Genomic DNA, 50,494 nt, shown 5'->3' with positions numbered 1-50,494 from the left:
TATCAGTATATTGCAATGTACTGTTTAATCTATATAAGGTGATGAAAATGCGTAATTATTATAACTTTTAATCAAGTCGTGCAGCTTATTAGCAGTAACATTAGTTGTTTTAGGCTTTATAAAAAAGCGTGTAAAAGCTGGTTGAATTCGTCTGCCTGTTCTTGATTACACATGTGACCAGCGTTACTGATCTGCAGCTGTTTACTGGCGCTAATACAGTCTTGCATTAAATAGGCTTCTAGCGGCGTTCGCAGTTTATTTTGTGAGCCAACGAGGATTAAACATGGCAGGGTGAATTGCTCTGCTAATTCTAAGCTGTCACGTTTATAAAATACTAACGGCGCAAACAAGGCAAGTTGTTCAATGCGTTGAGCTGATAACCCCATTAGCTGTTGGTTAAAGTTAGCCATTAATGTTTGAGAATCATCGGTTGCAGCAAAAAACTGGCTGCTTATCGTATCGGCGAGTGCTTCACTGCACTGTTTAGCTGCGCAAAGCTCATCAATCCATAATTGGTATTTGGCACTATTAACCTGTGGTTCAAAGCCAATAAAACTGTTGGCTAGGACCAATTTTGAAATCGTTTTAGGTTGGGCTAAGACCATTTCTGCTGCAATAGCGCCGCCGCAACCATTACCAATAACCATACACTGATCAATATTTAAATGGGCTAATAAGGATAAGCAATGCTGAGCGACAGTGACCAAAGATGTGGTGCCACTAGGTAGTGCACCTGATTGACCGTGAGCCCATAAATCAACCGCAATACAGCGATGAGATAGGCTAAATAATTCTATTTGCGGCTGCCATTGTTGACAATCACTGAGGAAGCCGTGGATAAACAAGATGACAGGACCTTGGCCTTGATCAATAAAATGTAGCGGTTGTTCATTAATAGCAAAGGTCTGGCTTTGATTAGGCATGAATGGTCTCAATAAAGGTTAACAATATAAAAATAATCTGCGGATACTATGATAAATTCATCAGATCTAGTGTTTGATACTGATTTAACCGGCTTAAAATCACTTCGGCGCATCTGCAATAAAATACACATAGCGGTCAACTAATTCATCGAGTCGATTTATCAGCGCTGATTTTAATGAGATATTAGAATTAGACAACAGTTGTTTGAGGCTTTTGCGATCGTATTGGGCTAAATAAAGGCTAGATTCAGGAAAATAGCTTAAATGCCAAGGTTCTGGACTCACGCCGCTGCGCCCGGCTTGATAAGGTAAATAAAACCCATATTGTTGAGCATGATGTTGCAACCATACTGAAAGGGCGCCGCAAGGGCCATCAATCAAGTATTCGTCACTAATTAATTTTAGTTGTTGCCGATTTATGTTATTGCCATCATAGACATCAATGTCAGTCCCCCAGTGATGGCGTGATGCGCCGGGTAGGGCAGACCAATTTAAAATCGTATCAACAAGTTGATCGTCAGTGAGGTTTTGACAATCCAATACTTGGTTGTTGAGGTCTAAAAGAATCCGTTTCCCTTGGGCTTTCGCGTTCCAAATTGCGGCTTGTTTAGCAAAATTGCGGTGAGCCGAACAAAGCTCAATGGCAATACCATCAAGGACTGCGTGTTGCTGCATTTGGCCAAATGCGTCAGCGGTTTTTTGAGTCAGTAAATGCCCTTGTACAGTGACAAGTTGTGATTCGTCCAGCCCATAAAGGGCTGGATTGCTGATATCAACATTTAGCACAAAAGCTTTTCCAATATAGACTCATAGCATAGGGCTAAGACTTCTAAATCTGAGACTTTCACGCATTCATTGACCTTATGAATGGTCGCATTTACCGGACCTAACTCGATAACCTGTGCGCCTGTTGGTGCAATAAAGCGTCCATCAGAGGTGCCACCTGTTGTTTGAGGATCGGTTTCATAACCAGTGACTTCTAAAATCGCGGCTTTAGTGGCTTCAAGCAAGGGTCCGCCGCCGGTTAGAAAAGGCAGGCCGTTAAACACCCAGTCAATTTCATAATTTAATCCATGGGCATCTAAGATGTTGAGCACGCGTTTAATTAGTTCCTCAGCAGTGACTTCTGTTGAATACCTGAAGTTAAACATCACCTCTAGTTCACCTGGAATGACATTGGACGCACCCGTACCACCATTAATATTGGCTATTTGAAAGCTGGTTGGTGGAAAGAACTCATTGCCATTATCCCAATGCATTTGCGCAAGCTCAGCTAATGCGGGTGAGGCTTTATGGATTGGGTTATCTGCAAGGTGCGGGTAGGCAACATGGCCTTGAATGCCATGAACGGTAAGATTACCGGTTAAGCTGCCTCGACGGCCATTTTTTACAATATCACCTAACTTATGGGTCGATGAAGGCTCGCCAACCAATGACCAGGTGATTTTTTCATTGCGAGCTTCAAGGGTATCAATAACGCGAGTGGTGCCATTGATAAATGGGCCTTCTTCGTCACTGGTGATTAAAAATGCAATAGAGCCTTTATGATCGGGATGCTTAGCCACAAAACGTTCGGTAGCAATAGTCATCGCTGCCAGTGAACCTTTCATATCTGCGGCGCCGCGGCCATGAATATAGTCATCTATGACCGTAGGTTCAAAAGGCGGGGTGTGCCATTTATTTAAATCGCCCGCGGGCACAACATCAGTGTGACCAGCAAAACAAAAAACAGGCGCTTCGGTGCCCCGTCTTGCCCACATATTTGTGGTGTCTTCAAATACCATAGGTTCAATGTTAAACCCAGCAGCTTCAAGGCGCTCAGCCATTAAGGTTTGACAACCTTCATCTAATGGAGTCACAGAAGGGCGTGAGATTAACTCTTTGGTTAATGCTAATACGTCTTGAGTCATTAGTTAAACCACGCTTGATAATCGGAAGCTTTAAAGCCAATAAGGATCTTATTATTTTGAATAAGGACGGGACGCTTAATCAAGGTTGGGTGTTCAACCATCAAGCTGATGGCCTTTTGTTTATCTATGCCGTCTTTTTGGGCATCAGTTAAGGCGCGAAAACTGGTGCTGCGTTTATTGAATAATAATTCCCAGTCGGTTAATTCAGTCCACTGAGTAATGGTTTTGGCATCGATACCTTGTTCTCTAAAATCGTGAAAGCTAAAAGGTTGGTTTTCTGCTTCTAACCACTTACGGGCTTTACGTACGGTATCGCAATTCTTTATTCCGAAAATAACACTACTACTCATTTTTGTTTGATTTCCCAGTATGGTGGTGTGATAGTCATTATGTTGCTGCTAACGTTATAATTCAACGGTAAATATTACGTCTTTCCCAGCAATTACTGCGCCTTGGGCTTTATCTAAATATTGCACATCTTCCATGTTAGCGAGCACTACAGGGGTTAACAGGCTTTCAACTTGATCGGTTAGATAGTCTAAATCAAATTCTAAAATGGGTTCGCCAACTTTAACTTGTTGGCCTTCTTCTGCGAGTCGTTTAAAGCCATTACCGCGCAATTCGACCGTGCCGACCCCAAAATGCACAAATAGCTCGAGTCCTTGGTGTGACTCTATACTGAATGCGTGGTTTGTTTCAAAAATTTTACCTATGGTGCCGTCAATCGGCGCTAGGATGAATTTTCCTGTTGGGTTAATTGCAAGACCATCGCCGACAATTTTTTCGGCAAAAACTACATCCGGTACTTTCTCGATATCAACTAGCTCGCCAGAAATTGGCGCGTAGACTTTGATCCCACCAGTTAAGGTCGGTTGCCCTGATATTAATCTGCGTATACGGCTTAAAAATCCCATTACATGCAGCCTCTTTTATTATGATTATTTCGATGTTTAAAATAGTTAACGATAACACATCGCTATCGCTGTTATTAATTTAACAATTCGTTGAGCTGGTTAATATGACTTAAGGTTAATGCTTGCTCAGCTTGTTGAGTAAACTGGGCGTAATTGCCGTTACAAATAGTGGCTTTTACATCCAATAAACTGGCACTGTTAACGCTTAACTCATCAATGCCTAAACCCACCAGTAGGCTAATGAGTTTGGGTTCGCTGGCCAATTCTCCGCATAAGCAGACTTTGGTTTGATGCGCTTTACACTCATCAACCGCCATTTTGATAAATTTGATCATTGCAGGTGATACGGGGGGATAATCCTTAACCAGCTCAGGGTTACCTCGATCTGCAGCAAGGGTGTATTGGGTTAAATCATTACTACCAATACTGATAAAGTCTAACTTAGGCAATAGGTGGGGTAAATTTAATATTGCAGCAGGTGTTTCAACCATGATGCCGATATTAATCTCACCAAAGCCTTTTTCCTCTTCAATTAATTGCTGCTTACACCAGTCTATGATTTCAAATGCTTGCTCTAATTCTTCTATTTGATTGACCATAGGAAATAATAGCCGAACTCGGCCATGATTAGCGGCCCGTAACACTGCTTTAATTTGAGTACTAAATAGCGATTTATGTTGCAAACTGTAGCGGATCCCGCGTACGCCAAGTGCCGGATTGTCTTCATAATCTTGACTTAGGCAGGGGATTTCTTTATCTGCACCAATATCGAAGGTACGTATGGTCAGCACCTTTCCATTTAAGCTGTGCAGCGCATCGCAGTATAAATGAAACTGTTGTTTTTCATCAGGTACTCTATCCACTTGCATGAGTAAAAACTCTGTGCGGAATAAACCGATCCCCGCTGCGCCCGCATCTTGTATTTGGCTAACATCATTTAAACTACTGACATTAGCGAGTAAGCACACAGGATGGCCATCTTGGGTGATACTGTCTTGGTCCACATACTGTTTTAGTGCTTGGCGTCGTTGAGTTTCTTGTGCTGATTTAAGCTGAAGTTGCTGGGTAATTGATTCAGTGGGATTAATGTGTAATTCACCACTAATGCCATCTAAAATAAGTGGGCTACCATCATTTATATTGCAATTGTCAAACTGACAACTTAGCAGTGCTGGAATACCGGCCGCCTTGGCTAAAATAGCAGTATGGCTGGTAAGCCCACCTGTTTTGAGCACTATGCCTTTAATTTTATTGAGTGGAATAGTGGCAAATTCAGCAGGGGTGAGGTCTTCAGCCAGCAAAATGGCATTTTCAGTTAACTTTGAAACATCCCACAGCAAGGTACCATTTACGGCAGCCATCAACCTTTTGCCTAAGCAAATAACATCATTACTGCGATTAGCCATATAAGGGTCGTCTAGCTGAGCCAGTTCATCAGCATGTTGAGCAAATACCCGCTCAATGGAAACTTCGGCTGAAAAACGAAAGCGGGTGATATACTTTTTTAGTTCTAAGGCCAAATCATCATCTTGTAATAACATGATGTCAGCATCTATCAGGCTAAAGTGTTCGCTGTCTACGGCAAGGTGTTGCTGGCAATCAGTTAAATATTGACTTAGGAAGATAATCGCCTTGGTGGCTTTTTCACATTCTTGTGGGATTTGTGCGACAGGCAATAATCTGTAGTCCACCTTTGAGTGGTGCAGATTAATATGAATAGCTTTACCAAATGCTATTCCTGGTGACACTACAATACCTGATACCGCCATATGACTTCCTGTAAATTTTATCCTACTAACTTAAGGTGATGAGTAATTCAGACACTGTCTCAACGGCTTCTTCTGCTTTATCACCTACGGCAAAGACCTTAACTGATTGACCTAAATATAATCCTAAGGTTTGTAATTTAAACAAACTTTTGGCACTGGCCTGTTTACCATTACATTCGACAATGACATCACAGTCAAAGGTTTTTGCCGCTTTTACTAATAAAGCTGCAGGTCGCGTATGAATGCCATGGGGAGCGATAATGGTAACGGTTTTTTCATAATAGATTCTATCGGACATTGAAGTTACGTTCTTAGCATTAATAATACAAATGATAATAACGCAAACCCGCTAGTGTAAGTAGCGGGTTTACGTATTTTTTAGGCTTTAAATTAAAAAAAATTATGTTTTAAACTGACTCAAGGTCTGAGTCACATGTTGGCTGATGTGCTGTAATGACTGCGCGGCTTGGCTATTAGTTTCATTGGATTTAACCGCTACCTCAGTGAGATCTGAAATCGTGGTGATATTACGGCTAATTTCGGCGGTTACATGTGACTGCTCTTCGGTAGCACTGGCAAGTTGCGTGTTCATATCACTGATACTGGCAATCACGGTTAAGATTTCAGTCATGGCTTGTTGCGATTGTATTGCTTTAGTTTGTAATTGCTCAGATTGCAACTGGGTTTCAGTATTACTTGTTATGACATGTTCAACGCCATTGTGGATCTGAGAAATAATTTTATTAATTTCATTGGTAGAGGCTTGGGTACGGGTGGCAAGGGCGCGAACTTCATCGGCAACTACAGCAAAACCGCGACCATTTTCACCGGCCCGCGCAGCTTCAATTGCAGCGTTTAATGCTAATAAATTGGTTTGATCTGCAATGGCGCCAATGGTGTCTAAAATGCTGCTGATTTCAACTGAAGATTTACCTAAATCATGAGTAACGCTTTCAGCATTTTTAAGTTCATTCACCAGTATTTGGGTTTCATGCACTGTTTGCTGCATAAACTGCTGAGACTGCTGCGCTTGTTGTTTAACGTTGTTGGCACCATCTGCAGCTTGATAGGTGTTTTTCGCCATATCATTGGTGGTGGCTAACATTTGGTTAACAGCAGTGGCAACACTTTGGGTTTCGCGGTGTATTAGCTCCGCGCTTTGGTTGGATTCTTCCACGGCCACCAATAGCTGCTGAGCATCGGTATTAAGCTCAGTACCTAAGGGTTTTAAATTTGCCACCATAGTTGAAATTTTTTCGACGAATGCATTAAAGGCATCGGCCATTTTCGCCACTTCGTCATTACCACTGTTGTTTAAGCGCTTAGATAAATCACCTTCACCTTTTGCGATATCTTCCATGGCAGCAATGGCTGCATTAATAGGTGAAGTGATTGATACATTAAGCAGTAAAAAGAAGCCAAAAATTGGGATGGAGATTATCAACATAATAATTAAGTAATTAATAATCACACTGCCCATACTCTCATTTACATCGGCGGCGCTTGCTTGAGCGATAATGGTCCAGCCCCATTGAGGATAAAAATGCGCTTCAGCCAAAATTGTTGTAACTTTACTCGAATATCCTTCACTGCCTTGATAATCCAAATGGGCAGTTGTGTTGGTTTTAGCTTCAGTGATTAACTCAACAAAGGGCAGGCTGCCATCAGCTGCAATAAATGACTCTGCGCTGCGGCCCAAATTTGACTCGTTAGCTGGAAAACTGATTACGCTGCCTTCTTGGTTGAATACAATATAGGCATCATCTGTCAGGTAGCGGATATCATTGATAATTGAGAGTGCTTGCTCGGCTAATCTTTGATGATCATTAGTGTTATTATCAACTGTTAGCTTGTTGGCGCTCAGTGCATCAAGCATCGATACCGCCGTGGAAACTTGTGCATCAAGTTGTAGATGTTTTTGCTTTAATAAATTGTTGTACTGCTCATTAATCGAGAAGCTGGCAAAAATGACAGTACCAACAGCTGCTAGGCCTAGCATTATAAAAAGGCGTTTTAAAATTGTTAATTGCCGTAAAAAGGAAATCATTTTTGACCTTATGTATTTAGGTAAATATTTATGAGTAAAACATTGTCATAAATTGTTATATAAATAACAATTTATGTGGTTTTTTGTGAGCTAATAACGGTTTCGTACAAAATGATACATTTTTAGGTGGGGAAAGGTTTAATTATATTGATCTAAACCATTAAAAATATTTGCTTATATTGAGCATTTGTTGGTGCGGGTATTTATTTTTGCTAATAAAATGTTTTAGCTTTGATTTGTTCAGTGATAAGCCTAAAATGAAGCAATTTTAAAACAAGGCAAACATTGTTATGAATTCTCTGCAAGTCGTTACTACTGATGATATTTTACTCAAGTTATGTCACTCAGTAACCCATGTCCTCTCAAGCACCAGCGACAGTCAAGTGACTCATGCCGGTATGGTGCAAAACATCACTCGCACCTGTTTAAAACCTGATCTTGGCTGTTTTTCTATATTTGATGGTGGTTTTTCTGGCTTAGTGGTGATCAATTTTACCAAAGAAGCGGCTATAGAAATTTACCGTCGCTACATGCTTAACATGGGCATGCCTGAATCTGAACTAGCCATTTCACATACATCTGATGATGTTGCCAATGTGATGGGCGAATTAATGAATCAAATTTTGGGTAATTTCATTAAAACCATTTCTAAGGAATTACAAACCTCTATCAGTCAAAGCCAGCCTAAAATGTTGACTATCAATAAAGAGCTGACTATATCAATCGATACCAATTTAGATGAGGCCGTATCTCGAAGAGTTACCTTTAGAACGGCAGATAATCATATCTTTTATCTTGAATTTGCCATGGATAAAACGGAGTTTATTAAACTTAAAGAGTTTGCCATGGATGAAGATATAGACCCTGATGCTTTAATTGAAAGCCATGGCAATCGTGTTAACAAGCAGGCAGGTTATTTGGCAGCAACAAGTGCTGCAGTTGCTGTTACAAATGAAGCTGATGATCTGTTAAGTGAATTAGGTTTATAAAAGTAATTAAACGGTGATTGTTAATGTCATTTTAGGTATAAACAATAACAGAGTACCTAAAAAACTATAATAAAGGCGTGATGCGAATATGACATCTAAAGCTACTTCAATTGATATTGCTTACAAAGCAGGTGTATCTCAATCGACTGTTTCTCGTGCGCTGAGAAATAGTCCCTTAGTCAATCTTGAAACAAGGCAACGTATTCAAGCTATTGCGAAAGAACTTAACTATAAAGTGGATAAAAACGCCAGTAATTTACGTACTCAAAATAGTTACACGCTGGCATTATTGATTTGTGAAGATCCCACTAACGATGAATCGTTAATCAATCCATTTTTCTTATCGATGCTAGGCTCTATAACCCGTGCTACGGCGCAGCAAGGTTATGATTTGCTGGTATCTTTTCAGCAGCTTTCTAGCGACTGGCATGCCGATTATGAAGACAGTAATAAAGCCGATGGCATTATTTTATTAGGTTATGGCGATTATGTGGATTATGGGCACAAACTACAAAAGCTGCTGGAGCAAAATACCCATTTTGTCATTTGGGGCGCAGAGCCTAACCACAAAGAAGTGTTATCAATTGGCTGTGACAACCAGCAAGGTGGGGTGATAGCCACAGAGCATATTATCTCGTTAAATAAACAAAACATTGCCTTTTTGGGTGATGCATCTGAGCATAGCCCAGAATTTAGAGACCGTTATCTAGGCCATGTTGATGCATTAAAAAAAGTAGGCATTAAAGCCAATAAAAATATTCAGTTTGATGCCATTAGCACTGAAAGCTCAGGTTTTGATGCGGCCATTAATTTATTGGATAGTGGCCATCCATTTGACGCTATTTTTGCCGCCAGTGATTTAATTGCAATTGGTGCGATACGCGCTTTAAAGCAACGGTGTGTGAGGGTACCTGAAGATATTGTTGTGGTTGGCTATGATGATATACCAGTGGCGAGTTTTGCTAATCCGGCGCTGACGACGGTTAGGCAAAATACTAAATTAGCCGGCGAGATCCTGGTAGAAAGTCTGCTAAAACTCATTCGAGGGAAAGAAGTGGCGCCGCAACTTATTCCGACTAATTTAGTGGTGCGTCAATCATGTGGTACTGTAGAGCAAGATCAAAGCTAATCAGATAAATAGTGACGGATTCACACTTGACCAGCTATTATTTCATAGCTGGTTTGAAATTATTATGGATAATAATGTGACATTTAAAGGTGTATTTTTGCTGGTCATTGAGACTCGACACTACTGGCGCCAGTTATTTTACTGGCCATTAAGCTGGCTATTGCTCATCCTCTTACTCATCGTACTGCTACTATTTCCACTATCAATTAAAGCCCAAGACCTTGAACCGAGAAGTTACACCAATATTCCTATTGGCATGCACTTTGTTGCCCTTGGATATTTACACTCTGAAGGGGCATTATCGCCATCTCCTTCAGTTCCTCTCAAAGATGCCCAGCTCACACTTGATGCCGCGGTAGTGGGTTATGCCACAAGCTTTGCTATTGCGGGCCGTTCATCAAAACTAGACGTTTCTGCTTCACGAGTTTGTATGAAAGGCAGTGCAAATTACTTGGGCGAATTTGTAGAAGCTGATCGTTGTGGTTATGGTGATCCTAATGTACGGCTAACATGGAACTTTTACGGCGCTCCAGCCGTTGAAAAAAAAGACTTTGGGCAATATCGTGAAGGACTCGTAATGGGGACAAGCTTACAGCTGAGTATTCCTGTTGGTTCTTATGATGAAACCAAACTGATTAATGCTGGTGCCAACCAATGGGTATTTAGACCGGGCATTGGTATGTCTTATAAAGTAGGCGATTGGTATTACAGTGCCATGGGCTCTGTTCGTTTTTATAGCGATAATGATGAGTTTTATAATCAGGTTTTACTTTCAAAAGACCCCCAATATACGTTGCAAGGTCATATTATTTACAGTATTGCTCGTGGCCAATGGTTGTCGTTAAGCGGCAATTATTTTGTTGGTGGTGAAACGGATAAAAATGGTATTGATGCGAATGATAGTCAGGATAATTCGCGTTTTGGATTGACTTACTCATTGGCTTTAAATCAGCAACACAGTATTAAAGTGTATGCCAGTACCGGTGTTATTACCCGTATAGGCAATGATTTTGATACCTTTGGACTTGTTTGGCAATATGCTTTTAACTGATTAGTAGAAACGACAAGGATGCCATTATGGCGGGTGCAAGCTTATTAGTTTTACTCGATGACATTGCAACAATATTAGATGATGTCGCCGCGATGAGTAAAGTCGCGGCAAGAAAAACCGCAGGGGTATTGGGTGATGATTTAGCGCTTAATGCGCAACAAGTGTCTGGTGTTGCATCAGAGCGTGAGTTACCCGTGGTATGGGCGGTAGCCAAAGGCTCTTTTAGAAACAAATTAATTCTAGTCCCGGCCGCTTTACTCATCAGCGCTTTTATTCCTTGGGCAATAACCCCTTTACTGATGTTTGGCGGCATCTTTTTATGCTATGAAGGCTTTGAAAAGGTGCATCATAGTTATGTACATCGTAAAGATAAAAAAGTGTCCGTGGCAGATGAACAAATTGTTGAAAAATCAAAACAAGATTTGGCCGCATTTGAACAGAAGAAGGTTCAAGGTGCTATTAGAACTGACTTTGTCCTGTCTGCTGAAATTATAGCGATAAGCCTTGGTGTTGTTTCTCAAAGTAGTTTAATGAGTCAGTTTTTAACCTTAAGTGTAATAGCAATAATTATGACTGTAGGGGTGTATGGCTTAGTGGCTGGCATAGTAAAAATTGATGATCTAGGCCTTTACCTTACCCAAAGAAAAGGTGAGGGCACATTAGTAAAAATATGGCACAAAATCGGTTTTTGGCTACTTGCAGCAGCGCCATATCTAATGAAGGGCTTAACCATTATTGGCACCATTGCGATGTTTATGGTGGGTGGCGGCATTTTAACCCATGGGATTCATATCGTAAGTGAACAAATTAGCCATATCGCTGTATTGGCGGGAGAGTTAGCTTATGTTGGCGTGATACTACAAACTATTACGCCAAGCTTGTTAAACGCATTATTTGGACTCATTGCTGGTGGTGTCACTTTGCTGTTAATAAATGCAGGCTTAAAATTAAAACAGCAATTGAGTTAGTTTCAGGAGTCTGATTTTTGTTTGGGCAAATAAAAAAGCATATTGAAATTCAATATGCTTTTTTTTACTAACTTAGCTTTGTAATCATACTCGTTGTTCGATATTAGGCGTCAGTGTTAACCGCTTTAGGATTGGCGCCATAATCATTGTCTTCCTTACTATCTAAGCAGAAGAAAACAATAAGAGCGATAATACCAACTAGTGGAATTAAACCAATTAATAACCACCAACCAGTTCGATCTGTATCATGAAGACGTCTTACAGAAACAGCAATTCCTGGTATTAAAACAGCGATAGAATATAGTGAATATATAAAAACCGTGCCTAGAGCTTGATCCGCTAACATCAACACGATGCAGAAAATTAAATTAATTAGACCAAACATCCAATACTCTTTGCGTCTTGCTCGTCCTGAAAAATCAAAATATTGTTTTAAAACCTTAATATACCAATCCATGGGTTGTTCCTTAACCTTGTTTGTTTATTGTTTGGTTTGCAACAATTTGTTGCGAGAATAGTATTAACTACTTTAGTCAGACATACCAACAATTAAGCACGTTTTTTGGCCTAAGTGCATAAAAAAGCCGCAAATTTTATTTGCGGCTTTTGAATGTATGTAAACCTTTGCGGTTATTTAGCCAGTTTGTCAGCCACGATAGGGTAATAGTCCCATACGGCTTTATCTGTCATAGAGCGAACCAGTTTCACGTATTCTGCGTGTGTCCATGCAAGTGGTGTCGCTGAGTTGGTGCCATCGCCCATGGCGTAGTTATAACGCGTCGGGTTACCCACACCGTCCCAAGCTTGTTCTGGTAACATCATGCCTTCATTGGCAAAGGTTTCCATACCTTGAACATAGGTGTTTATAAGCGCTTGATGGCTTTCAGTTGTCAGAGTGTCATTGGCTTTAGCTAACGCCAGTTCATAATGACCACGCTCACCGGTAAAGAAAGGCCATACGCGGCCACGTTGGTCTTCAGTGTTGCCTTTTTCGGCATAACTTAAACCCGTAGTGATATCTTCGCCATAACCATCATTTCCATAGCGTCTAAAGCCAGGAATTAAACTGCCATCTTTGGCTTTAAATTCGTACTTAACTCTTAGGTTGTGCTCAAGGCTTGTGTTATCAATTAGCATAACGCTGTTTTGAATCACACTGTCATTAGCGACTTTTACGCCGTAACGTACTAACTCTAAAAAACCGCCATCAAGAATGACTCTTTGATCAAGACCCGGTTTGCCATTGTTATCTAATAACTTGTCGGCATTGTTTGGGTTACCATTTGGGCTAATACGAACATAATAAGGTTTATTGTCCTGACTTAGTTCACCCGTTGTTGTCACCATGGTTGATTCAAGACTGGCTTCTAGCTTACGCGCGAGTTGTAAGTATTTATCAGCGTCTTCATCTTTGGCAAGTTTGGCTAAATCACTGGCTGCTACCAGCCCTGCAATCACAGCGGCAGTGGTAGAAGGTGAGAAGCCCGCTTGTTCTTCCCAGCGTTCTTGTTGGGTGCTAGGAGGCGTAATACTGGTGTCATTCCAATCTAGTTTTACATTGCCGCCAGTAACTAAGAACTCTGCCGCAGGTTTAAGCATGTCGGTATACCATTGACTGATTTCAGCATCAGTTAATACGCCCGCTTGCCATAATTTCCAACCGAGCATTATTGGCATTGCTGTTTGATCAAGCTGAACACCAACCCATTCAATTTCACCATCAACATGGGTTTTTTGTAAGAACCACCCTGGAGTGCCGACATATTCAGGTGTTTGTTGGCTGACTTGTACTTTCTTTAAATACTCAAAAGCCACTTTTGGGGTTTGTGTGTCACCCATGGCTAAAAAGGCCATAGCGCATTGATAAAAATCACGCGGCCATACCGCTTTATAACCGGTGCTACCCACCTTTGCAGAAACACTGTCACCCCAAGGGTTAGACAGTGAAGCGATTAGTGCGCCTGCGTGGGTTTTATCTTCTTGGGCTTTTAACACTAGTGCACTGGTATACAGCAATTGACCGTTATCAGTGGTATTAACACTCATGTCGTTTAATACCGGTAACGAACTTAAATAGTCTTTCCAGCCGACATGTTTGTCATCGCCAAGATAAGCACTTAATACCTTGTCATAGCCGCTAGTCAATGTGGCATCGACATTGGCTAAACTGCTTTGCTTATCATGACCAAAGCCGATAGCAATATTCATTTCTAGGGTATTGTTATCTGCTGATTTGCTTAAGGTTGGATATTGAGCAGTAAGCGCAACATTGCCAATAACACTGTTATCACTGCTGGTGCTGTTATAGAGGTTATTGAGCTGACCGTTGTCTTTTAGATCAACTAATCCATCAGATTTACCGACAAAACCGGCACTGGCTTGAGTAAATTCTACATCAGATTTGATGGTCATTACTGATGAGTCAGCATTATTGGTGTATGCCACTAACGCGCCATTTTCAATACTGGCGATATCATTGGCGCCACTATTATCTACATGTGGATTGGCATATAAGTGTGGGGTAATACCATCAGCAAAAGCGGTAAAGATAACTTTCATCATCATGCTGTCACGGTTTGGATCGGTAAAGATATGCTTTTCAATTTGGTACTGACCATTTTTAGCTTTATTGATCACTTTATAGGCTAATGATAATGGGCGGCCTTGTTCATCTTGATGTAAATATTCGATGCTACTGATGGTGTCTTCTTTTTCAGTATCAACAAAGCCATCACCAGTAATGATGAACTGCATTTCTTTTAACTGCGCATTGTGGATCAAGCCATACATGGTTTCTGTTAGCACACCTTGGGCTATGGAAAACCAGACTTTGCTGACTGGGTTGTCTGCTGTGCTTTGGTATTGACCGTTTACATAAGGCTCATAAGAGGTGCCAATACCAGTCTTACCAGAAAATGCCCAGGTTGGATCGATACCCGGAGCGCCGGGGGCGACTTGCTTAATGGTGGTGATCTCAGCCGCTGTTTCAATGGTTTGTTCTGGTGCTACTTCAGCGTCAGAGCAGGCTGATAATGCCAGTAATGAACCCGTTACAACAGCAGTATTGATCGCCTTAGCGACAAATGACTTTTTAAAACAAATTGTTTGTGAGTTATTAATGTTTAACATTGCGTTCATGAATAACGTTCCCCAAATATTTTTAAATAATTTTTATAACTTAATGAGTTTTTGATTTTCTGTTTAAGCTTGTGAGCTGGGTTGATCGACAAATAACACCGCAATACCGGCAATAATCATAAATACCCCACCAGTGATTAGCGCAAAAATGGGTTCACCATCGAATAAGCCATTTAAAATAACACCTAAAACACTTGCTGCAAGTAACTGTGGAATAACAATAAAGAAGTTAAAAATACCCATAAATACACCCATCTTTTTAGGCGGTAATATGCCTGATAGCATGGCATAAGGTACGGATAAGATAGAGGCCCAAGCGATGCCGACACCAATCATTGGGATCCATAACATTTGTGGGTCTTTAATAAAGTAAAAGCTAATCAGCCCTAATCCACCGAGTGTTAAGTTGATGGTGTGAGTAAATTTAATCCCTACGGCTTTAGCTAAAAAAGGAATCATCACAGCAGCAAGGGCGGCAAAGCCATTGTATGAAGCGAATAACATCCCGACCCAGTCAGCGCCGTCGTTATAAGCTTGTGAAACAACATCAGAGCTGCCGTAATGATAAGAGGTCACCGCTGAGGTGGTATAAATCCACATGGCGAAGAGTGCAAACCATGAGAAAAATTGTACTATAGCTAGTTGATGCATGGCTTTAGGCATATGAAATAAGTCATCAACGACGTTAAATACCATACCTAAAGAGTCACGTTTTTTACCCTTGACCCCAGCAAGTACCTTAGCGCAATAAAGCTGTAATGGGCCAAAAGCAAAGATGCCAATACTAAGAATAAATAACTGTTTGTCCCAACCGAGTCCATAAACTAACCCAGTAAATATCGCACCAATAGTCATCCAAACCAGTGCTGCTGTTTTATATTGCGTAGCGGTGCGGCTGCGAGTTTCATCAATACGGTCTTCTTGCTTAGCGGTTTGTTCATGTGCATGGAAGGCACTGATTTCTTCTGGCGAATATTCTTTAGAGCTAACAATCGTCCAGCCGACAGCTAAGAATAATACTGCGCCACCAAAGTAGAAGGCATAACGAACTGAGTCGGCAATCTCCCCAGCAGGTGCTGTGTTTGCAACATCAAAGTAATTGGTAAGAATATAAGGCAGTGCAGAGGCAACAACCGCGCCAATGCCGATGAAGAAGCTTTGCATCGCATAGCCTTGAGTGCGTTGACTCTTAGGTAAGTTATCGCCGACAAAAGCACGAAATGGCTCCATAGCGATGTTGATTGATGCATCCATAATCCACAACATACCGGCAGCAATCCACAGAGTAGGAGAGTGCGGCATGACAAATAACGCCAGCGTGGTACAAATTGCGCCAATTAAAAAATACGGGCGACGACGGCCAAGCCCGTTCCAGGTGTTGTCACTTAAATAACCGATAATTGGTTGGACTATGAGTCCAGTCAGCGGAGCAGCTATCCAAAGAATAGGAATTTCGTCAATTTCAGCACCTAGCGTTTGGAAAATACGGCTGACATTGGCATTTTGCAGTGCAAAACCGAATTGGATCCCCAAAAAACCAAAGCACATATTAAAGATTTGCCAAAAGTTGAGTTCTGGCTGCTGACGCTGCTGAGTATTTGTCGATGTTTGACTAATCGTATCGGTAGACATGTATCTTCCTTTTTATAGGTCGTTCAACTTCATGGCTGAACTCTTATTATCACGTTTGCTAATGTACTAGGTAAAAAAATGGCGAATACACATCTCCCTAAGACGGGTATTCGCCAAAGACCTGGTTTGCACTTCAAAAAGGCTGAAGTAAAAAAAGGCACTTAAAACCTGACACAATCCGATGAAGGTGATGCGCCAGTAACGACCTAGCCCATTTCATCCACACAAGCAGAGGAGAAATTTAGCAGGTTTCATATTAGCCTTGTGTCGGATTTAGGCACAACCAATTACATACGTATTCATCATTTATGCACAACGAAAGCTGATCATATTTGTAACAGGAAGGGGGTAAATAGCGCATTAACCGATATTTGGTAGGTCAATGTAAATGAACAAAAACCTGATGGCAATGAACACAAAAAGTGAACATTGCAATACATCAGGTTTTATTGGGGTAAAATTGTTGTGTTTTGTCTTTAAAGCGCTTTAAAAGGCTTTAATTTAAGGCTTTAAAACGAATCGCAGTACCACCACTTTTTGCTAATACCAGTGACAGATTGTCTTTCGAAGTCACTTTTGTCGTTTCAATGACGTAATCATATGGGTTGGTTTCCCAGTTCGCTTTATCGCCATCACGATATATTTGTGCTTCATATTGTTGGTTATTATCTAAAAATGATAATACAACATCAAAACTGCGGGCTTGTTCATCAGTGAGTGCGCCAAGGTACCAATCATCAGAGTGACGGTCTTTACGCGCAAAGGCAACAAAATCACCGACTTCACCAGCAACCGCAATACTCTCACTCCAATCAGTGGGAACGTCTTGAATAAACTGAAAGGCGTCAAGGCGTTCAACATAATTACGTGGTAAATCCGCCGCCATTTGAATTGGACTATAAAGCACTACATACAAAGCGAGTTGCTTAGTTAATGTTGTTTGCACCCGATTAACCGCATCTAAGCCTTCTGGTGCGAGATTAAATATCCCTGGAGTGAAATCCATTGGCCCTGACAGCATACGAGTAAAAGGTAAAATCGCTGTATGTTCTGGGTTATTGGGCGGAGTTCCCCAAGCGTTAAATTCTTGGCCGCGGGCGCCTTCTCGGGCAATCCAGTTTGGATAGGTGCGGCGCAGACCAGTATCTTTAACGGGTTCGTGAGTATTAATACTAATGCCACGCTTTGCGGCTTCGGTAATACTGTGCAGGTATTCATTCACCATAAACTGGCCATCATGCCATTCATGGCGGGTAATACCGTTTTCATCAACACGCTTGATGACACCCCCATCTGCCACATAACCCGTTTTGATTTGAGTTACGCCATGCTTTTTATATAAATCATAAGCATCACTCATTTGATTACGGTAATTCGTTACAGAACCTGAGGTTTCATGGTGACCAATTAAGCGCACGTTTTGTTTAGCGCCATATTCACTGACAGCATCAATATCAAAATCATCATATGGCTTGGTAAAGCTAAACACATCGCCATTATGGAACCAACTGCCATCCCAGCCGACATTCCAGCCTTCAACTAATACGCCGTCAAAGCCGTACTTAGCAGCAAAGTCCATGTAACGTTTGGTTTCGCTGGTCGTTGCGCCATGTTTATCACCTGAACCCCAAGTATTTTCATTAAGATGCATTCCCCACCAAATCCCAACATACTTACCTGGTTCAACCCACGACACATCACCGAGCTTGTTAGGTTCGTTTAAGTTAAGGATTAAATCTGAATTGAGTAAACCAGTGGCTTTTTCGGCAATTTGAATGGTTCGCCATGGGGTAGTAAATCCAGGTTTAGTTTTGACTAAGATGCCATCAGACCATGGGGTTAAGTCGGCTTTTAAGGTGCCATCACGGCGTTGATCTAATACCATAGCGGCATAATCTGTTAGCGCCGCTTCGTGAATACTTAAATGAGTGCCTGAAGCGAGTTTATAAGTGAAGGGGGTATGAGCACGGTCGACTTTGTTTACCGTGGTGGTGTTATATAAGTATTCGTATCGATTCCAGCCGCGCCCCGGTATCCACCAAGCAGTCGCATTATGGGCATCAGGAATTGAAAACTCAGTTAGTTCATTGGTAATGTTTAAGGCGGATTTTGAGGCAAGGCCTTTTTGTGTTGGCACTTGATATCTAAAGCCTAAACCATCATCAAATACTTTAAATTCTACGATAAAATTGTAATTGCCGTTACTAAAGCTGGTGGTAAGTTTGTTGTGATGATCTTCAATCCATTCACGTTCGCCCCAAGGTTGTTGCCAGCGCGATTGATTGCTGTCAGTGGCAGATTTACTGATCTTAAAACCACTGCCAAATTCTCCCAAAGACTCAAAAACCAAACCTATTCGAGATGCGTTTACTACCTGTTCGCCGTTAAAGGTGACGCTATATTCCGGTCTATCAGCATCATCAGATAAGCTGACGGTAATATTGTTATCTGGTGACGTTATTGAAACAGTTTTAGCACTGACATCGCTAGTGGTAGCTGCTACTGACAAGCCAATAATTATTGATAAGGCCGTAAGCTTAAAACTCATGTTCTGATGAGTGTGTTTTTGACATTGAACTGAACGCTGAAGGCAGTTTGCGGCTGTGGCTATGAGCATGAAGGCTCCATATTGTTGTTATTATTTAATTCTTACATACTAGAGCGCTTGAGCCTTTAGCGGCAATTTATTGCATACGTATTCAAAGGGTGTAGCTCAAAGATGTTTTGAAAGCTTAATTAGGGGCGAGAGGTTAATTCAATTACATAAAATGAGGTTTCATATTATGTAATTATTAAATGTGGATATATAGAAGTGTTATTTGTAATAAATGAAATTACATTGCAATAATTGTAGCTTAAGACTTAAGATGGTTTTTATAAAGATGACTTTATGTTTTTGTTGTAAAGTTTTAAAGTATATTCAAGTTGTGATCATTGTTAATTTCGATTGATGACGCTGTATAAGTCTAAGGTTTTGTTTTGTTTTGAGTTCAATTAAATAAAAAGACATTCGTTTGTTTTTATGATTTGAATTAATTGATGTTTTTAAGACTGTATCAAAACATTTATCAATAAAACCTCAAGGTGAATATTAAGTTAAAAAATAAATTAATTGTGAATATTTTGGTTTGTATGCCGTATTTTTTTAGTCAAGTTATGTGATAATTGAATAACTGCTTCGGCATGGTTTATTAACTGTTGGTCATGGGCTAAATCAACATGGACTGCAAAATCTCTTGCAAGATCTATGATGGCGGATTCCTCTGTAACCAAAGTTTCACCAGTTAAGTTTTTATTAATCAGTATACTAAACCCATTGAAGAATACTGTTAATAAATCTTTTTCAGTCAGTTGTTTAGGGATCACATCAAGTCTTCTATAGTCATGTATGACCATGACTGATAATTTATTGCAGATTGACTCAATTGACTTAGCTGAATTGGATGATTGCAACCAAACTGGCTGTGATTTAAGTGTAACTTCTATTGCGCGACTGAGCTCTGTTGCTCGCCACCTATCTTTAAAGTTCATCAAAAACATTATCAGGCCTTTTAGTTATAAAATTTAAATCCTATTGTGGATGTGTTCAACTAAATTCATAAAAGGGCTACATAGTTTAGATTATATAGCTTGAAAGTTTAATTGAACCTTTAATAAATATTATAACCTGAAATGATGGTGGGGCATAAGCTAAAATGGGTAAAGCATCAAATAGCTTTTGATAAGTTAAAGATATGCTGGTTATGTATAATATTCTCGATTAAGTATTTTAGTTTTTTGTTGTTTATAATTATTCGAAACGATTTAAGTACTAGGGTTACCATTATCTATAACAAAACACCTTAATTTAAATGACGTTTATCCATGGTAAGAATTGCTTTTAACTGACTATTTGAGTAACTAGCCTAAAAACCTGCAATAAGTCTTTTTTATTGCAGGTTTCTTTTATTTGACCGTTACAATGAGCTCGGCTCTTCCGAGCAGGTGTTGATTACCAGTTAATAACTAACACTTGAGATTCTAGTGGTTGCAGATTAATCGCTATGCTAGCTTGTTGCTTTACCACATTCATAGGATGATTTTCGTTAGCACCAATGGTCAGCAAGTTTTCTATTTGATAGCTACCATCCTTGATTTGGGCTTCAGTGATTAATGCCTCTGGGAGGTGTAAGTTGATACTCGCAGCTTGGCTGTCGCTAAAATTAGTGACTACCAGCATAAACTGCTCGTCGTTATAACGGCTAAAGGCAAAGGTATTATCGTTATAGCCTTGTTGATTGGTTTTTTGGCTAACAGCACGGTTAAAAGTATCAAGCTCAAAGTACTCGCCTTGCAGGGCTGGCGCCGTGTGACTTAAGTTAACCAAGGTTTGATAATATTTGCGCAGTGCTTTTTCAGCATCCGTTGATTGACCGCCATCAAATTTGCCGTTATTCATCCAACGTTGATGGGCCGGTACGCCAACGTAATCAAAAATACTGGTACGGCTGGCTTGGCCAAAACCGGCATCTTGCTCGGCTTTTTCACCGACATCTTGACCGAAATAAAGCAAGGTCGGTGAGCGGCTAATGGTGGTCGACACCACCATCGCAGGCAAGGCGGCTTCGGCGCTGCCAGCAAAGTCGCCAGTATTAATTCGCTGCTCATCATGATTTTCTAAAAAGTTGAGCATGTGCTGCTCAATATCTGCAATTTTTGCTTGATCGGCTGCAATCTCAGCCGTCGACTTTTTACCATGGATAATATCTTTTAATGTGTCGTATAAATCGACTTTATCGTACAGATAATCCATCTTTCCTAAATGAATATAATCACGGTAAAGGCTTGGGTTATACACTTCAGCAAGTAAAAAAGCATTTGGGTTTAGGTGTTTGATATTACTGTTGAGATAACTCCAAAATTCAACTGGCACCATTTCGGCCATATCGTACCTGAAGCCATCAACGCCTTTTGCTAGCCAGAATTCGGTGATGTGTTTAAATTTAACCCAAGAATCAGGGATATCGCTCAGTGGTTGAGTCTGCCAAAATTGGTAATGCTGCGCAGAAGACATCTGGGCATATTCACTTGGCAGAGTAGGGAAGTCGTAGCTGCCATCAGGCTTAACGCCATAGTTAACCTTAACGGTTTCATACCAATCATTGGCGTCTGGCTTGGCTAAACGTGAGCCATTACCGGTCCATTTAGCTGGTGTTTCAATAAACTGACCGTCAGCGAGGGGATGAGACTCACCGCTTAAGGGCTGATAGTTATCTTTGGCATCGGGAACAGAGAAACTCTCACCGACAATATAATAGAAGTTATTGTTTTTATCGTATTCAACAGCGGTATTGTCTTGCTCACCAAAGTTGCGATTAGCTGGAAGCGGCGAATTTTGTGGGGCAGATTGATATTGGCGAGCCACATGGTTAGGCACGATATCGATAATCACCTGCATGCCGTTTTGATGAGTACGTGATATAAGCGCTTCAAATTCAGCTAATCTGTTAGCCGGGTCATTAGCTAAGTCAGGGTTAACGTTATAGTAATCTTTTACCGCATAAGGTGAGCCAGCGCGGCCCTTTACCACATCTGGGTCGTCATTACTGATCCCAATGTCAGTGTAATTATTGATCAATGCGTGATGGGGTACGCCGGTATACCAGACATGGGTTGTCCCTAATGACTTAATGTCTTGCAGGGCTATATCGGTAAAGTCACTAAACTTGCCGACACCGTTGTCTTGTATAGTGCCCCAAGGCTTATTGGTAGTGTTGGTATTACCATAAAGACGGGTAAAAACCTGATAAACCACCGGCTTACCGGTTAAAGGTTGTGCAGCAGCACTTAGCTGCTCCGTACCGCTCTGTTTAACCGTCTCATTAATACTGGCTTTATCTGTGGCGCAACCAGCAATAACCATACTGACTCCCGTTAATACCAGGCCCAATTTTATCGGTAAACTTACGCTGAATTTTTGTAAATACATATGCTTCTCGTGGCAGATTTATATTATTTAACTAAAGGAGATTAACAAGCTGTAGTTATGATCTAGAGTTTAACCGTTATTTGATTAACTTAAGAATAATGACACCTTTTTCTTTTAATGTGAGCGGCTTAGTTAATGAATACGTTTGTTGTGTGATGATATCTTTAGCCACAGTATGTTGTTTAATCACTGGTGCGAAACGGCTTAAATCAAGCTGGTATTCTTGCTGATTTTTATTGTAAATAATCAATAAACTCTCTTTGTTGCCTGCTTGATTATATTCACGGGCTTGCAGGTAAACACCCTCTTTAGGAGCAAAGTGTTTAAGGCTGCCTTGTTGTATCGCTAATGAGTTTTTACGATAGTTTAAAAGCGCGCGATTAAAGGCAAGCGCATCTTGTTGTTGGGCGGACAAAGACGATGGCTTGAATACACTGAGTTTATCTTCAGCAAATCCGCCGGGTAAGTCACTGCGAACTAAACCGTCATTACGATCTTTTGTCGGACTTTGCATCAAAACTTCGGTACCGTAGAAAATTTGCGGAATGCGGTTACTGGTTAACACATAGGCCATGGCCATTTTATACAGGGCTAGGTCATTGTTCATCAGACTGTATAAACGGTTAGTGTCATGGTTACCTTCAAATAACACTAAATCAGTAGGCTTGGCATAAACCACATCATTGGCGAGCGTTTCATATAGATTAATAAGTCCGCTACCCCAACTTTCTTCATCAGTTAAGCTTTTAATGAGCACCTCATAAAGTGGAAAGTCCATCATGCTCGGGGTATGTGAGACATAGCCATCAGCATTGTGTTTACCCGCCTGCCAGTAGCTTACTGTAATGGGGTTATCGCTCCATTCCTCACCAACAATATTAAAGTTGGGATATTCATCCATTATGGCTTTTGACCAGGTGGTTAAAAAGCCTTTATCAGCATAAGAGTAGGTGTCTTCGCGAATACCGCTAAGCCCGGCATATTCTACCCACCAAATACTGTTTTGAATAAGGTAATTTGCCATAAATTCATCATTTTGATTCATGTCTGGCATGGTGTCGGTAAACCAGCCATTTTCGAATTCTGCAGTATCAGATGGCATAGCGTATGGATCTTGAACTGTGGTTCTGCGATGGCTGGTATACATGATGTCTTGAGGGTTTTGTTGCCATTTTTGTTGGCCATTTATCCAAGTTGAAGTTGGAAAATCAGCCATCCAGCGATGCCCCGAACCCATATGGTTAACAATCACATCTTTAATAATACCAATACCAAACTGCTTCGCTTCTTCTACTAAGGATTTGTATTCTTCGTTGCTACCAAAACGTGGGTCAATTTTATAAAAATTAGTGGTGGAGTAACCATGGTATGAATACTGGGCTTGGTTATTTTCAAGCAGCGGGTTTATCCATAACTGTGTGATACCTAGATCTTTGAAGTAGGGTAGTGACTTACGAATACCGAGAATATCACCACCATGTCGGCCATCTTTATCGTCACGATTGGCTGTTTCTAACATGTCTGGGCGATTATCGTTGTCAGGATTACCATTTACAAAACGATCAGGAGTGATGAGGTAAATAACATCTTTATTAGAAAACCCTTCACGCTGGCGTGAATCTGCCGCTCGGGCCTGAATAGGGTAGTCAAGGGTTTGAACTAGCAGATCATTATCAAACAAACCTATTTTAATGGTTTGCGGCTTAGCATCCGTTAAGTCTAAATCGATAAAAAGATGATTGTTACTTGCTGACTGATGAACCGTTTTAAGTGCCACATTGGCAGATTTAACAAGTTTGACCTCGTAGGAACTAATATCTTCGCCATAGACTAATAACTGCAATTGGCTGTTTTGCATGCCTGCCCACCACGATTGTGGTTCAACGGTGACATTATTGATTTCAGCAGCGATTGCGCTAGTCATTAATAAATGAACCAACAAGGCTAGCGGAGCAAGTTTTCTAATAGTCATAAGTTTACCTTTGATGAAATTACAATTTATCAATAAATTGTTGATGAGACGGCATAGCGATGACAGCTCTATTGATGATTTGCTTAATATTGCCCAGATAATCATGTAAGTCTGCATCACTTACACTGTTAGCTAACGGGTTATAGTCTTTAGGCATAATGCCTTGGCCGAGCATTACCTGTATCCAAGCGGCTTCTGTAAACAATTCATCTTGGTAGCGACTGACAGTGCCAGTGGCTTTAAATAGTTCAATTTTTTGTTTAAGGCTCTCAGGTATGGCCATATCACGGCATTGCTGCCATAAATCATGGTGTGAGTCTTTTTGATTCAGGTGATAGTGCAAAATAATGAAGTCACGAATTTGTTCAAACTCAAGTTTTGATTGGCAGTTAAACTCATCAACATTAGCTTGCTGAATGCCATTGTGGGGGAACAGTTTAGACAGACGTATGATGGCTGATTGAACTAAATGTAAGCTGGTGGACTCAAGTGGCTCTAAAAAGCCGCTTGATAAACCAATGGCAACACAGTTTTTATGCCACTGCTTTTCACGGCGTCCGGTTTTAAAATTGATTTTTCTGGGCTCTGCCAGTGGTTTTCCATCGAGGTTTTCAAGCAATAACGCTTTGGCTTGCTCATCGGATAAATATTGACTGCAATAAACTAAGCCATTACCAGTACGGTGTTGCAACGGAATACGCCACTGCCAACCGGCATCATGGGCGATAGAGCGAGTATAAGGAGCCAATACTTCAGTTCGTTCACAAGGCACTGCATAAGCGCTGTCGCAGGGGAGCCAATGCTGCCAGTTTTCATAACCGACATCTAATTGCTTTTCAATGAGCAAGGCAGCAAAGCCTGAGCAGTCGATAAAAAAGTCAGCGCTAATTATCTGGCCATCTTTTAATGAGACAGATTCAATGCTGCCGTCATTGGCAAGAGTTGCGGAGGTGATTAAGCCTTCGATACGTTTAACTGACAGCTTTTCACTGTAGTCACGTAATAGCTTAGCGTAGAGGCTTGCATCAAAGTGATAAGCGTGGGTAATACCTGCTAAGGGCGAGCCTTGAACGCGATCCATTATGGAGAATTTATTATTTTTAGCTGCTTGGTAATTTAATGAAAAATCCCAGAAATGATTAATATCAGTGGGTTTGGATTTGTTCCAGTAATGATGGAACTGGGTAAAGCCAATATCTTTACCTACATTGCCAAAGGCATGCATGTAGCTTTGTTGGTTGTTGCCCCAATTTTCAAACTCAATGCCGAGTTTAAAAGTTGCTTGGGTTTGTTTGATAAAATCTGCTTCTTTAATGCCTAATACATTATTAAATATTTGCAGTGGAGGAATAGTAGCTTCACCGACACCAATGGTGCCGATATCTTCAGACTCGATTAAGGTGATATTGAGCTGATGTTTAAACAACTTCACTAACATGGCGGCGGTCATCCAGCCTGAAGTGCCTCCGCCTACAATTACAATGTCTTTTATTTTGTTGTTATTCATAGTAATCGCCTTATTAAATAATGGTTTGATATAAAGTAAAAAAGCCCCTGTAACAGGTTACAGAGGCTTATTGGTCATATATAGATTAGAACTTGTAGTTCGCGCCTAACATGTAGTTACGACCATAGTTTTGGTAATCTCGGACGAAACGAGCATCATCACCCGTGTATGAAGTAAATGGCTCATTGGTTAAGTTATTAACCTGTAACAAAACAGATAAACCATATAAGGCATCAATCCCACTTTCAGAGAAATCATAACCAATTTGTGCATCAACCACGGTTTCTGCTTTAACATTAACGTTAACACGGCTTAAGCTGATTGCAGTAACTTCACCTAAGAACTCGCTACGGTAGCGTGAACTAACGCGAGCTTCAAAGCCTGAGTTTTCATAGTAAACCGTCGCATTGAAGGTTTTCTCTGAAAGACCAGGTAAAGTTGTTGGCTCGCTATCAGAGGTTTCTTTAACTTCACTGTCGTTGTATGAACCACTTAATACCGTACCAAAACCTTCTAGCCCATCAGCCCACATACCAAAGTCCATTGAGAATGACGCTTCAATACCTTGAACATAACCACCTTCACCATTCTGTGGTTGAGTGACAACACCAATTGGGTTACCTGGCTGTTCAGGGAAAATGGATCCAAAGTCAAACAGCGACGTTTGGTCATAAACGAAGTTTTCTAAGTCTTTATAGAAAACGGCGATGGCAAAATAACCTTGATCGCTAAAGTAGTTCTCATAGCTGATATCATATTGACGCGCTAACCATGGGCGCAGACTTGTATTACCAGCGCCGCCAGTCCAGTTAACACCATCACTAGGATTAGCATCGTAGCTGAAGTTAACGTTTGCGTTCATTTTATCCATGCGAGCACGGGTCAATGTACGTGCTGCCGCAAAACGTAGCATTTGTCCATCGGCGACCGCTAAACCTAAGTTAAGGCTTGGTAGCCATTCAGTGTAACTATCACTCGCTGTACGTGGTGTTTTAATCACTTCGCCACCATCAACAGTTGCCACAGTGCCGTCGGAACTTTGATCTGTCATTACTGCTTGGACACCAAAATTACCGGTCAATGGTAAATCAAAGAGATCAGTATCTAGGTTTGCTTTAACAAACGCTGTGGTGACTTCCTCATTGATTAACCATGAGTTAGTTGCGCGGCTTAAGTCAACCGTATCCGCATTCGTTTCGGTGTAATTACCGTCGTTATAAAATGCTAAAGAGTCATAACTCAGCATGTCGCCCATACCGAAAAACTCCAAAGAAGTAGGGCTTAACAGGTATTTTTCAGGCACGGTCTGCATGTCTGGGTAATCTTTAAGGGTTAAATAGTAACCTGAATCAAGTTTACTTTTTTCACGCTCTGAGTAATTAACACCAAATTCAACACTGCGTACAGCGCCATCATCAAAAATGTACTCAGCGGTCAATTTAGCTGAGGCTAATTCATCTTCGATTTCAGGTTTGTTAATAAAGCCGTCTTGGCTGTCTGGTCCGAGTGGGTCTCCCCAGCTAAATGGACCACCTAATTTCATTAGGTTAGGATCTGAATAATCAAGGTCATGGCTAAATTTGTATCCGCCTTTACCATCGTACTCAAAACCGAGTTGATCTACTGCACCATTACCGTTACCACGGCCAGTACCGCTATAGCTTTCCATACCAATATCAGTACGCTCAGATTTTGAATAAGCAATATCTGCAGTAACAAGCCAGTTGTCATTGATTGCGAACTTGTTGTTCCAACCCACTGACAAGGATTCAGCATCACGTTTGTTAACGTCGTTACGTAGTACTACAGCTGCGTCATTAATAACGCCTTTGGTCACTAATCCATCTTCATTTTCAGTTGCTGTTACCCCGGTATTACCCCAGCCAGCACCCCATTGACCAGGAATTTCAATACCACGTAAGCGTTGGTCATCAGTAAATTTGGTATAAAAAAGATCTAATTTTGAAATATAAAAATCATTTGGAGCGTATTCGATTACACCTAAAAATCCATCGCGCTCTAATTCAGATGAACGAACAAAAGGTTTTGCGCCACCAAGTACGAATGGATTTGACTCATCGTAATCGAGGTTAGGGTAGCCCCAAGCTTGCCAACGTTCTTCTTGGTTAGGTGATTGCATACGTGCATAACCAAAGGCAATACCAACAGTATCATCAACGAATTGGTCAATGTATGAAATACTGCCACGGTAACCAGTATCAGAAGAGCCACTGTTTAAAGAACCAAGGTCATTTAATTCACCACGTATACCAACTGCGAAAGTTTGCTCGCCATGGGTGAGTGGGCTTATGGTTTGCATATCTACCGTGCCACCAATAGCTTGTGCCATAACTGAGGCATCTGGTGTTTTGTATACCACAACACGATTTAATAATTCAGAAGGGTATTGGTCAAATTCAACACCACGATTATCGTTAACAGATGTTTGTTCACGACCGTTAAGGGTAGCGGTAGTAAAATCTGGCCCCATGCCACGGATTGAGATGACGTTTGCGCGGCCATCAAGGCGCTGAGCTGAAACACCTGGTAGACGTGCAAGTGATTCTGCGATACTGACATCAGGTAATTTACCGATATCTTCTGCAGAAATAGCTTCAACGATTGAAGATGAAGACATTTTTAATGATTGTGATTCTTTTAAACTACGACGAATACCAGTGACTTTTAATACTTCAATTGATTCATCAGCAGTTGCAACATCTTCTGCTTCAGCAGCGTAACCGTACATACTTGTACTGGCAGCTACCATTGCTAACGTTAGTAAGCTTGGTTTAAATAGCGACATCCATCTTTCCCCTTCTGAATGGCCAGCAGCCCTTTTTATAAGGTCGAGCTGCTAGATTTCTATTATTTATAATTACAGTCTTTATAGTATTTTTACTTCAGCTTGCTTAAATGACTGCATAAGCGCTGAGGTTTATTTCCACTTTGTTGCGGAACAGTAAAGATACTACTCCTAGCATTCTTTCATCGACAACGTTATGCATACGTATTCAAAGCTTTTGTAGACTTTAAATGGCCACTTTATTACTTTTTTTTAACATTCAAAAGATAGTTTATGTATTGGTTAAGTTGTTGAATATTAGCATTTAAGTGCTTGGTTTGTATTTTTAAAATTTGTATTAATTCTTTGCATACGTATGCAGCTCTATTGAACCTGATTTCACTATTCACGTATCCTCGAGGCAATTAAATAATAATGACGACCAGTTACTAGGTCGCAACATAGGGTTAACCATGGGTGAGGTAGCTATATGGTTAATGCTTTTATTACAGAGGGCGAGTAATGAGTCAGTTATCATGGTGGCGCGGCGGAGTGATATATCAGGTATATCCACGAAGCTTAATGGATTCAAATAGCGACGGAGTCGGTGATCTACAAGGAATAATTACCAAACTTGATTACATTGCTAGTTTGAATGTTGATGCAATCTGGATATCGCCCTTTTTTAAGTCGCCAATGAAAGATTTTGGTTACGACATCAGTGATTATCTCGATGTTGATCCTATGTTCGGCACAATGGAAGACTTTGACGAACTGATTGAAAAGGCACATAAGCTCAATATCAAAATAGTCATCGATCAGGTATTAAGTCATACATCTGACGAGCATGCCTGGTTTAAGCAAAGTAAATTAAGTCGTGATAACGACAAATCTGATTGGTATGTTTGGGCCGACCCTAAAGAAGATGGCACCGCGCCTAATAACTGGTTAGCTATTTTTGGTGGTTGTGCTTGGGAGTGGGAGCCGCGTCGTCAGCAATATTACTTGCATAACTTCCTAAAAAGTCAGCCTGATTTAAATTTCCATAACCCTGAAGTTCGCGCTGCAGTGCTTGAAAATGTTGATTTTTGGCTTAAAAAAGGCGTTGATGGTTTCCGCTTAGATGCGATTACTTTTTGCTATCACGATGAGCATCTGCGTGATAATCCAGCTAAACCCAAAGATCAACGCCAAGGTCGTGGCTTTAGTGAAGATAACCCTTATGCCTACCAATATCATTATTACAATAATACCCGTCCACAAACTGTCGGCTTTATTGAAGAGCTGCGCGCACTTATTAATCAATACCCAGGCGCCGTGACTTTAGGCGAAGTGTCAGCAGAAGATTCTTTAGCGACCATGGCTGAATATACCCAAGGCGATGATCGTTTGCATATGGCCTATAGTTTTGAGCTATTAACCAATGATTTTAGCGCGGCTTATATTCGCCAAACAGTTGAAGAACTGGAAGCCAGTATTGGTGACGGTTGGCCGTGCTGGGCCATAGGTAATCATGATGTGCAACGCGTTGCGACCCGCTGGGGCAAAGGTGAAACTAATCCCGCCATGGTTAAAATGCTCAATGCGATGTTGTTTTCGCTGCGAGGCAGCGTATGCAGTTATCAAGGTGAAGAATTAGGCTTAACGGAAGCGCCTATTGAGTTCAGTGAGCTGCAAGATCCATTTGGGATTACCTTCTGGCCAATGTTTAAAGGCCGTGATGGCTGCAGAACCCCAATACCGTGGTCGAAAGATCATCAACAAGCGGGTTTTTCTGACAGCAGTAAACCTTGGTTACCTATTCCTGCTGCACATAAAGCCATGGCTGCAGATGTTCAAGAAGCAGATACACAATCCAATCTACATGCTTATCGCCGCTTTTTAAAATGGCGTAAGCAATATCCTGCATTGGTGATGGGTGATATTAGCTTTATTGATGTGGATTCTAACCTTTTGGTATTTGTACGTACCTTTGAAACTCAAAAAATGCTGGTAGTATTTAACTTAGATAATAGTGCCAATACATTTGATGCCTCTGCATATGACATTGTTGCAGTTAAAGATGATCACGGTCTTGAGTCTGCATCTTTGCAAGCTGATGCTAAACTAACATTAAACGCATTTGGAAGTTTCTTCGCATTAATTAAATAATGTAACGATAAAACAGCAGCTTAATCGGTTGCTGTTTTTATATGTGTTGTAGGTTTTTAATAACAAGATTCAGTTGCCAGTAGACATGCTAGTAATTGGTGATAACAACGATAACAAGAGAGTTCATATTATGGCTTCAGCTATTCCAACGGGTTCAACAACAGTTAGCAGTACTGGCGACGGTAGTTACCGTTTCGCACTAGTATCGTTAACCTCACTATTTTTTATGTGGGGATTCATTACCTGTCTTAATGACATACTAATCCCTCATCTAAAGGCGGTATTTTCATTAAGTTACACTGAAGCCATGCTGATTCAGTTTTGTTTTTTTGGCGCTTATTTCTTAGTGTCATTACCTGCTGGCAGTCTGGTTAAAAAGATTGGTTATCAAAAAGGCATTGTGTCCGGTTTAGTTATTGCTAGTATCGGTTGTGCCTTATTTTACCCTGCTGCAGCATTGGAAACTTACGCGTTATTCTTAGGGGCATTGTTTGTATTGGCTTCAGGTATCACCATTTTACAAGTAGCCGCTAATCCTTATGTAAATGCACTAGGCTCTGAAGAAACAGCCTCAAGTCGTTTAAACTTAACCCAAGCCTTTAATGCATTAGGCACCACTGTCGCCCCATATTTTGGCGCTGTGTTGATTTTGTCAGTCGCAACGGGTGCAGTAGGTGAGTTAAGCCATGCACAAGCTGAAGCTGACGTGGTAAAAATGCCATATCTATTTTTATCTGCCACGTTAGCAGTTTTAGCTGTGATTTTTTCACAATTAAAGTTGCCTATTATCCAATCTCATACCGCAGTTGAAACAGATGGTAAGGTTACTTACAAAGGTAAAACCAGCGCGTTGCAAAGCATTCACTTAGTATTGGGCGCGGTGGGCATTTTTGTTTATGTTGGCGCTGAAGTATCAATTGGCAGCTTTTTGGTTAACTTTTTAGGTGAAGAGCACATTGTAGGGCTGCAAGAAGCTGATGCAGCAAAATACATTACCTATTACTGGGGCGGGGCGATGATTGGTCGTTTTATTGGTTCAGCGCTTATGCAAAAAATACCTGCAGGCACCATGTTAGCCTTTAATGGTTTAATGGCTGCGACCTTAGTATTAGTTGCTATTAATACCAGTGGTGAAGTGGCCATGTGGGCAATTTTAGCGGTTGGCTTATTTAACTCCATTATGTTCCCAACTATTTTTAGTTTGGCTTTAAGAGACTTAGGCCCACATACTTCGCAAGGCAGTGGCTTTTTATGTTTAGCGATTGTTGGTGGAGCAATCATCCCATTATTACAAGGGGTAATGGCTGATACCATGGGCATACAACCGGCGTTTATTCTTCCTGTAGTGTGTTATGCATTTATCATATTTTACGGCGCGAAAGGCTCTAAAATGTAACCTTTAAGCTGACGCTTTATATCAGGCAGCCTAACGGCTGCCTTTTTGTTATTTCGCCGCCAATAAATAGGAATCAATACTTGCTTAAAAGGCGGTTAACTCCTATGATCCATGCGCTTTTTCTGTTTTATCTTATTTCTATAACTCGTTGAGATCCCCCAATGCTAACTTACCCGCTCTCAGGCAGTTCATCTGAACTGGTCATTAATGTGTTAACTATGGTGCTAACTGAAGGAAAACCTTTAGATCGCGCTTATTCACATAACTTTTCAGGTATGCAATATCCACCTGCGGAGCTAGCAAGAATTACTCTCGTTACTGGTGATATTTTGCGTCGTTTGAACCTTTACTGCTATTTGGTTGATATCAAAGTAGAAGATATTGAACGTACCGGTTCTAAATTATTAAACGGCTGGCATTTATTCCACGATCTTGATTTACCAAAGATGGAATATGCATTACAAGTTGATAGCGCACAGTTTGCCGAGCGTCTAGAGGTTGCAAAAGCACAACCGGCTTTGTGGGATGGCTGCCCAGAGTGGCTTGACGAGTTAGGTGCTGCGCAACTAGGCGAAAAATGGCCAGCAGAAAGAGCGGCTTTAGCAACAGCGCCAAAACGCTATATTCGCGCTAACAGCTTAAAAGGCACCCGTGAAGAATTAAAGCAACGGTTAACTAAAGAGTTGGTCGCTACTGTAGAGGTTGAAGGCGTTGAAAGTGCGTTAGATATACGTTCAGATTCTGCATTATTCAAAACTGAAGCCTTTAAACAAGGCTATTTTGAACAACAAGATGCCGGCTCGCAGCTCGTTGCTGCTGCAGTTGATGCAAAACCAGGTATGCGAGTTGTTGATGCTTGCGCCGGCGCTGGTGGTAAAACTTTGCACATTGCCGCACAAATGCAAGGTAAAGGTCGTTTACTTGCTATGGATGTTGAGCAATGGAAACTTGATAACCTCAAAATTAGAGCAAGAAGAGCAGGCGCGCATAATGTTGAAACCCGCATTATCGCTAGCAGCAAAACCATTAAACGGATGAAGTTGACTGCTGACAGAGTCCTACTCGATGTACCTTGTTCAGGTTTAGGGGTGTTAAAACGTAACCCAGATTCTAAATGGCGTGACACGCCAGAAAGATTACCGGTATTAGTTGAGCTACAAAAAGACATTTTGCAAAGCTATAGCCGAATGGTAAAAGTGGGCGGAATATTAGTCTACGCTACCTGTTCAATCATGCCTGATGAAAACAGAAATCAAGTTGATGCCTTTTTAGCTGCAAACCCACATTTTACATTATTAGATGATGAATTAATCTTGGTTGCTGAGCATGGTTTTGATGGTTTTTATTTAGCAAGAATGGAACGCATAAGCGAAGTGTAAATTCATTGTTTTAAAATAAAATCATACCGAATAAAAACAGTGCAGTTAGATAACTTCACTGTTTTTTTATGCCTGCGATATATAGCCAATAAATGTAGCATTGCTTTAGTGATAAATGTTAGTGACTAGTCGAAGAGATTCATAATAAACAGATAGTTACTCGCTTAGTGTTGCAATTAACTTTAAGAGTGAATAATCTGCATTAACGGTAAGTAATAAAGTCAGATGGTTTATTCTCAAAAGGAATTTTATGGATAGCGGGCAAACTTTTGCATCACAATCAACAAACTATGATGTGTTAACAACATGTGCTTCTAATAATGACCGTTATAGCCAAATTCTTACCATGCTCTTAGCGGGTTCCCCATTACGAGAAATTCTCCATTCATTAGTCTTATCAATCGAAGCGCAAAAGATTGGCACCAGAGCGTCAGTGCTATTAATGAGCAATGACAAGAAAAGGTTGTTAACCGGAGCGGCCCCCAGTTTACCGGAACAATATAACCAAGCTATTAATGGCATTGAAATTGGGCCGATAGTCGGTTCATGCGGCGCTGCAGCAGCCACCGGCGAAAGAGTTATTGTTGAAGATATCGCCACTCACCCGAATTGGGCACCTTATAAAGAATTGCCGTTAAAGGCAGGGCTAAAAGCTTGCTGGTCAGAACCCATTATCGACTCTACTGGCAACGTATTGGGCACTTTTGCCATGTATTACGATACCCAAAAGTCACCATCAGCATTGGATCTAGAACTGATTCAAGAAGCCGCTCGATTGGCAAGTCTTGCCATTGAACGAAGCCAAGGACTACACCTACAAACACTCACCAGTAAAATATTCAGTAAACTGCCTATGGGCTTATTGATCGTTAACGAAAACAATACCATTTTGTTTATTAACCCTGAGTTTAAAAGTATCTGTGGCGATATTACTGTTGACTCAGAGAGCTTTGAACCAAAGCGCTTTTTCGAACATTCTCAGCAAGAAAATATCACGTCTTTAATGAAAAACCTTGCTATCGGTAAAACTTGGCAAGGTGAGTTAACAGGCCGCAAACGTAATGGCAAGACCTTTGATGCTGAAGTAACGGTAACCTCATTTAGGGATTACCATGGTGAACAAAATTGTTTTTCTTGGTTAATTGCTGATATCAGTGAACACAAAGATGCCAGCAAGCTTATCCATTTTCAGGCTAATAATGATGCATTAACCCGCTTGGCCAATCGTCGTTATTTTGTTGAGAAAATCTATAATTATGTTTGGCAGCAAGAGCGCAGCAAGCAAACTGGGGTAGGTTGCTCAATCATATTGATGGATATTGATAATTTTAAACTGATAAATGACAGCTTAGGTCATGAGTGTGGTGATCGATTATTAATTGAGGTAACCAAAAGATTAGCCCCGCTGTTTCCTGATATGTGCACTTTTGCCCGAATAGCAGGTGATGAATTTGGCGTGTTCATACAAGGTAAAGTGTCTGCAGACGAACTCATTGAACTTGCCAAACAAATCAATCAAGTTGTAAGCGCTGTTTTTTGGCTTGATCGTAAAGCTATCCAAACTTCTATGAGTATTGGTATCTCACGTTATCCTGAAGATTCTACTGAGGTTGATGCTTTAATTAATTGCGCCAGCCAAGCAATGCATAATGCTAAGCTTAAAGGCCGAAATGGTTATCAATTTTTTGATCAAAGCATGCAGAAAAATGCAGAAAGAACCGCTTTTTTAAACATGGAATTAAACAAAGCCTTAAGTCATGATGCTTTTGAACTGTATTTTCAGCCCATTTTGTCGGCTAAATCGACGCATGTTGATAGTGCTGAAGTGTTACTTCGTTGGCCGCTTAATGGTGAGTTTATTTCGCCAGAAGAATTTATACCTATTGCTGAACAATCAGGGCTGATTGTCCCAATCGGCAAATGGATTAGGCGACAAGCGCTAGATTTAATTTATGACTATTGGCAACAAGGACGTGCGATTAGTTTGTCAGTAAATGTCTCTACTAGTGAATTTATCACTGCAGAGTTACAACAATTCATTAGCTTTTTTGAAGAGTATCTGCTGGAAACATCCATAGCAAACTTTCCATTTCATTTATTAAGCATAGAAATAACTGAGTCAGTAATGATGGAGCAGCATGAGAAGGTTGAACAGCTGCTGAGTCGATTAAGAAATTGGGGCATCAAAATTTCAGTGGATGATTTTGGTACCGGCTATTCTTCTCTATCCTATTTAGCTAACTTTCCGGTAGATCAAATCAAAATCGATAAAAGTTTTATTCAAAAAATTGAGCAGGGTCCTAGACATAAGGCGCTAGTGGAAGCAATTACGACCATGAGCCATGCACTTGATTTATCAGTCACTGCAGAAGGTGTTGAAACCCAAGCACAGCTGGATTTTGTTAAGCAAAACAATGTTGATGCTATTCAAGGCTACTATTTCTATAAGCCTTTGCCTAAACAGGCGCTCATCGAATTACTCGCACAATAAATTCAGCAATAGTAATACAGTAAAACTACTCTCCTTGTATTGTGACAAGTAGTTTTCTGCTGCCGCCATGATTGCGATGTTCACCTAAATACAGCCCTTGCCACATTCCTAATGCTAATTGACCATGGGTGATGGGTAGGGTTAATTCACAGCCCAGTAAACTTGATTTTAAATGGGCTGGCATATCGTCACTGCCTTCATAAGTGTGGATGTAATATGGTTCATTCTCTGGCGCCACATTATTAAAGTATGCTTCAAAGTCTTGCCGAACAGTTGGATCTGCATTTTCGTTTACAGTAATGGAAGCTGAGGTGTGTTGCAGCAATATGTGCACTAAGCCAATATCAAACCTTGCTAATTCGGGTAATTGAGTTAATACCTCTTCAGTAATTAAATGAAAGCCACGAGCTTTTGGCTTTAATGATATTTGTTTTTGGTACCACATATAAGTCTGCTTTTAATCGCTATTTTGATGATGAATTGTAGTGAATTTCAGCGATTTGACCAACAGTAGAAAGCACTAATTTTAAACATTGTAGTAGGATAATGAACTGTAAGCATAAAGTATGACTAAAATGACTCATATTAGCCATTGTAATTACTGTAACCCTTGCTGAGTGTTGGCTTGAGGTGCTCACTGGTTTTAATTAATAAACGCTAACTAAAATTGCGCATTTTATTAAGTTAGCAAAGTGCTTGCTCAGTGGTGCTGATAAAGTGAACGATTCTGGATGGATATTGCTTGTAAACAGCTTAAGATACAAATTGTTGCATAATTGTTTAATCCATAAAAAAAGCTGCTCATTGAGCAGCTTTTTAGTACTTAAACCATCAGATATTGATTAGTTTAGCAGGCTTGTTGGCTCGGTAAACTCAAGTGCTAATGCTTCAGCAACTTCTTTACAAACAAGCTTTCCGTGGATGACATTTAAGCCATTTAGTAGGTGCTTATCTTGAAGCAATGCAGACTTATAACCTAAGTTTGCAAGCTTAATAATGTAAGGCAGCGTGGCATTGTTTAATGCAAAAGTAGAGGTGCGAGCCACAGCGCCAGGCATGTTTGCAACACAATAATGAACTACATCATCAACGATATAAGTTGGTTCTTGGTGAGTGGTTGCATGAGATGTTTCAACACAACCACCTTGGTCAATTGCGACATCAACAATTGCGCTGCCAGGCTTCATACGGCTAATCATATCGCGGGTCACAAGTTTTGGCGCAGCAGCGCCAGGAACCAGTACACCACCAATGACTAAGTCTGCTTCTAATACGTGGCGTTCAATGGCATCAGCAGTAGAGTAAATGGCTTTAACTGCAGAACCAAATTGTACATTTAAACGACGTAGAGCATCGATGCTACGATCAAGCACAACCACGTCAGCGCCCATGCCTACAGCCATTTGTGCAGCATTAGTACCGACCATGCCGCCGCCAATAATAACTACTTTGGCTGGTTCAACACCTGGAACACCGCCCAGTAACATACCGCGGCCGCCTAGTGATTTTTCAAGTGCACGCGCGCCTGCTTGAATCGACATACGCCCAGCAACTTCTGACATTGGCGCTAATAAAGGAAGGCCACCACGGTCATCTGTTACGGTTTCATAGGCGATACAAACAGCCTTACTTTTTATCAAATCTTCAGTCTGTGGTAAGTCTGGTGCAAGGTGTAAATAAGTGAATAGAATTTGGTCTTCACGCAGCATGGCGCGCTCAATAGCTTGTGGCTCTTTAACCTTCACTATCATATCTGATTGAGCAAACACTTCAGCTGCGGTTGCTAAGATTTCTGCACCGGCATCAATATAATCTTGGTTAGTAAATCCAATGCCAATACCTGCATCTGATTGAACAAATACATCATGACCTTTAATTGTTAATTCACGAACGCTTGAAGGAACCATACCAACACGGTATTCATGGTTTTTGATTTCAGTAGGGATACCAATAATCATTTTGAGCCTCTAATTGATTTTTACTCGTTTTTACGAGCCAGTAGTTATTATATTCGATGACCTGAACGTGCTTATTTCAGGGAAGTCTAGTATAGTGCCCCTGACGCAGTTTATGCTGCTAAACTTTACACATTAAAAGATGAATATGTTGTTTTTGTGCTAAAGCAAGGTTAATAATATGGCAAATAATAAGAAAAATTCTGTGAAAGATTTAGATCGGATTGACCGTAATATCCTCAACGAACTTCAGATTGATGGTCGCATATCAAATGTGGAGTTATCTAAGCGTGTTGGCCTGAGTCCAACACCATGTTTAGAACGAGTTAAACGTCTTGAGAAACAAGGATACATTAATGGCTACACTGCATTAGTTAATCCTCATTACTTAGGTGCATCGTTACTTGTATTTGTGGAAATCACCTTAACTCGAGATACCCCTGATATTTTTGAACGCTTTAACAAAGCCGTTCAGTTGTTAGATGATATTCAAGAATGTCATTTGGTTTCTGGCGATTTTGATTACCTACTAAAAACCCGCGTATCAGATATGTCAGCTTATCGTCGTTTGTTAGGTGAGACATTACTTAAGTTACCATCAGTTTCTGATACTCGTACTTATGTGGTTATGGAAGAAGTTAAGCAAACTAATAAAGTTGCCTTAAATTTATTAGCTGATACTTACTAAATTTAATAACCAATAAAAATAAAGGGCACTGCCCTTTATTTTTTTACCAAAAATTTACAGCAAGCTTAATCTTAGGCTTAAAAGTAACCAACTTAAGCCAGATTAAAATTATTTATCTTCTACAGTCATCTATCTGAAAACATTAGGTTGAGCTTGGCATCCGCGCGTTGCATAATCACTGCATACACATTGATATTCTGTTATTGTTATCATTCTTTTTAAATCTTATTTGGGTGTTTTCGTTTGTCTCAGGGAAATAGTCTTCAAACACTTAGTGGCCTTCAGCGTCTTTTGGAAGGTGGGTTGATCATTTGTTGCATGACTGCAACTTATATTCTTATTGCACTTAGCAGCTTCGATCCTAATGATCCCGGCTGGAGCCAGTCGCATTTCCAAGGTGAAATCAGTAATCTAACTGGCGCAGTTGGCGCATGGACAGCAGATGTTCTATTTTATTTTTTCGGCTTCATAGCCTATCTCATACCAATAATTATTGCTGCTTCTGGCTGGTTCATTTTTAATCGTACTCACAAGCTGTTTGAAATCGACTATTTTTCTGTCGGTTTAAGGATTATCGGTTTTTTACTGGTGGTATTTGCATTGGCAGCGTTAGCGAGTATGAATGCCGATGACATGTATGTATTTTCTGCTGGCGGAGTGGCAGGGGATGTGATCAGCCAAGCAATGATGCCTTACTTTAATAACCTTGGAACAACTTTATTACTGCTATGTTTTATCGGCGCAGGCTTTACTTTAACTACCGGTATAAGCTGGCTAACCGTTATTGAAAGTACAGGTCTAGCCACTATTTGGTGTGTTAAAAAGATCATTAGTATCCCAAGTTATTTATCAGCTAGTAACGAAACCGAAGATACCCGCGGCTTTATGTCTGTCGTTGATAAATTTAAACAGGACCGTGGTGACGATGCTGGCAACGTAAAGCATGACAAAGCTGAGCTTGATGCTGCAGCAATTGATCTCACTAGTATGCCGCATAATGAGGCTGAAGTTACTGCAGCAATAGAAACTGATGAATTAGAAGAAAAACCCTCTCTTTTCAGCCGTATTAAATCGAAAGTGAAACCCAGTCGCGACAAAGAAGAAACTAATTTGGCAGGTGACTTAGAGCAAGATGTAGAGCCAAGCTTTGGCGCTGAAATAGACCATGAGGCTAAATTAACGCCACATAATGGTAGACTTGAACCCAAATTAAACGCCAGCAATGATCACCAAGACGATGATAATTTAACCCCAGCTTGGATCGCATCAGGGGATGCCCCCGCAGCTGATTTCACACAAGCGAATCATCATTTAAGTGAACAGTCTGAGGCTCATGTTAGTCATAGCGACTCGTTAGGTGAAGCATTCAGTCAAGCTAATAGCACAGGTGCAACAGCGACCTCGCAGCCAAACCCTGCCACTACAAAAGCTGTTGAGCAAGCGCGTATTGTTGAAGGAATTGTGGTGTTGCCAGGCCAAGAACCCCAAATAGTTTATGGCCAAACTAAAGTTGAAATGCCGCCACTGCCAAGTATCACCTTATTAGATGTACCTGATAGAAAAGAAAACCCAATTACCAAAGAAGAACTAGATATTGTCGCGAGGTTGGTTGAAACTAAGCTGGCTGACTTTAATATTGTCGCTAATGTTGTTGGGGTATTCCCAGGCCCTGTGGTGACTCGATTTGAACTTGAATTAGCCCCTGGTGTCAAAGCCTCAAAAATCACTAATTTGTCGAAAGATTTAGCCCGTTCATTGTTAGCAGAAAGTGTCCGCGTTGTTGAGGTTATTCCAGGTAAAGCCTTTGTGGGTCTTGAATTGCCTAATAAATTCCGTGAAACGGTATTTATGCGCGATGTTTTAGACTCTAAAACCTTTGAAGAAAGTAAATCTGATTTATCCATGGTGCTGGGACAAGATATTGCTGGCGATCCCGTGGTGGTTGATTTAGGTAAAATGCCGCATTTATTAGTTGCCGGTACTACAGGTTCGGGTAAGTCAGTTGGCGTCAACGTGATGATCACCAGTATCTTGTATAAGTCTGGTCCTGATGATGTGCGCTTTATCATGATTGATCCGAAAATGTTGGAGCTTTCCGTATATGGCGGTATTCCACATTTGTTATGTGAAGTCGTCACCGATATGAAAGAAGCGGCTAATGCACTACGTTGGTGTGTTGGTGAAATGGAGCGACGTTACAAGTTAATGTCAGCGCTTGGCGTACGTAATTTAAAAGGTTATAACGCTAAAATTAAATCAGCCATAGAAGCAGGTGAACCGATAGTTGACCCATTATGGAAGTCATCTGAAAGTATGGATGAACAGGCCCCTGAGTTAGAAAAATTACCCTCTATTGTGGTAGTGGTCGATGAATTTGCTGACATGATTATGATTGTCGGTAAAAAGGTTGAAGAGCTGATTGCCCGTATTGCGCAAAAGGCCCGTGCAGCGGGTATACACTTAATCTTAGCCACCCAAAGACCTTCAGTGGATGTCATTACTGGTTTGATTAAAGCAAACGTGCCAACACGTATCGCTTTTCAAGTGTCATCAAGAATTGACTCTAGAACCATTTTAGATCAGCAAGGCGCAGAAACACTACTCGGTATGGGTGATATGCTGTACTTGCCACCAGGTACCAGCGTACCTATTCGTGTCCATGGTGCTTTCATTGACGATCATGAAGTCCATAAAGTCGTTGCAGACTGGCATGCTCGTGGTAAGCCACGTTATATTGAAGAAATCCTTAATGGCGTCAGTGAAGGTGAGCAAGTATTGCTGCCTGGTGAAGCTGCAGAATCTGATGATGATACTGATCAGTTATATGATGAAGCGGTTGCGTTTGTCACTGAAACCCGCAGAGGTTCAATTTCAAGTGTGCAGCGTAAGTTTAAAATTGGTTATAACCGCGCGGCGCGGATTATCGAAATGATGGAAACCCAGGGGATTGTCAGTACACAAGGTCATAATGGTAATCGTGAGGTTTTAGCTCCTCCGCCACCGAGAAACTAACCTCGGACCGAACATAACAATCACTGCGCTTATAGCCAGTTTGGCCAAATAAACCGTTATAATGAAGCCATTAATAATCAACCTTATAAAGAAAAAGCCTTAGTGACAAAAAGCATAGCCACTAGCCTTAAAAGTTTATCGCTAAGAATTAGCAATACAGTATTAGGAATTTATATGAACAAGCGTTTTGCTGTTGTTACAGCCTTAGCATTATTATTGTCAGGCAACGCGTTAGCTGATGAATCAGCTCAATTGCGTGATCGCTTAGCCAAAGCCGATTCATTAAAAGCTGATTTTACCCAGCAAGTTACCGATATAAACAATAAAGTCATTCAGTCAGGTAAAGGGGTATTTGCCCTTGCTTATCCAAACAAATTTTACTGGCATTTAACTGAGCCTGATGAGTCGCTCATTGTGGCTGACGGTAAAGATTTATGGATTTATAACCCTTTTGCTGAAGAAGTTTCAGTCATGGATTTTGCTGATGCTATCGACGCGTCGCCAATGGCGTTGCTGGTGCACCGTGATGAAACTACCTGGTCTCAATATCGTGTTGAACAAATTCAGCCAGAGTCAGGTAAAGCTTGTTATTCCATTAAGCCCACAGCGGATGATTCAAGTGTGGTGACTGTCACTGTGTGTTTCAATGAGGCAGAGCTTACTGATTTTAATTTGTTAGATGAGCAAGGCAATTACAGTCAGTTCACGTTATCAAATCAAACCAAGGTTGCGGCAGACGAAAACGGCTTATTCGAATTTACCGTACCAGCAAACGTTGATATTGACGATCAACGTTCAAGCCTAGTTCAGTAGGTTATAGTGTCTACTTTAGGTTTCGATTTTGCCCCAGACTTTCGTCCTTTAGCCGCGAGAATGCGCCCAAGGGATATAAGTGAGTATGTTGGGCAGCAGCATTTACTCGGTAAAGGTCAACCATTGCGCCAAGCACTTGAGGCCAATCGAGCTCACTCTATGTTGTTATGGGGCCCTCCTGGCACAGGTAAAACCACCTTAGCTGAATTGGTGGCGCATTATGTCAATGCCCATGTAGAGCGCATTTCGGCGGTTACCTCAGGGGTTAAAGAAATTCGCGCCGCCATTGAGCAAGCTAAAGCGGTAGCACAGAGCCGGGGTCAGCGTACATTATTGTTTGTGGACGAAGTCCATAGATTTAATAAAAGCCAACAAGATGCGTTTTTACCTTTTATCGAAGACGGTACTGTTATTTTTGTTGGCGCGACCACTGAAAACCCATCTTTTGAGCTCAATAACGCCTTATTGTCTCGTGCCAGAGTTTATTTAATCAATCGCTTAGATGGCGATGATATTGCCGCGATTATCAATCAAGCATTAATGGATACTGAGCGTGGTTTTGGTAAACGTGGTTTTACTATTCCTGAAACAGTAATGCAGCAGTTAGCTTCAATTAGTGATGGTGATGCGCGCAAAGCATTAAATTTACTCGAGTTAATGAGTGACTTGGTTGCTGATAACGGTGAATTTACTCAAGAGATGCTGACGCAAGTCGCTGGGCATCAAATGGCCGCTTATGATAAAAATGGCGATCAATTTTATGATTTGATTTCTGCGGTGCATAAGTCCGTGAGAGGCTCAGCTCCTGATGCTGCTTTGTATTGGTATTGTCGAATACTTGAAGGCGGCGGCGATCCTCTCTATGTAGCACGTAGACTATTAGCCATTGCCTCTGAAGATGTTGGGAACGCCGATCCTACTGCAATGAATATTGCGCTTAATGCTTGGGATTGTTATCACCGCGTTGGTCCTGCTGAAGGTGAGCGTGCTATCGCCCAAGCGATTGTTTACTTGGCCAGTGCGCCAAAAAGTAATGCGGTTTACACCGCCTTTAAAGCAGCAAGAATGCTTGCAAGCGAAACAGGGCATGAATCAGTGCCAGATCACTTACGTAACGCACCGACTCAATTGATGAAAAATATGGGTTTAGGGGCAGGGTATCGCTATGCTCATGATGAACCAGGTGCCTACGCAAATGGGGAGAATTACTTCCCTGAGTCAATAAAAGATAGCCAATTGTATTATCCAACCGAGCGCGGCTTTGAAAAAAGAATCAAAGACAAACTTGCCCATTTAGCAGAACTAGACCGAACCAGTGAGGTAAAGCGCTATGATTAGCATGAGCAATATCATGTTTGTGGCCCTTGGTGGTTCAATTGGGGCTGTTTTTCGTTATCTAATCTCAATTTTCATGCTTCAGCTATTTGGAAGCAGTTTCCCTTTTGGTACACTGTTGGTAAATGTATTGGGATCATTTTTGATGGGTGTGGTTTATGCCATTGGTCAAGCCAGCCAGTTAAGTCCTGAATTAAAAGCCATGATAGGTGTTGGATTGTTAGGCGCCTTAACGACTTTTTCTACTTTTTCCAATGAAACATTATTGCTAATGCAAGAAGGTCTTTTTGCAAAAGCTATTCTCAACGTGTTGTTGAACGTTGTACTGTGTATTTTCATGGTATATGTCGGTCAGCAGCTAGTTTTTTCTCGCATTTAACTATTAAGAATATAAAACATGTTAGATCCAAAATTTTTGCGTAACGAACTTGAAGTCACCGCTGAGCTGTTAGCTAAGCGTGGGTTTATCCTTGATATTAGCCGCCTTACCGCTTTAGAAGAAAAGCGTAAGTCGCTACAAGTGGCCACAGAAGAATTGCAAGCATCCCGAAATGCAATTTCTAAGTCCATTGGTCAAGCAAAGGGTCGTGGTGAAGATGTCAGTGAAATCATGGCTAAAGTAGGGGACTTAGGTACTCAACTGGATGCGAAAAAATCTGAACTAGCTGAACTATTAGCTGAGTTAAATGCTATTGCTATGAGCATGCCTAACTTACCAGATGATGCAGTACCAGCAGGTGCTGATGAAAATGATAACGTTGAAGTCCGCACTTGGGGCGAGCCAACTAAGTTTGATTTTGAAGTTAAAGATCATTTAGATCTTGGCGAAAACTTAGATGGATTGGATTTTAAGAGTGCAGTAAAAATTACAGGCTCTCGCTTCATTGTAATGAAAGGCCAAATCGCGCGTCTAAACCGCGCAGTTGGACAGTACATGCTAGATCTTCACACAGAAAACCACGGTTACTCAGAAATGTATGTACCGTTATTAGTGAATGAAGAAAGTTTATTAGGTACTGGTCAGCTACCTAAGTTTGGTGAAGATTTATTTCACACCAAACCAGCAACAGAAGAAGGTCAAGGCTTAAGCTTAATTCCGACAGCCGAAGTACCATTAACCAATATGGTGCGTGACACTATCGTTGAAGAAGCTAATTTGCCTCTTAAAATGACTGCACTAACTTCATGTTTCCGTAGTGAAGCTGGATCTTATGGCCGTGATACACGTGGCCTTATTCGTCAGCATCAGTTTGATAAAGTTGAACTTGTTCAAATTGTTAAGCCTGAAGATTCAATGAATGCGTTAGAGGAACTAACGGGTCATGCTGAAAAAGTATTAGAAGGGCTAGGGCTTCCATATCGTACTATGATTTTATGTACTGGCGATATGGGTTTTGGCGCTTCGAAAACATACGACCTTGAAGTGTGGTTACCTGCGCAAAATACTTACCGCGAAATCTCTTCTTGTTCAAACATGAAAGACTTCCAAGCGCGTCGTATGCAAGCGCGCTACCGTGGTGTTAATGACAAGAAACCAACTTTGGTTCATACCTTAAACGGTTCTGGTCTTGCTGTTGGTCGTACAGTAGTTGCTATCCTTGAAAACTACCAAAATGCTGATGGTTCTATTACCGTGCCTGACGTATTACGTCCGTATATGCGCGGGCTAGAAAAAATAGGCTAAGTCTTCGCTAGCGTTTACGCGTTATCTGAGCATAAAAAAAACCAAACATCATGTTTGGTTTTTTTATGCCGTAAATTTAGCAAGTCTGCTTACATGATAGTTAAAGGCACTTAGCGGGTTTTGGTAAGCCTGCGATTTTTGTCGCCTGTTTAGCCGGGCCAATAGGAAAGAGGGTATACAGGTATTTTGAATTACCTTTATCAGGCCCTAACGTCTGACCTATGGCTTTCACTAGCACGCGGATAGCAGGGCTTGTCTTGTATTCAAGATAAAAGTTACGTACAAAATTAACCACTTCCCAATGTTGCTCGGTTAATACTATATCTTCACCTGCAGCCAAAATAATTGCCATATCAGGTTGCCAATCAGCAACGTTTTTTAAATAACCTTGAGCATCAACTTCTATTTGTTGCCCATTAAATTCAATTGAATTTACCAAGTAATCACCTTCGTGTGTTTCAATGTAGCCAGTACAAGCTGGTCATAATCAATAATTGAGATATTAGCGCTGCTAGGTAAAAGTGCTGTTAAGCCTCGAGCTTGTATATCTTCAGATAATATATAAATCTGTATATCTAGCAATTTTTGCTGCCAATGGCTTTGTAATAAGCAATTAATCGCATCGTCAGCAAGGATGATACTGTCTTCACTAGCGATATAACGTAAGCAGCAATTTAGCGCGTTGTCAGTGGTGGCTGAGGTTTGAATGTGATGTAAAATCATTAGTAAACCACCACTTCATGACTTTGTGCTAATAATTGCTTAATGGCGTTGCTATCAGCTAATAGCGCCTCAAAATTAAACTTGTCTTCAGTGATGCCAAATTGTTTTGCTGACTGCTCACACACTAAAACGGTTTCAATATCATAAATATTGAGTGCTTTAAACGTCGACAGGTAATCTTTACTGCCGACTAATTCAGGTTGCTGATCAGCTAGCAGGTGCAGCACAGCTTCATCAGTAAAAACCACGCTAACTTGTTGCTCAAAACTGGCACTGAGTAACGCAAAGTCTAAGCCTTCACGGCTGGAACTATTGCCCAATGGGCTTTGTCTGAAAATAACGCAAATTTGCTTCATGTGGTTACCTTGCCAAGCAATTTAAAATCAGCATTAAAAGCACACTAATCGATCTGATGTTTCAATACCTGTGACCAGCTCACCTAAACCACCCATTTCAAATGGGGCGCTAGAATTGAACTGTGATTTAGTGTTTTCGATGGCATCTTGCTGTGACAACACACCGCGGCGCAGCGCTGCTGACACACAATTTATCAACTGAATATTGTGTTCAGTTGCCAAGTTTTTCCATGCTTGGTGCAAGTCATATTCATCAGAGGCAGGACAGATTAATTGGCTACTATTAGTCACGCCGTCTTGATAAAAGAAAATACGCGTAACTTGATGGCCTAATGACAATACACTTGTCGTAAAGCGCAGCGCTCTAAAGCTCGCTGTTGAGCCATAAACCGTGCCATTAACTTGGATAATAAATTTATTCATAACAATAAAAAATGGCTCCTGTAAGGGAGCCATTTTAGCGTAGTAAGCCGATTAATCACAAGGTCAGAACCAAATGAATAATCAAGTAACTTAACGCCTAGTCATCATTACCCATGCCCATCAAGTGTAATAGCGCCATGAATAGGTTGATGAAGTTTAAGAACAACGAAATCGTTGCACGGATATAGTTAGTTTCGCCACCATTTACAATACGGCTTGTATCATAAAGGATTAAGCCTACCATCAACATTGCTACAGCAGCTTGAATAGCCATAAATGCAACACTGTTACCAACAAACATGTTGATCAGTGATGCGCCTATAACCACAATCAGACCAGCAAAAAGGAAGCCGCCCATGAAGTTGAAATCTTTCTTAGTGCTAATTGCATAAGCTGATAAAGAAATGAAGATAACTGAGGTTAAGCCAAACGCTTGCATAATAAGTTCAGGGCCGTTAGCTAAACCTGCGTAGTGGTTTAAAATGTATCCTAATGATGCACCTTGCATACCCGTAAAGGCAAAAATCCATGCAAGCCCTGAAGCATTGTCTGCTTTTTTCAGGGTCACCATCATCACCACGATACTACCAAGTGATAGTCCGATTGACATGAAAGGGCCAATGTTCATCATCATTGCTACACCAGCCATTACAGCGGCAAAGGCAAGCGTCATCGACAATAGCATGTAGGTATTTTTGATAAGTTTATTGGTTTCCATCGTTGTAGCTTGATGGCCCGATAAAGTTTGTTGATTCATAACAGTCTCCATAGACTCGAAAAAAACTGTAATGACGCAATAGAGTCACTACAAAAGATATTTATTAAATTATTTAGATTTATAATACCTTAGCTTTAACACAGCTTAAAGGTATATAAGTGTCACTGTCATGTTAACTATTATTTAATGACACATGTTCATATAAAAAATTGTCCTAAACAACATTTTTACTAAGAAAGCTGAACTGAACATTAAATTATCATTACAACTTGTTAATAATGTCATCAAGATGCTGGCTTTGTGGTTATGCGAGCCACTCTTGATGTAACTTATCGGTATCACCTAAGTATTCTAAAACCCACTCAAGTGCAGGTGACATCTTTTCTTGATTCCACGCTAAACAGCAAGGGCTTGCATTTCTTGGATGTTCTAAGGTTTTTTCAATTAATACCCCAGAGTCGATAAAGGGTTTTGCAAGGTTTCTAGGCATATAGCCGATACCTGAGCCATCACGGAAACAATTGAACGCTCTTATCCAGTCTGGTACCACTAATCGCCGCTGATTGGCCAGCAACCAAGTTGTGCGTTTGGGTATTTCCCTTGAAGTATCTTCTAAACAAATAGAGGGATAGATGCGTAATTCATCGTCTGTTAATGGGCGATCAATTTCTGCTAGAGGGTGGTTACGACTGACTAAAAACGACCATTGAATCTCGCGCATATCTTTATACTGATATACGCCGCCCACAGGGATAGCTGTGGTTGCACCTATGGCGATGTCACTGCGACCTGTTGCTAATGCTTCCCAGACCCCATTAAACACCTCAATACGGATGATGAGTTCAACATCGTCAAAGTGACGATAAAAGTCTGCAATTAGTACACTAATACGATCAGCGCGGACAATATTGTCTAAAGCGATAGATAGAGTCGGTTGCCAGCCATTAGCGACACGTTGAGTGCTACGCTTTAGGTCATTCATGTCACCTAATAGCTCTCTTGCGTGGGCGACAAAATGTTTACCGGGGTCCGTTAAGCTGACACTGCGATGATGCCTTTCAAACAAAATGACACCAAGTTCATCTTCGATTTGTTTTACGGCATAACTGACTGCTGAAGGAACTTTGTGTAATTGATTGGCTGCTGCCGTGAAACTACCTAAGCGAGCGACAATGTCGATCATTTCCAATGCTTGTTCTGAAAGCATAGCTTGCTGTCCTTTGCTGTGAAAATTTATGAATGCAGTCATCAAAACTAAACGTTTCACATTGCTTTTGCAAGTGATTAGACTGCACGCTGATTTTTAATTAAGCCACTTTCGGACACTTTTTTTATGAAAAAAGCATCATCTACCTCTGCCAATGTGCAGTACTTTATTTTATTAGGCTACTTAGCACTGTTAAGTATGCTGGGCTTTATTGCCACCGACATGTATTTACCTGCATTTCAAAACATAGCTGACTCATTTGATACCAGCTTAAACAACGTCGCTTTTTCATTAACGACTTTCTTAGCGGGTTTAGCTATCGGCCAATTACTTTATGGTCCATTAGTTGAAAAAGTAGGCAAACAAAAAGCCTTAATAATTGGTTTAGTTATCTTTGCAGCAGCCAGCGCCTTAATTGTCGCCAGTAACTCGATTATTATGCTTAATATCGCACGTTTTTTCCAAGCGTTAGGTGCCTGTAGTGCTGGTGTAATTTGGCAAGCTATTGTCGTTGAAAAATATGATGCTGAAAAAGCGCAAAAAGTGTTTTCAAACATCATGCCTTTAGTTGCGCTATCACCTGCTGTTGCACCTCTCATTGGTGCATCAATTGTTGATACATTTGGCTGGAGAGCAGTTTTCATTACTTTAGCAATACTTGCGGTTTTGCTTATCGTTATGACCAAGCTGTTAGTTGCACCAGAGAACAAACAAGCAGAACCAGAAGATAATATCAGCTATAAAACCATCTTAAAAAACACCCGGTTTTTAGGTAACGTGGTTATATTTGGTGCATTGTCTGCAGCATTCTTTAGTTATTTAACGGTATGGCCAAGTGTAATGATTAAATTTGGTTATGAAGCTAAAGCCATTGGCTTGAGCTTTATTCCACAAACCATCATGTTTATCGTAGGTGGTTACATGAGCAAAGTACTTGTTAAAAAATTCGGTACCACACAGGCGCTTAATTATTTATTGGGACTGTTTTTCTTCTGTGTTGCAACCATTGCAATAGCGACTTTGGTAATCCCAATGGAATCAATTTATCCGCTATTGGTAACCTTCTCATTACTTGCTGCAGCTAACGGTGCGACTTATCCTTTGGTCGTCAACAATGCCTTACAGCAGTTCAGTAAAAATGCCACCAAAGCTGCAGGTTTACAAAACTTCCTTCAGATTGGTATGGCGTTCGGCGCATCAAGTATTGTCGCGATGTTCGTACAATATAATGAAGTGACTATCGGTTTAGGTATCGTATTGAGTGCTGTTGTTGCTTACTTAGGCTATTTATTGTCAAAGCATGATAGTTGGGCTTCAGTAACAAATAACTTCATAAAGCCAGATCCTGCTAGCATCGCACTTCACGCTAATAAAAACAGCGCAGATTGATGCTAACTTAAGCAAACAGTAAAGAATCTTAAATTTATGCTTTACAGCAGCGAGTGAGATAGCTATTATCTC

General features: G+C 40.8%; 40 protein-coding genes. 15 read left to right on the top strand and 25 right to left on the bottom strand.

Going from position 1 to position 50,494, the window contains the following annotated elements:
* Positions 1 to 116: 116 nt before the first annotated feature.
* The 8 genes from BCU91_RS12155 to BCU91_RS12120 all read right to left on the bottom strand — a co-directional run bounded on the left by BCU91_RS12155 (position 117) and on the right by BCU91_RS12120 (position 7,563).
* On the bottom strand, positions 117 to 923 hold the full coding sequence (locus BCU91_RS12155; RefSeq protein ID WP_102437331.1) for an alpha/beta hydrolase: 807 nt from the start codon (positions 921 to 923) through the stop codon (positions 117 to 119).
* Between the two features lie 99 nt (positions 924 to 1,022).
* Positions 1,023 to 1,709 (bottom strand): M15 family metallopeptidase, encoded by a 687-nt coding sequence (locus BCU91_RS12150; RefSeq protein ID WP_241904077.1) that lies wholly within the window; start codon positions 1,707 to 1,709, stop codon positions 1,023 to 1,025.
* Positions 1,703 to 2,833 carry a succinyl-diaminopimelate desuccinylase gene (dapE, locus tag BCU91_RS12145; protein ID WP_102437333.1) on the bottom strand — a complete coding sequence of 377 codons (1,131 nt, stop codon included), beginning with the start codon at positions 2,831 to 2,833 and terminating at the stop codon, positions 1,703 to 1,705. Before dapE ends, BCU91_RS12150 begins: the two co-directional genes overlap by 7 nt.
* Complete coding sequence (locus BCU91_RS12140) at positions 2,833 to 3,183, bottom strand: arsenate reductase (RefSeq protein ID WP_102520235.1); 351 nt, start codon at positions 3,181 to 3,183, stop codon at positions 2,833 to 2,835. Before BCU91_RS12140 ends, dapE begins: the two co-directional genes overlap by 1 nt.
* Before the next feature lie 54 nt (positions 3,184 to 3,237).
* Positions 3,238 to 3,747 carry a PTS glucose transporter subunit IIA gene (gene crr, locus BCU91_RS12135; protein WP_102437337.1) on the bottom strand — a complete coding sequence of 170 codons (510 nt, stop codon included), beginning with the start codon at positions 3,745 to 3,747 and terminating at the stop codon, positions 3,238 to 3,240.
* Positions 3,748 to 3,821: 74 nt separating this feature from the next.
* Positions 3,822 to 5,516, bottom strand: coding sequence for a phosphoenolpyruvate--protein phosphotransferase (gene ptsP / locus BCU91_RS12130; protein WP_102531564.1), 1,695 nt, complete (start codon positions 5,514 to 5,516; stop codon positions 3,822 to 3,824).
* 25 nt (positions 5,517 to 5,541) lie between these two features.
* Positions 5,542 to 5,814 (bottom strand): HPr family phosphocarrier protein, encoded by a 273-nt coding sequence (locus BCU91_RS12125; RefSeq protein WP_102437341.1) that lies wholly within the window; start codon positions 5,812 to 5,814, stop codon positions 5,542 to 5,544.
* A gap of 102 nt (positions 5,815 to 5,916) precedes the next feature.
* On the bottom strand, positions 5,917 to 7,563 hold the full coding sequence (locus tag BCU91_RS12120; RefSeq protein ID WP_102531563.1) for a methyl-accepting chemotaxis protein: 1,647 nt from the start codon (positions 7,561 to 7,563) through the stop codon (positions 5,917 to 5,919).
* A 290-nt stretch (positions 7,564 to 7,853) separates the two neighbouring features.
* Between BCU91_RS12120 and BCU91_RS12115 the strand changes: the two genes are divergently transcribed.
* The 4 genes from BCU91_RS12115 (at position 7,854) to BCU91_RS12100 (ending at position 11,700) form a co-directional block, all read left to right on the top strand.
* Complete coding sequence (locus BCU91_RS12115) at positions 7,854 to 8,552, top strand: DUF3334 family protein (RefSeq protein ID WP_102476631.1); 699 nt, start codon at positions 7,854 to 7,856, stop codon at positions 8,550 to 8,552.
* A gap of 88 nt (positions 8,553 to 8,640) precedes the next feature.
* Positions 8,641 to 9,681: a LacI family DNA-binding transcriptional regulator gene (locus tag BCU91_RS12110; protein ID WP_102531562.1), complete on the top strand. Its 1,041-nt coding sequence runs from the start codon at positions 8,641 to 8,643 to the stop codon at positions 9,679 to 9,681.
* A 76-nt stretch (positions 9,682 to 9,757) separates the two neighbouring features.
* Positions 9,758 to 10,732: a transporter gene (locus BCU91_RS12105; RefSeq protein WP_241904076.1), complete on the top strand. Its 975-nt coding sequence runs from the start codon at positions 9,758 to 9,760 to the stop codon at positions 10,730 to 10,732.
* A 26-nt stretch (positions 10,733 to 10,758) separates the two neighbouring features.
* Positions 10,759 to 11,700, top strand: coding sequence for a DUF808 domain-containing protein (locus tag BCU91_RS12100; RefSeq protein ID WP_102437348.1), 942 nt, complete (start codon positions 10,759 to 10,761; stop codon positions 11,698 to 11,700).
* A gap of 103 nt (positions 11,701 to 11,803) precedes the next feature.
* Here BCU91_RS12100 and BCU91_RS12095 read toward each other — a convergent pair whose 3' ends face one another.
* The 9 genes from BCU91_RS12095 to BCU91_RS12055 all read right to left on the bottom strand — a co-directional run bounded on the left by BCU91_RS12095 (position 11,804) and on the right by BCU91_RS12055 (position 28,723).
* Positions 11,804 to 12,157 (bottom strand): DUF805 domain-containing protein, encoded by a 354-nt coding sequence (locus tag BCU91_RS12095; RefSeq protein ID WP_102437350.1) that lies wholly within the window; start codon positions 12,155 to 12,157, stop codon positions 11,804 to 11,806.
* A gap of 173 nt (positions 12,158 to 12,330) precedes the next feature.
* A complete protein-coding gene (locus BCU91_RS12090) occupies positions 12,331 to 14,829 on the bottom strand; it encodes a glycoside hydrolase family 15 protein (protein WP_241904079.1) in 2,499 nt (832 codons plus the stop codon).
* Positions 14,830 to 14,901: 72 nt separating this feature from the next.
* Complete coding sequence (locus tag BCU91_RS12085; RefSeq protein ID WP_102476635.1) at positions 14,902 to 16,470, bottom strand: MFS transporter; 1,569 nt, start codon at positions 16,468 to 16,470, stop codon at positions 14,902 to 14,904.
* 496 nt (positions 16,471 to 16,966) lie between these two features.
* Positions 16,967 to 19,018, bottom strand: a complete 2,052-nt coding sequence (locus tag BCU91_RS12080; protein ID WP_241904078.1) for a glycoside hydrolase family 97 protein — start codon at positions 19,016 to 19,018, stop codon at positions 16,967 to 16,969.
* A gap of 560 nt (positions 19,019 to 19,578) precedes the next feature.
* Positions 19,579 to 20,010 (bottom strand): hypothetical protein, encoded by a 432-nt coding sequence (locus tag BCU91_RS12075; RefSeq protein ID WP_102476637.1) that lies wholly within the window; start codon positions 20,008 to 20,010, stop codon positions 19,579 to 19,581.
* Positions 20,011 to 20,461: 451 nt separating this feature from the next.
* Positions 20,462 to 22,438 carry an alpha-amylase family protein gene (locus tag BCU91_RS12070; protein ID WP_102531558.1) on the bottom strand — a complete coding sequence of 659 codons (1,977 nt, stop codon included), beginning with the start codon at positions 22,436 to 22,438 and terminating at the stop codon, positions 20,462 to 20,464.
* A 76-nt stretch (positions 22,439 to 22,514) separates the two neighbouring features.
* On the bottom strand, positions 22,515 to 24,410 hold the full coding sequence (locus tag BCU91_RS12065) for a glycoside hydrolase family 13 protein (RefSeq protein WP_102531557.1): 1,896 nt from the start codon (positions 24,408 to 24,410) through the stop codon (positions 22,515 to 22,517).
* A gap of 19 nt (positions 24,411 to 24,429) precedes the next feature.
* A complete protein-coding gene (locus tag BCU91_RS12060) occupies positions 24,430 to 25,917 on the bottom strand; it encodes a tryptophan halogenase family protein (protein ID WP_102531556.1) in 1,488 nt (495 codons plus the stop codon).
* A gap of 85 nt (positions 25,918 to 26,002) precedes the next feature.
* The gene (locus BCU91_RS12055) at positions 26,003 to 28,723 is read right to left on the bottom strand and encodes a TonB-dependent receptor (RefSeq protein WP_102531555.1); all 2,721 of its coding nucleotides are present in this window, start codon (positions 28,721 to 28,723) and stop codon (positions 26,003 to 26,005) included.
* A gap of 501 nt (positions 28,724 to 29,224) precedes the next feature.
* Here BCU91_RS12055 and BCU91_RS12050 point away from each other — a divergent pair.
* The 4 genes from BCU91_RS12050 to BCU91_RS12035 all read left to right on the top strand — a co-directional run bounded on the left by BCU91_RS12050 (position 29,225) and on the right by BCU91_RS12035 (position 36,119).
* Positions 29,225 to 30,853 (top strand): alpha-glucosidase, encoded by a 1,629-nt coding sequence (locus BCU91_RS12050; protein ID WP_102531554.1) that lies wholly within the window; start codon positions 29,225 to 29,227, stop codon positions 30,851 to 30,853.
* Between the two features lie 130 nt (positions 30,854 to 30,983).
* Positions 30,984 to 32,249: a sugar MFS transporter gene (locus BCU91_RS12045; protein ID WP_102437415.1), complete on the top strand. Its 1,266-nt coding sequence runs from the start codon at positions 30,984 to 30,986 to the stop codon at positions 32,247 to 32,249.
* A gap of 161 nt (positions 32,250 to 32,410) precedes the next feature.
* Positions 32,411 to 33,628 (top strand): RsmB/NOP family class I SAM-dependent RNA methyltransferase, encoded by a 1,218-nt coding sequence (locus BCU91_RS12040; protein WP_102531553.1) that lies wholly within the window; start codon positions 32,411 to 32,413, stop codon positions 33,626 to 33,628.
* Positions 33,629 to 33,878: 250 nt separating this feature from the next.
* Positions 33,879 to 36,119, top strand: a complete 2,241-nt coding sequence (locus BCU91_RS12035) for an EAL domain-containing protein (protein ID WP_102531552.1) — start codon at positions 33,879 to 33,881, stop codon at positions 36,117 to 36,119.
* A gap of 25 nt (positions 36,120 to 36,144) precedes the next feature.
* Here the strand turns inward: BCU91_RS12035 and BCU91_RS12030 are convergent, their stop codons facing one another.
* Positions 36,145 to 36,564 carry a secondary thiamine-phosphate synthase enzyme YjbQ gene (locus tag BCU91_RS12030; protein WP_102519571.1) on the bottom strand — a complete coding sequence of 140 codons (420 nt, stop codon included), beginning with the start codon at positions 36,562 to 36,564 and terminating at the stop codon, positions 36,145 to 36,147.
* Between the two features lie 397 nt (positions 36,565 to 36,961).
* Positions 36,962 to 38,077, bottom strand: a complete 1,116-nt coding sequence (ald, locus tag BCU91_RS12025; RefSeq protein ID WP_102476645.1) for an alanine dehydrogenase — start codon at positions 38,075 to 38,077, stop codon at positions 36,962 to 36,964.
* 178 nt (positions 38,078 to 38,255) lie between these two features.
* Between ald and lrp the strand changes: the two genes are divergently transcribed.
* The 6 genes from lrp to serS all read left to right on the top strand — a co-directional run bounded on the left by lrp (position 38,256) and on the right by serS (position 45,606).
* Complete coding sequence (lrp, locus tag BCU91_RS12020) at positions 38,256 to 38,762, top strand: leucine-responsive transcriptional regulator Lrp (RefSeq protein WP_076537850.1); 507 nt, start codon at positions 38,256 to 38,258, stop codon at positions 38,760 to 38,762.
* Between the two features lie 243 nt (positions 38,763 to 39,005).
* The gene (locus tag BCU91_RS12015) at positions 39,006 to 41,774 is read left to right on the top strand and encodes a DNA translocase FtsK 4TM domain-containing protein (RefSeq protein WP_102531551.1); all 2,769 of its coding nucleotides are present in this window, start codon (positions 39,006 to 39,008) and stop codon (positions 41,772 to 41,774) included.
* A gap of 174 nt (positions 41,775 to 41,948) precedes the next feature.
* Positions 41,949 to 42,587 carry an outer membrane lipoprotein chaperone LolA gene (lolA, locus tag BCU91_RS12010; protein WP_102531550.1) on the top strand — a complete coding sequence of 213 codons (639 nt, stop codon included), beginning with the start codon at positions 41,949 to 41,951 and terminating at the stop codon, positions 42,585 to 42,587.
* Positions 42,588 to 42,593: 6 nt separating this feature from the next.
* Complete coding sequence (locus BCU91_RS12005) at positions 42,594 to 43,925, top strand: replication-associated recombination protein A (protein ID WP_102531549.1); 1,332 nt, start codon at positions 42,594 to 42,596, stop codon at positions 43,923 to 43,925.
* A 1-nt stretch (position 43,926) separates the two neighbouring features.
* Complete coding sequence (crcB, locus tag BCU91_RS12000) at positions 43,927 to 44,301, top strand: fluoride efflux transporter CrcB (RefSeq protein WP_076537957.1); 375 nt, start codon at positions 43,927 to 43,929, stop codon at positions 44,299 to 44,301.
* 18 nt (positions 44,302 to 44,319) lie between these two features.
* A complete protein-coding gene (serS, locus tag BCU91_RS11995; RefSeq protein WP_102531548.1) occupies positions 44,320 to 45,606 on the top strand; it encodes a serine--tRNA ligase in 1,287 nt (428 codons plus the stop codon).
* A 100-nt stretch (positions 45,607 to 45,706) separates the two neighbouring features.
* Here serS and BCU91_RS11990 read toward each other — a convergent pair whose 3' ends face one another.
* The 6 genes from BCU91_RS11990 to punR form a co-directional block, all read right to left on the bottom strand.
* On the bottom strand, positions 45,707 to 46,045 hold the full coding sequence (locus BCU91_RS11990; RefSeq protein WP_102531547.1) for a TusE/DsrC/DsvC family sulfur relay protein: 339 nt from the start codon (positions 46,043 to 46,045) through the stop codon (positions 45,707 to 45,709).
* On the bottom strand, positions 46,039 to 46,329 hold the full coding sequence (tusB, locus tag BCU91_RS11985; protein ID WP_102531546.1) for a sulfurtransferase complex subunit TusB: 291 nt from the start codon (positions 46,327 to 46,329) through the stop codon (positions 46,039 to 46,041). The genes BCU91_RS11990 and tusB overlap by 7 nt, the downstream gene beginning before the upstream one ends.
* Entirely contained in the window at positions 46,329 to 46,685 is a 357-nt protein-coding gene (gene tusC / locus BCU91_RS11980) for a sulfurtransferase complex subunit TusC (protein ID WP_102531545.1), read from the bottom strand. Before tusC ends, tusB begins: the two co-directional genes overlap by 1 nt.
* Before the next feature lie 33 nt (positions 46,686 to 46,718).
* The gene (gene tusD / locus BCU91_RS11975) at positions 46,719 to 47,108 is read right to left on the bottom strand and encodes a sulfurtransferase complex subunit TusD (RefSeq protein WP_102437399.1); all 390 of its coding nucleotides are present in this window, start codon (positions 47,106 to 47,108) and stop codon (positions 46,719 to 46,721) included.
* 97 nt (positions 47,109 to 47,205) lie between these two features.
* On the bottom strand, positions 47,206 to 47,865 hold the full coding sequence (locus tag BCU91_RS11970; protein WP_102437401.1) for a Bax inhibitor-1/YccA family protein: 660 nt from the start codon (positions 47,863 to 47,865) through the stop codon (positions 47,206 to 47,208).
* Positions 47,866 to 48,130: 265 nt separating this feature from the next.
* Positions 48,131 to 49,033: a DNA-binding transcriptional activator PunR gene (gene punR / locus BCU91_RS11965; protein WP_102531544.1), complete on the bottom strand. Its 903-nt coding sequence runs from the start codon at positions 49,031 to 49,033 to the stop codon at positions 48,131 to 48,133.
* 126 nt (positions 49,034 to 49,159) lie between these two features.
* Between punR and punC the strand changes: the two genes are divergently transcribed.
* The gene (punC, locus tag BCU91_RS11960; RefSeq protein ID WP_102531543.1) at positions 49,160 to 50,422 is read left to right on the top strand and encodes a purine nucleoside transporter PunC; all 1,263 of its coding nucleotides are present in this window, start codon (positions 49,160 to 49,162) and stop codon (positions 50,420 to 50,422) included.
* Positions 50,423 to 50,494 lie beyond the last annotated feature (72 nt).

Source organism: Shewanella sp. 10N.286.52.B9 (assembly GCF_002873635.1).
GTDB lineage: Bacteria > Pseudomonadota > Gammaproteobacteria > Enterobacterales > Shewanellaceae > Shewanella.
Note: the sequence above shows the minus strand (reverse complement) of the source record. Positions and strands in the feature narration are given on the sequence as shown.

Coding starts and splice junctions, on each gene's coding strand:
- BCU91_RS12155 (WP_102437331.1), bottom strand. CDS start 923: ATGCCTAATCAAAGCCAGACCTTTGCTATTAATGAACAACCGCTACAT.
- dapE (WP_102437333.1), bottom strand. CDS start 2,833: ATGACTCAAGACGTATTAGCATTAACCAAAGAGTTAATCTCACGCCCT.
- BCU91_RS12140 (WP_102520235.1), bottom strand. CDS start 3,183: ATGAGTAGTAGTGTTATTTTCGGAATAAAGAATTGCGATACCGTACGT.
- crr (WP_102437337.1), bottom strand. CDS start 3,747: ATGGGATTTTTAAGCCGTATACGCAGATTAATATCAGGGCAACCGACC.
- ptsP (WP_102531564.1), bottom strand. CDS start 5,516: ATGGCGGTATCAGGTATTGTAGTGTCACCAGGAATAGCATTTGGTAAA.
- BCU91_RS12125 (WP_102437341.1), bottom strand. CDS start 5,814: ATGTCCGATAGAATCTATTATGAAAAAACCGTTACCATTATCGCTCCC.
- BCU91_RS12120 (WP_102531563.1), bottom strand. CDS start 7,563: ATGATTTCCTTTTTACGGCAATTAACAATTTTAAAACGCCTTTTTATA.
- BCU91_RS12115 (WP_102476631.1), top strand. CDS start 7,854: ATGAATTCTCTGCAAGTCGTTACTACTGATGATATTTTACTCAAGTTA.
- BCU91_RS12110 (WP_102531562.1), top strand. CDS start 8,641: ATGACATCTAAAGCTACTTCAATTGATATTGCTTACAAAGCAGGTGTA.
- BCU91_RS12100 (WP_102437348.1), top strand. CDS start 10,759: ATGGCGGGTGCAAGCTTATTAGTTTTACTCGATGACATTGCAACAATA.
- BCU91_RS12095 (WP_102437350.1), bottom strand. CDS start 12,157: ATGGATTGGTATATTAAGGTTTTAAAACAATATTTTGATTTTTCAGGA.
- BCU91_RS12090 (WP_241904079.1), bottom strand. CDS start 14,829: ATGTTAAACATTAATAACTCACAAACAATTTGTTTTAAAAAGTCATTT.
- BCU91_RS12085 (WP_102476635.1), bottom strand. CDS start 16,470: ATGTCTACCGATACGATTAGTCAAACATCGACAAATACTCAGCAGCGT.
- BCU91_RS12080 (WP_241904078.1), bottom strand. CDS start 19,018: ATGAGTTTTAAGCTTACGGCCTTATCAATAATTATTGGCTTGTCAGTA.
- BCU91_RS12075 (WP_102476637.1), bottom strand. CDS start 20,010: ATGTTTTTGATGAACTTTAAAGATAGGTGGCGAGCAACAGAGCTCAGT.
- BCU91_RS12070 (WP_102531558.1), bottom strand. CDS start 22,438: ATGTATTTACAAAAATTCAGCGTAAGTTTACCGATAAAATTGGGCCTG.
- BCU91_RS12065 (WP_102531557.1), bottom strand. CDS start 24,410: ATGACTATTAGAAAACTTGCTCCGCTAGCCTTGTTGGTTCATTTATTA.
- BCU91_RS12060 (WP_102531556.1), bottom strand. CDS start 25,917: ATGAATAACAACAAAATAAAAGACATTGTAATTGTAGGCGGAGGCACT.
- BCU91_RS12055 (WP_102531555.1), bottom strand. CDS start 28,723: ATGTCGCTATTTAAACCAAGCTTACTAACGTTAGCAATGGTAGCTGCC.
- BCU91_RS12050 (WP_102531554.1), top strand. CDS start 29,225: ATGAGTCAGTTATCATGGTGGCGCGGCGGAGTGATATATCAGGTATAT.
- BCU91_RS12045 (WP_102437415.1), top strand. CDS start 30,984: ATGGCTTCAGCTATTCCAACGGGTTCAACAACAGTTAGCAGTACTGGC.
- BCU91_RS12040 (WP_102531553.1), top strand. CDS start 32,411: ATGCTAACTTACCCGCTCTCAGGCAGTTCATCTGAACTGGTCATTAAT.
- BCU91_RS12035 (WP_102531552.1), top strand. CDS start 33,879: ATGGATAGCGGGCAAACTTTTGCATCACAATCAACAAACTATGATGTG.
- BCU91_RS12030 (WP_102519571.1), bottom strand. CDS start 36,564: ATGTGGTACCAAAAACAAATATCATTAAAGCCAAAAGCTCGTGGCTTT.
- ald (WP_102476645.1), bottom strand. CDS start 38,077: ATGATTATTGGTATCCCTACTGAAATCAAAAACCATGAATACCGTGTT.
- lrp (WP_076537850.1), top strand. CDS start 38,256: ATGGCAAATAATAAGAAAAATTCTGTGAAAGATTTAGATCGGATTGAC.
- lolA (WP_102531550.1), top strand. CDS start 41,949: ATGAACAAGCGTTTTGCTGTTGTTACAGCCTTAGCATTATTATTGTCA.
- crcB (WP_076537957.1), top strand. CDS start 43,927: ATGAGCAATATCATGTTTGTGGCCCTTGGTGGTTCAATTGGGGCTGTT.
- serS (WP_102531548.1), top strand. CDS start 44,320: ATGTTAGATCCAAAATTTTTGCGTAACGAACTTGAAGTCACCGCTGAG.
- tusB (WP_102531546.1), bottom strand. CDS start 46,329: ATGATTTTACATCACATTCAAACCTCAGCCACCACTGACAACGCGCTA.
- tusC (WP_102531545.1), bottom strand. CDS start 46,685: ATGAAGCAAATTTGCGTTATTTTCAGACAAAGCCCATTGGGCAATAGT.
- tusD (WP_102437399.1), bottom strand. CDS start 47,108: ATGAATAAATTTATTATCCAAGTTAATGGCACGGTTTATGGCTCAACA.
- BCU91_RS11970 (WP_102437401.1), bottom strand. CDS start 47,865: ATGAATCAACAAACTTTATCGGGCCATCAAGCTACAACGATGGAAACC.
- punR (WP_102531544.1), bottom strand. CDS start 49,033: ATGCTTTCAGAACAAGCATTGGAAATGATCGACATTGTCGCTCGCTTA.
- punC (WP_102531543.1), top strand. CDS start 49,160: ATGAAAAAAGCATCATCTACCTCTGCCAATGTGCAGTACTTTATTTTA.